This window comes from Candidatus Baltobacteraceae bacterium, from assembly GCA_035502855.1.
In the GTDB taxonomy this organism is placed as follows: Bacteria; Vulcanimicrobiota; Vulcanimicrobiia; order Vulcanimicrobiales; family Vulcanimicrobiaceae; genus Aquilonibacter.
The window spans coordinates 1-56,977 of sequence record DATJTX010000007.1 but is presented as its reverse complement, the minus strand read 5'-3'; the positions used below and the strand labels follow the sequence as shown (position 1 = coordinate 56,977).

The 56,977-nt window shown below is 63.3% G+C and carries 53 protein-coding genes and 1 tRNA gene; 23 read left to right on the top strand and 31 right to left on the bottom strand.

Annotation, left to right across the window (positions count from 1 at the left end):
- Together VMF11_01830 and VMF11_01825 are read right to left on the bottom strand one after the other, a co-directional pair.
- On the bottom strand, positions 1-406 hold a 406-nt coding region (locus VMF11_01830), incomplete at its 3' end, for a helix-turn-helix domain-containing protein (protein ID HTU69033.1).
- A gap of 296 nt (positions 407-702) precedes the next feature.
- On the bottom strand, positions 703-2,010 hold the full coding sequence (locus VMF11_01825) for a glutamate-1-semialdehyde 2,1-aminomutase (GenBank protein HTU69032.1): 1,308 nt from the start codon (positions 2,008-2,010) through the stop codon (positions 703-705).
- A 121-nt stretch (positions 2,011-2,131) separates the two neighbouring features.
- Here VMF11_01825 and VMF11_01820 point away from each other — a divergent pair, with 121 nt between their 5' ends.
- The 4 genes from VMF11_01820 to sixA all read left to right on the top strand — a co-directional run bounded on the left by VMF11_01820 (position 2,132) and on the right by sixA (position 4,964).
- Positions 2,132-2,434, top strand: a complete 303-nt coding sequence (locus tag VMF11_01820) for a zinc-ribbon domain containing protein (GenBank protein ID HTU69031.1) — start codon at positions 2,132-2,134, stop codon at positions 2,432-2,434.
- A 78-nt stretch (positions 2,435-2,512) separates the two neighbouring features.
- Positions 2,513-3,607 (top strand): P-loop NTPase, encoded by a 1,095-nt coding sequence (locus tag VMF11_01815; protein ID HTU69030.1) that lies wholly within the window; start codon positions 2,513-2,515, stop codon positions 3,605-3,607.
- Positions 3,604-4,380, top strand: a complete 777-nt coding sequence (locus VMF11_01810; protein ID HTU69029.1) for a hypothetical protein — start codon at positions 3,604-3,606, stop codon at positions 4,378-4,380. Before VMF11_01815 ends, VMF11_01810 begins: the two co-directional genes overlap by 4 nt.
- Positions 4,377-4,964, top strand: a complete 588-nt coding sequence (sixA, locus tag VMF11_01805) for a phosphohistidine phosphatase SixA (GenBank protein HTU69028.1) — start codon at positions 4,377-4,379, stop codon at positions 4,962-4,964. Before VMF11_01810 ends, sixA begins: the two co-directional genes overlap by 4 nt.
- A 24-nt stretch (positions 4,965-4,988) precedes the next feature.
- On the opposite strand, the gene VMF11_01800 is transcribed toward sixA, so the two are convergent.
- Together VMF11_01800 and VMF11_01795 are read right to left on the bottom strand one after the other, a co-directional pair.
- Positions 4,989-5,351 (bottom strand): hypothetical protein, encoded by a 363-nt coding sequence (locus VMF11_01800; GenBank protein ID HTU69027.1) that lies wholly within the window; start codon positions 5,349-5,351, stop codon positions 4,989-4,991.
- Between the two features lie 9 nt (positions 5,352-5,360).
- A complete protein-coding gene (locus VMF11_01795) occupies positions 5,361-6,398 on the bottom strand; it encodes a sulfite exporter TauE/SafE family protein (GenBank protein ID HTU69026.1) in 1,038 nt (345 codons plus the stop codon).
- 38 nt (positions 6,399-6,436) lie between these two features.
- Between VMF11_01795 and VMF11_01790 the strand changes: the two genes are divergently transcribed.
- Positions 6,437-7,849: a winged helix-turn-helix domain-containing protein gene (locus tag VMF11_01790; protein HTU69025.1), complete on the top strand. Its 1,413-nt coding sequence runs from the start codon at positions 6,437-6,439 to the stop codon at positions 7,847-7,849.
- Here VMF11_01790 and VMF11_01785 read toward each other — a convergent pair.
- Positions 7,801-8,835, bottom strand: a complete 1,035-nt coding sequence (locus VMF11_01785; GenBank protein ID HTU69024.1) for a redoxin family protein — start codon at positions 8,833-8,835, stop codon at positions 7,801-7,803. The two genes, VMF11_01790 and VMF11_01785, sit on opposite strands and share 49 nt — an antisense overlap.
- Before the next feature lie 199 nt (positions 8,836-9,034).
- On the opposite strand from VMF11_01785, the gene VMF11_01780 reads away from it, so the two are divergent.
- Both VMF11_01780 and VMF11_01775 read left to right on the top strand, forming a co-directional pair.
- A complete protein-coding gene (locus VMF11_01780; protein ID HTU69023.1) occupies positions 9,035-12,736 on the top strand; it encodes a TonB-dependent receptor in 3,702 nt (1,233 codons plus the stop codon).
- 170 nt (positions 12,737-12,906) lie between these two features.
- Positions 12,907-14,100, top strand: coding sequence for a M48 family metallopeptidase (locus VMF11_01775; GenBank protein HTU69022.1), 1,194 nt, complete (start codon positions 12,907-12,909; stop codon positions 14,098-14,100).
- Here the strand turns inward: VMF11_01775 and VMF11_01770 are convergent.
- Both VMF11_01770 and VMF11_01765 read right to left on the bottom strand, forming a co-directional pair.
- Positions 14,081-14,509, bottom strand: coding sequence for a GNAT family N-acetyltransferase (locus tag VMF11_01770; protein ID HTU69021.1), 429 nt, complete (start codon positions 14,507-14,509; stop codon positions 14,081-14,083). The genes VMF11_01775 and VMF11_01770 overlap by 20 nt on opposite strands.
- A 59-nt stretch (positions 14,510-14,568) precedes the next feature.
- The gene (locus tag VMF11_01765) at positions 14,569-15,915 is read right to left on the bottom strand and encodes an APC family permease (protein ID HTU69020.1); all 1,347 of its coding nucleotides are present in this window, start codon (positions 15,913-15,915) and stop codon (positions 14,569-14,571) included.
- 171 nt (positions 15,916-16,086) lie between these two features.
- Between VMF11_01765 and VMF11_01760 the strand changes: the two genes are divergently transcribed.
- Genes VMF11_01760 through VMF11_01745 form a run of 4 tightly spaced genes read left to right on the top strand, consistent with a single transcriptional unit; the run spans position 16,087 to position 18,754 of the window.
- The gene (locus VMF11_01760; GenBank protein ID HTU69019.1) at positions 16,087-16,674 is read left to right on the top strand and encodes an isochorismatase family protein; all 588 of its coding nucleotides are present in this window, start codon (positions 16,087-16,089) and stop codon (positions 16,672-16,674) included.
- Positions 16,671-17,615 (top strand): helix-turn-helix domain-containing protein, encoded by a 945-nt coding sequence (locus VMF11_01755; GenBank protein HTU69018.1) that lies wholly within the window; start codon positions 16,671-16,673, stop codon positions 17,613-17,615. Before VMF11_01760 ends, VMF11_01755 begins: the two co-directional genes overlap by 4 nt.
- 6 nt (positions 17,616-17,621) lie before the next feature.
- Positions 17,622-18,104 (top strand): hypothetical protein, encoded by a 483-nt coding sequence (locus tag VMF11_01750; GenBank protein HTU69017.1) that lies wholly within the window; start codon positions 17,622-17,624, stop codon positions 18,102-18,104.
- On the top strand, positions 18,101-18,754 hold the full coding sequence (locus VMF11_01745; protein ID HTU69016.1) for an NIPSNAP family protein: 654 nt from the start codon (positions 18,101-18,103) through the stop codon (positions 18,752-18,754). Before VMF11_01750 ends, VMF11_01745 begins: the two co-directional genes overlap by 4 nt.
- Here VMF11_01745 and VMF11_01740 read toward each other — a convergent pair.
- Genes VMF11_01740 through VMF11_01725 form a run of 4 tightly spaced genes read right to left on the bottom strand, consistent with a single transcriptional unit; the run spans position 18,751 to position 23,658 of the window.
- Entirely contained in the window at positions 18,751-19,443 is a 693-nt protein-coding gene (locus VMF11_01740; protein HTU69015.1) for an ABC transporter ATP-binding protein, read from the bottom strand. The genes VMF11_01745 and VMF11_01740 overlap by 4 nt on opposite strands.
- 11 nt (positions 19,444-19,454) lie before the next feature.
- A complete protein-coding gene (locus VMF11_01735) occupies positions 19,455-20,732 on the bottom strand; it encodes an HlyD family efflux transporter periplasmic adaptor subunit (GenBank protein ID HTU69014.1) in 1,278 nt (425 codons plus the stop codon).
- The gene (locus VMF11_01730) at positions 20,729-23,299 is read right to left on the bottom strand and encodes an ABC transporter permease (protein HTU69013.1); all 2,571 of its coding nucleotides are present in this window, start codon (positions 23,297-23,299) and stop codon (positions 20,729-20,731) included. The genes VMF11_01735 and VMF11_01730 overlap by 4 nt, the downstream gene beginning before the upstream one ends.
- Positions 23,299-23,658 carry a PadR family transcriptional regulator gene (locus tag VMF11_01725; protein HTU69012.1) on the bottom strand — a complete coding sequence of 120 codons (360 nt, stop codon included), beginning with the start codon at positions 23,656-23,658 and terminating at the stop codon, positions 23,299-23,301. Before VMF11_01725 ends, VMF11_01730 begins: the two co-directional genes overlap by 1 nt.
- Positions 23,659-23,828: 170 nt before the next feature.
- Here VMF11_01725 and VMF11_01720 point away from each other — a divergent pair, with 170 nt between their 5' ends.
- Entirely contained in the window at positions 23,829-25,076 is a 1,248-nt protein-coding gene (locus VMF11_01720) for an MFS transporter (protein HTU69011.1), read from the top strand.
- Between the two features lie 5 nt (positions 25,077-25,081).
- Here VMF11_01720 and VMF11_01715 read toward each other — a convergent pair whose 3' ends face one another.
- The 4 genes from VMF11_01715 to VMF11_01700 form a co-directional block, all read right to left on the bottom strand.
- Positions 25,082-27,682 (bottom strand): ABC transporter permease, encoded by a 2,601-nt coding sequence (locus VMF11_01715; GenBank protein ID HTU69010.1) that lies wholly within the window; start codon positions 27,680-27,682, stop codon positions 25,082-25,084.
- Positions 27,679-28,026: a helix-turn-helix transcriptional regulator gene (locus tag VMF11_01710; GenBank protein HTU69009.1), complete on the bottom strand. Its 348-nt coding sequence runs from the start codon at positions 28,024-28,026 to the stop codon at positions 27,679-27,681. The genes VMF11_01715 and VMF11_01710 overlap by 4 nt, the downstream gene beginning before the upstream one ends.
- Positions 28,027-28,451: 425 nt before the next feature.
- A complete protein-coding gene (gene mptA / locus VMF11_01705) occupies positions 28,452-29,876 on the bottom strand; it encodes a GTP cyclohydrolase MptA (GenBank protein ID HTU69008.1) in 1,425 nt (474 codons plus the stop codon).
- A gap of 48 nt (positions 29,877-29,924) precedes the next feature.
- Positions 29,925-30,392 carry a redoxin domain-containing protein gene (locus VMF11_01700; protein ID HTU69007.1) on the bottom strand — a complete coding sequence of 156 codons (468 nt, stop codon included), beginning with the start codon at positions 30,390-30,392 and terminating at the stop codon, positions 29,925-29,927.
- A gap of 47 nt (positions 30,393-30,439) precedes the next feature.
- Here VMF11_01700 and VMF11_01695 point away from each other — a divergent pair, with 47 nt between their 5' ends.
- Both VMF11_01695 and lysA read left to right on the top strand, forming a co-directional pair.
- Positions 30,440-31,504, top strand: a complete 1,065-nt coding sequence (locus tag VMF11_01695; GenBank protein HTU69006.1) for a type I phosphomannose isomerase catalytic subunit — start codon at positions 30,440-30,442, stop codon at positions 31,502-31,504.
- Complete coding sequence (gene lysA / locus VMF11_01690; GenBank protein ID HTU69005.1) at positions 31,501-32,685, top strand: diaminopimelate decarboxylase; 1,185 nt, start codon at positions 31,501-31,503, stop codon at positions 32,683-32,685. The genes VMF11_01695 and lysA overlap by 4 nt, the downstream gene beginning before the upstream one ends.
- A gap of 949 nt (positions 32,686-33,634) precedes the next feature.
- Here the strand turns inward: lysA and VMF11_01685 are convergent.
- From VMF11_01685 to VMF11_01665, 5 genes are all read right to left on the bottom strand, one after another.
- Positions 33,635-34,738 (bottom strand): hypothetical protein, encoded by a 1,104-nt coding sequence (locus tag VMF11_01685; protein ID HTU69004.1) that lies wholly within the window; start codon positions 34,736-34,738, stop codon positions 33,635-33,637.
- The gene (locus VMF11_01680; protein HTU69003.1) at positions 34,735-35,745 is read right to left on the bottom strand and encodes a hypothetical protein; all 1,011 of its coding nucleotides are present in this window, start codon (positions 35,743-35,745) and stop codon (positions 34,735-34,737) included. Before VMF11_01680 ends, VMF11_01685 begins: the two co-directional genes overlap by 4 nt.
- Before the next feature lie 429 nt (positions 35,746-36,174).
- Positions 36,175-37,011 carry an FkbM family methyltransferase gene (locus VMF11_01675; protein ID HTU69002.1) on the bottom strand — a complete coding sequence of 279 codons (837 nt, stop codon included), beginning with the start codon at positions 37,009-37,011 and terminating at the stop codon, positions 36,175-36,177.
- Positions 37,008-37,430: a type II toxin-antitoxin system VapC family toxin gene (locus VMF11_01670; GenBank protein ID HTU69001.1), complete on the bottom strand. Its 423-nt coding sequence runs from the start codon at positions 37,428-37,430 to the stop codon at positions 37,008-37,010. Before VMF11_01670 ends, VMF11_01675 begins: the two co-directional genes overlap by 4 nt.
- Complete coding sequence (locus VMF11_01665) at positions 37,427-37,750, bottom strand: type II toxin-antitoxin system HicB family antitoxin (GenBank protein ID HTU69000.1); 324 nt, start codon at positions 37,748-37,750, stop codon at positions 37,427-37,429. Before VMF11_01665 ends, VMF11_01670 begins: the two co-directional genes overlap by 4 nt.
- Positions 37,751-37,759: 9 nt before the next feature.
- On the opposite strand from VMF11_01665, the gene dacB reads away from it, so the two are divergent.
- Positions 37,760-39,073 carry a D-alanyl-D-alanine carboxypeptidase/D-alanyl-D-alanine-endopeptidase gene (gene dacB, locus VMF11_01660; protein HTU68999.1) on the top strand — a complete coding sequence of 438 codons (1,314 nt, stop codon included), beginning with the start codon at positions 37,760-37,762 and terminating at the stop codon, positions 39,071-39,073.
- Positions 39,070-40,233 carry an alpha-hydroxy acid oxidase gene (locus VMF11_01655; GenBank protein HTU68998.1) on the top strand — a complete coding sequence of 388 codons (1,164 nt, stop codon included), beginning with the start codon at positions 39,070-39,072 and terminating at the stop codon, positions 40,231-40,233. The genes dacB and VMF11_01655 overlap by 4 nt, the downstream gene beginning before the upstream one ends.
- On the opposite strand, the gene VMF11_01650 is transcribed toward VMF11_01655, so the two are convergent.
- A complete protein-coding gene (locus tag VMF11_01650) occupies positions 40,226-41,191 on the bottom strand; it encodes a quinone oxidoreductase (protein HTU68997.1) in 966 nt (321 codons plus the stop codon). The two genes, VMF11_01655 and VMF11_01650, sit on opposite strands and share 8 nt — an antisense overlap.
- Before the next feature lie 48 nt (positions 41,192-41,239).
- On the opposite strand from VMF11_01650, the gene msrA reads away from it, so the two are divergent.
- Positions 41,240-41,713, top strand: coding sequence for a peptide-methionine (S)-S-oxide reductase MsrA (gene msrA / locus VMF11_01645; GenBank protein HTU68996.1), 474 nt, complete (start codon positions 41,240-41,242; stop codon positions 41,711-41,713).
- Positions 41,710-42,189 (top strand): peptide-methionine (R)-S-oxide reductase MsrB, encoded by a 480-nt coding sequence (gene msrB / locus VMF11_01640; protein ID HTU68995.1) that lies wholly within the window; start codon positions 41,710-41,712, stop codon positions 42,187-42,189. The genes msrA and msrB overlap by 4 nt, the downstream gene beginning before the upstream one ends.
- 6 nt (positions 42,190-42,195) lie before the next feature.
- On the opposite strand, the gene VMF11_01635 is transcribed toward msrB, so the two are convergent.
- Positions 42,196-42,271: transfer RNA gene (locus VMF11_01635), tRNA-Thr, on the bottom strand.
- Between the two features lie 96 nt (positions 42,272-42,367).
- Between VMF11_01635 and solA the strand changes: the two genes are divergently transcribed.
- Positions 42,368-43,498, top strand: coding sequence for an N-methyl-L-tryptophan oxidase (solA, locus tag VMF11_01630; GenBank protein HTU68994.1), 1,131 nt, complete (start codon positions 42,368-42,370; stop codon positions 43,496-43,498).
- On the opposite strand, the gene VMF11_01625 is transcribed toward solA, so the two are convergent.
- Both VMF11_01625 and VMF11_01620 read right to left on the bottom strand, forming a co-directional pair.
- Positions 43,485-44,393, bottom strand: a complete 909-nt coding sequence (locus tag VMF11_01625) for a YncE family protein (GenBank protein HTU68993.1) — start codon at positions 44,391-44,393, stop codon at positions 43,485-43,487. The two genes, solA and VMF11_01625, sit on opposite strands and share 14 nt — an antisense overlap.
- 3 nt (positions 44,394-44,396) lie before the next feature.
- Entirely contained in the window at positions 44,397-44,660 is a 264-nt protein-coding gene (locus VMF11_01620; protein ID HTU68992.1) for a hypothetical protein, read from the bottom strand.
- Between the two features lie 18 nt (positions 44,661-44,678).
- Here VMF11_01620 and VMF11_01615 point away from each other — a divergent pair, with 18 nt between their 5' ends.
- From VMF11_01615 to VMF11_01605, 3 genes are read left to right on the top strand one after another with little or no spacing between them, the layout of a single operon-like run.
- A complete protein-coding gene (locus VMF11_01615; GenBank protein ID HTU68991.1) occupies positions 44,679-45,200 on the top strand; it encodes a gamma carbonic anhydrase family protein in 522 nt (173 codons plus the stop codon).
- Complete coding sequence (locus VMF11_01610; GenBank protein HTU68990.1) at positions 45,184-45,654, top strand: hypothetical protein; 471 nt, start codon at positions 45,184-45,186, stop codon at positions 45,652-45,654. The genes VMF11_01615 and VMF11_01610 overlap by 17 nt, the downstream gene beginning before the upstream one ends.
- Positions 45,651-46,055: a YbjN domain-containing protein gene (locus VMF11_01605; protein ID HTU68989.1), complete on the top strand. Its 405-nt coding sequence runs from the start codon at positions 45,651-45,653 to the stop codon at positions 46,053-46,055. The genes VMF11_01610 and VMF11_01605 overlap by 4 nt, the downstream gene beginning before the upstream one ends.
- Before the next feature lie 25 nt (positions 46,056-46,080).
- Here the strand turns inward: VMF11_01605 and dnaB are convergent, their stop codons facing one another.
- The 7 genes from dnaB to VMF11_01570 all read right to left on the bottom strand — a co-directional run bounded on the left by dnaB (position 46,081) and on the right by VMF11_01570 (position 55,462).
- Positions 46,081-48,360 carry a replicative DNA helicase gene (gene dnaB / locus VMF11_01600; protein HTU68988.1) on the bottom strand — a complete coding sequence of 760 codons (2,280 nt, stop codon included), beginning with the start codon at positions 48,358-48,360 and terminating at the stop codon, positions 46,081-46,083.
- 10 nt (positions 48,361-48,370) lie between these two features.
- The gene (gene lonC, locus VMF11_01595; protein HTU68987.1) at positions 48,371-50,344 is read right to left on the bottom strand and encodes a Lon family ATP-dependent protease; all 1,974 of its coding nucleotides are present in this window, start codon (positions 50,342-50,344) and stop codon (positions 48,371-48,373) included.
- A gap of 11 nt (positions 50,345-50,355) precedes the next feature.
- Positions 50,356-50,802 carry a 50S ribosomal protein L9 gene (rplI, locus tag VMF11_01590; protein ID HTU68986.1) on the bottom strand — a complete coding sequence of 149 codons (447 nt, stop codon included), beginning with the start codon at positions 50,800-50,802 and terminating at the stop codon, positions 50,356-50,358.
- A 16-nt stretch (positions 50,803-50,818) separates the two neighbouring features.
- On the bottom strand, positions 50,819-51,067 hold the full coding sequence (gene rpsR, locus VMF11_01585) for a 30S ribosomal protein S18 (GenBank protein HTU68985.1): 249 nt from the start codon (positions 51,065-51,067) through the stop codon (positions 50,819-50,821).
- Positions 51,068-51,276: 209 nt separating this feature from the next.
- The gene (locus tag VMF11_01580; GenBank protein ID HTU68984.1) at positions 51,277-52,476 is read right to left on the bottom strand and encodes an outer membrane beta-barrel protein; all 1,200 of its coding nucleotides are present in this window, start codon (positions 52,474-52,476) and stop codon (positions 51,277-51,279) included.
- Positions 52,473-53,867, bottom strand: coding sequence for an ammonium transporter (locus VMF11_01575; protein HTU68983.1), 1,395 nt, complete (start codon positions 53,865-53,867; stop codon positions 52,473-52,475). The genes VMF11_01580 and VMF11_01575 overlap by 4 nt, the downstream gene beginning before the upstream one ends.
- Before the next feature lie 176 nt (positions 53,868-54,043).
- Positions 54,044-55,462 carry a glutamine synthetase family protein gene (locus VMF11_01570; protein HTU68982.1) on the bottom strand — a complete coding sequence of 473 codons (1,419 nt, stop codon included), beginning with the start codon at positions 55,460-55,462 and terminating at the stop codon, positions 54,044-54,046.
- Positions 55,463-55,553: 91 nt separating this feature from the next.
- Between VMF11_01570 and VMF11_01565 the strand changes: the two genes are divergently transcribed.
- On the top strand, positions 55,554-56,789 hold the full coding sequence (locus VMF11_01565; GenBank protein ID HTU68981.1) for a cupin domain-containing protein: 1,236 nt from the start codon (positions 55,554-55,556) through the stop codon (positions 56,787-56,789).
- The last annotated feature ends 188 nt before the right edge of the window (positions 56,790-56,977 follow it).

Here is a 56,977-nt window from a genome sequence, read left to right as displayed (position 1 = left end):
TCACCGAGCGTTGCACCGCATCGAACGTGAGCGCGCGATTGCCGTGTGGAAATGCCAGCTGCTTCCAGCGGGCCGCCGGCTTGAAGCGCGGAAAGCCCGGGGTCTTGCTTCGCTCGATGCGTCGGAAGAACGCCTGCATCGCCAGGTCGAGGCGATGCAGTACGGCGTCTTCGCATTCCCGGTAGACTGCCGCAAGGCGGCCGTCAAGACGGTCGATCGGCTTGCGCAGTGCCGTGATTTCCGCGTATTGCATCCTGGCAGAAATCTTCACCTTACGCAGACGGTATGCGTCGCGACGCTCTTGGAGCAGCGCGTTGTACAGTTCCCGCGTGACGTCCAGCGCAAAGCGAAGGCGCTCCGCCTGACGGAACGTGGGATACAGCCGCACGCGTTCGATGCGTTTCACGCTTCCTCGAGTCTAGCGACTATCAATGCCATACGCCTGGCAGTCACCTCGGTTGCAGGTTCGGCCCGTTCGTGGCTTCACGGCTACGCCTTACCATCACAACTCACTGCGCTCGTGCAGGCGGTTACACGCCGTCCTGGCGCTCCAAGGGAAGAATGGCTTTCGCGGTCCCTCGACTACGCTGCGCTCCGCTCGGGATGACAAGTGCAGCAGTCCCTCGACTCCGCTTCGCGGAGCTTGTCCTGAGCGAGCTCCGCGAGTCGAGGGGCTCGGAATGACAAAGCCCCTCGACAAGCTCAATGCAAGGCCGAGCGGATTGCCTCGATCGTTTCGTCGATATCCGCAACGCTGTGGGCGGTCGAGACGAACATCACTTCGTTCTGGCTCGGCGGGAGCAAAATTCCGCGATCGAACATCGCATGCCAGTAGCCGGCGTACCTCTTCGCATCCGCGGCGAGCGCGTCGTCGTAGTTCCGATTCGGCGGTCCCGGGCGGAATTTGAAATCGACGATCGACTCGTGCTGCACCACGGCATACGGGAGACCGAGACCGGAAAAGATCGCGCGAATGCCGCCGGCGAGTGCTTCCGCGAGGCCGCGCATGTGGTCGTAATACTCGGGATGCGCTTCGAGCAGATCCAGCACCCGGTGCGCCATCGCGACGCAGAATGGATTGCCGCCATGCGTGCCGCCGGTGAACGTCGCACCGATCGGCGCGAGCACGGCCATCACGTCTTCGCGGCCGCCGAAGGCCGCGATCGGCGCGCCGCCGCCCATGATCTTGCCGACGATCGTCATGTCCGGCTCGATGCCGGCGCGCGCCTGCGCGCCGCCCAATCCTAATCGCAGCCAGGTGATCACTTCGTCAAAAATCAGCAGCGCGCCGTAACGCGCCGTGCGCTCGCGCAGCCCTTCCAAAAACCCGGCAACCGGCGTGACGTAACCCATGTTCCCGACGACCGGTTCCACGATGATCGCCGCCAGTTCGTGCTCACGTCCGGCCAGAAAGCGATCGACGTCGGCGAGATCGTTGTAGCGCGCGACGACGACGTCGCGCATCACGCCTTCGGGGATACCGCTCGCCCGTGCATCCGGCGTGTGCGCCGACGCGCCGGCATCGAGCAGCGCGAAGTCCGAGTGACCGTGATAGTTGCCGGCAAACTTCAGCACGAGCGAGCGTTGGGTGAAGGCGCGCGCGACGCGGATCGCGCTCATCACCGCCTCGGTTCCGGTGGTCACGAAGCGCATCCGCTGCATCGAAGGAAGATGGCCGCGGATTCGTTCGGCGAGCCGTATCTCTTCCGGATGCGTCGCGCCCCAGACGAAGCCGTCCTGCGCGATCGCATCGAGCCCCGTCACCAGCGCAGGGTGCGTGTGGCCGAAGAGCAGCGGGCCATAGGCCATGACGTAATCGACGTACCGCCGCCCCTCTTCATCAAACGCGTGCGCGCCCCGCGCGCCTGCCTGCACGAACATCGGGCCGCCGACGGCCCAACCCGAACGCACCGGCGAATCGCAGCCGCCGGCCAGGACCGCGTGCGCGCGTTGAACGGTTCGGCTCAGTCCGGTCTGCATGTTCACTGCGGCGCCGCCGGGTGCAACCATTTGGGCCCTCCTACGGTTAGGGGTAGCGTTACAGGTTTTCGAATTCCGCGGTCCCACCTTTTCTACAGTGTACTAACGAGTCTCGAACCCCAGGACAAATCCAGAGTTAGGAGACTCGTTCATGTATAGAGATGAAACGCTCAGCTGTATCGACTGCGGACGCCCGTTCGCGTTCACGACCGGCGAGCAAGAATTCTTCGCGATGAAGGGCTTTACCAATAAGCCCAGCCGCTGTGCGGATTGCCGGGCGGTGCGAAAAGCGCGCCAGCCGCAAACCGCCGGCGCCGGCTACGGCCGCCGTGAGATGTTCCATGCAACGTGCAGTCAGTGTGGAGGGCCGGCCGAAGTGCCGTTCCAGCCGCGTACCGACAAGCCCGTGTACTGCCGGAGCTGCTTCACGTCGCGCCACGCCGGCTACCGCTGAAGATAGCGCGGGCTAGCCGCGCGCCTTTAGAGGCGCCCCTGCGGGGGCGCCTTTTTTGTTTCGCCGAATAGGGAGATTGTGCCGCACCTAGAGATTCAGATCACCCCGCAGAGCAACATCAAGGAGCTGGTCGCCGCCCTGCCCATCGCGGCCGATGTGCTGAGTCAGTTCGGTCTGGGCTGCGCCGGCTGCGGCGTAAGCAAATACGAGACGGTGGAGCAAGGCGCGAAGGCGCACGGACTGCGCGTCGAGCCGATCGTCGCCGCGCTCACGCAAGCGCGGCTCTCGGGTTTCGTTCCGCTGATTTCAAACGAAGATCGCACGCCGGCGCGCCGCGCGCCCGGCGCCTTCACCGGCCGCGCCAAGATCGCGCACGTCATACCCGTTATGTCGGGCAAGGGCGGCGTCGGAAAGTCACTCGTCACCGCGCTGCTCGCGCTCGGACTACGCCGCAAACATCTCGCGGTCGGCATTCTCGATGCCGACATCACCGGACCGTCGATTCCGAAACTTTTCGGTTTGCACACGCCGCTTGCGATCGAAGCTGATCCCAACGCGCCGAAAACGGCGCAAGGCAATCCGCAGCCGTTGATGGTGCCCGCCGTTTCGCGCAGCGCGATCGAAGTGGTCAGTTCGAATCTGCTCACCGACAAAGAAGACACTGCGATGATCTGGCGCGGACCAATTCTCTCCGGCGTGATCCGCCAGTTCTACGAACAGGTGCTCTGGAGCGACCTCGACGTACTGCTGATCGATCTGCCGCCGGGAACCTCGGACGCTCCGCTGACGGTTCTGCAATCGCTCTCGGTCGACGGCGTCGTGCTGGTGACGATGCCGCAGGCGCTGGCGACGATGATCGTGCGCAAAGCCGCGAACCTGGTGCACCAGCTCAAGAAACCGATTCTCGGCGTCGTCGAGAACATGTCGTACTTTACGGCTCCGGATACCGGCGAGCGCTACGAGGTCTTCGGGCCTTCGTACGCCGATCGCGTCGCGGAGCTGGCGCATGCGCCGGTCTTCGCGCGCATTCCGATCGATCCGCGCAAGGCCGCACTGGCGGACGAGGGACGCGTCGAAGAGATCGACGACCCCGTCTGCGACCAACTCGCCGCGGCGCTGCTCGAATCGTTGCTCGCGCATCCCAAACCCAAAGAGACCATCTCGTTGGTATGAGAGCGTTGGCCGGCGCTTCCCTCGCACTGCTCTTGGCCGCGGCACCTCAGCCATCATCGTCGCCGCAGCAGACCCAATGGCTCGGTATAACGCTGGGCGAGACGCAAGCAAACGTCTATGCACGATTCGGTGAAGCCGGGTTTGTCGCGCAGTTAGCCGACGGCGACAATTTCATCGCTTACGCGCTCGATGAGGGGAGAGCCGCGTTTTACGTCGGTTTTCACCGCGGGTACGTCGTAAGTATGCAGCTCGCGCGCCCGGTCTTCGCGCGCCCGTCGATTCCGGCATCGGCGTTAGCCGATCCGCTCGGCATCACGCTCGGAATGCACTTGAGCGAAGTGGTCGGGAAGCGAGGACCGGGACGGCAAACGATCGACGCACGGCAGCGTCCGACGCTCACTTACAGCGACCCGAGCGGTGCGACCTGGACCTACGCGTTTCGCAACGATCTCGTCGATTCCATCGCCTTTGCGGCACCGAAGGATGCCTTCGACGGGCTCCCGCGCGCTTCTGCGCCGGCGACGCACGGCGGCACCTCGTTCGCCGATGCCTTGCTCGACGGCGCAACCGACGAGTTCAGCGGCGCAATGGACGAGGAGATGTATCTTCTCACGCTGCGCTGCAACAAGAATGGCGATGCATTTCGAGAAGCCTCGCAAGCGCTCGCGAATTACGAGGGTCATCCGTACGACGTCCTTCACCTCGTATGCCCCCGCGGCGACGAAACGCGCGACATCTACTTTGCTATCGGCTCGTTCTTCGGGAAAATGTGATCCTTTATTTTCTGCGCCACGGTCCGGCCGGCGATCGCGAGACGTGGCAGGGTTCCGACTTCGACCGGCCGCTCACGCCGGACGGGCGAAAGCGCATCGCACGCGAAGCACAATCGCTGCGCGAACTAAAGCTCGTACTCGACGTCATCGTCACCAGCCCGCTCGTGCGCGCGCGTCAAACCGCCGAGATCGTCGCCAAGGAACTGCGCTTGCACGACGCACTCGTCGAGGACGAGCGGGTCGATACCGAGTTTTCGCTGGAGCGGCTGGCGAGATTGCTCGATGACCATCATGACGTCGACGCGATCATGCTCGTGGGTCACGAGCCGTCGATGAGCGAGGTGATCAGCCTGCTGATCGGCGGCGCCGATCTCGACTTAAAGAAAGGGAGCGTCGCCGCGGTCGACGTCCGCGGCGGTTCGCCGCTGACCGGCCGTCTGATCTGGTTGGCCTCACCCAAACTCCTCGCGCATGGTGTTAGACTCCGTGATGACAAGGACCGCACGATGAGCCATACTCGGCGAAGTGTTGTGAGTGACACTTCGGACGCAGTGATAGCCCCTGCGTCCGATTCTATATCCTGATAGTTAACCGCCGATTGAATCGTGTCAGTGCGGGTGGTGCCAGCCCCCGGCCGGCATCACCATGATCACGTTCTGCGCGTGCATCGGGCCGCGATCGACCGAGGCGCGGAAGCGGCCGGTGATCGTTTGCGTTTGCCCCTCGCTCACCGTGGCGCTTCCGAACTGCACGACGTTGACGCACTGCGCATCGCAGAGTTGATACTGCGTGATCGTACCGCGCGGGCCTTGCTTGGTCTGCACGTTCTTGACGGTCCCGGTGACGGTGACGCTCTGGCGGTCGTACGTCGACGCCCCGGCGACGACGGCTGAAGGTGCGAGCGCCGTGTCCGCACATGCAACGCCGGCCGAGATCGCGAGCACGGCCGCGAGGGCGAAAAAGTGTTTCATGGGTACCTCTTATGGATTAGAGACGATGATAACGTTGCGCGCTTGAATGATGCCGTTGGAAAAGATCGTATGGAACGTCCCGGCAACGGTGAGCGACTGCCCCGGTGCGAACGAAGGCCGGGTGAACTCGACCACGTTGATGCAGCGGCTGTCGCAGAGCGCAAACTGCGAAACCACGCCGCCCGGGATCGCTCGAACCGTGACGTCCTCCACGATGCCGATCACGGTGACGTTCTTGCGCTCGTACTTCGCCGGAGCGGCGAGAATGCCCGAGGGCGCAAACAGGGTCGCGGCCCGGGCCGAGGAGCGCACCGCCAAACCGAACGCGGCGGCGAGCATCAGCGCGATGAAGAGTGCTCGCAAAACCCGTTCGGGCAACCGCTTGGCCAAATTGACACCGTGAGGCACCGCGATTGCTCCGCCGAGGGCAAGGGCGATTCCTGGAATCCACGCAACGTCGCGCGCAAAACCATAGGTCACGATGCTCACCACGGTCCCCGGAGCAACCAGCGCGAGGCCCATCCCTTGAGCGACGACTTGGCTCAACCCGAAGAACATCGACATCATCGGCACGGCGAAGATCGCGCCGCCGACGCCGAACAATCCTGAGAACGTTCCACCGACCGCTCCGATCAGCGCCGCCAGCGGCCAGGGGTAATGGTGTTTGGCTACGGCTCGCTGGGGACCAAAGGTGCGCCACGCCATCTGCGCCGCAATGGCTGCGATGAAAATCGCGAAGGCCATTCGCAAGAGCCCGCTCGGCATCGTGGTCGCGAAGTGGGCCGCGACGTAGGTACACGGTACGGCCGAAACCGCGAGCGTGACCGCCAAACGCACGTCGAATCCAACTTTGTGGAAGTAGTTCCACAGTCCGAGCAGGACGTTCGGCACGATCATCACCATCGCCGTTCCCTGCGCCGCCTGTTCCGAATATCCGAAGAAGACCCCGAGCACCGGAATACCGATGAGTCCACCTCCGATACCGAAGAGACCACCGACATAACCAAAGACGAGGCCGCAGAGAAAATAGACGGCAATGCTCAGCATGGGTCACACGTTCGCGGCATCGTTCGTAGAGTCTGGTGTTGAGTGAGATTCTTTTCGGCCCGTTCGTGCTGAGCATGCCCGAGCAGCAGCTGTGGCATGCCGGTTCGCCCGTGATGCTCAAGCCCAAGGAAGCCGAACTCCTCGCGTTCCTCGCCCTGCAGCGCCCGAGGACCATCTCCAAAGACGAGATCATCGAGCGGCTCTGGCGAGGCGCCGCGGCGAGCGACGCCGCGCTGACCCAAACCGTCTATCGCTTGCGGCAGACGCTCTCGCAGCACGGAGGCGACCGCGAGTTCATTCGCACCGTGCCCGGCATCGGTTTGCAGTTCACCGGTGGTTCGCCGATCGAAGCAACAAATCAGTCGCCCGATTTCCAGCGCGCCGAATTTCCGCTCTTCCAGCAAGCGGTCTCGAAGTTTCGCCGCCGGACCGAGGGCGCAATCATCCAGGCCATCGGGCTCTTCGAGCGTATCTGCGAGCGCGACCCCGACTATCTTGCGGCCCGCATCATGCTTGCCAAGGCCTATATTGCCGCCGGCATCCGGCTCTTCTACGAACCGTACCGAGCCTATTGGCTCGCAAAGTGCACGCTCGCCACCGTCATCGAAGACGATCCTTCTTCGGCCGACGCGTTCGCCGCGCTGGCAACGCTGCTGCTCTTTTTCGGTGCGAATCGCGAACAGACGCGCAGCGCGGTCGAGCATGCGCTGGTGCTCGGTCCGCAGTTGCCCGCCGCGCACAGCGCTGCCCTTTGGGAGCGCCTCGCCCGCCAAGATTTCGACGCGGCGCTGACCCAAGCCGACTTGGCCGTGAGCGCACGGCCCGCTTCACCGAACGCGACCTCGCAGCTCGGGATAGCGCTCTATATCGCGGGCCGGTACGACGAGGCGCGCCGCTATTTCGAAAACGCGCTCACCCTCGATCCCGAACACACGCCGGCGATCTTCTATGATGCGTGTTCGTGCACGATGCTGGAAACCTATGACCTCGCTCTGCGCCGGCTCGAGCGCATCAGCGGCCCGGACATGGCAACGCGCGTCGCGGCGACGCGTGGAATCATCGCCGCCCGGCGTGGGGATCGCGCGCAAGCGCGCGATGCGATCGCGTTGCTCGAGCGCTCACCGATGCCGGCGGAGATCTCGCTCAGCGCCGTGCATCTCGCGTTAGGGCACAACGAGACCGCGGCAGAATTGCTGCAGCGCGCCCTCATGACGCGCGAGCCGGCGCTGTTCATTGCCGCGATCGATCCGCTCTATGCCCCGCTGCGGCGGACGCATGCAGACCTGATACGCACGATCGAACGTGGACGGCCGCCGCTTTGCGATCGCTGTGCGGAGCCGTTACGTTCGAGCGAATTGAACGAATTTTTTCGCATGTCGCTGTGTGCGCGCTGCCGCGCGCTTCACTTGGCTGCGCCGGGCACCTCGCACGACTCGAACGCGATATCGTAAATACCGACGTCGTAGCCCTGTGGTGACAGACGCAGGTCGTGGTGTCCGAAGTTCTTGTTCATGATCAGATCGTACGCACGGGGAGCATCGACCAGCACGTACGACTTTCCGCTCGCGTCGTATTGCAGGTCCGCTCCGGCGTCCTCGCGCGGCACGGGGGCACCGTCTTCGCTCACGTCGACGCGTGAAGGACCGCGCCCCGGCGACATCACGACCGACACCTGTATCGCGTGGTACTCCAGCTCGAAGTAACCACCCCCGCCGCCAAAAAAGACGCCCTCGGGATTCGCGTGCCAGTAGCCGTCGAGATAGACCGCGCCGTCACGGTGATTGCCGCCGCGATCGGCGTAGTCGAGATCGGTCGCGGGATTCCCGAACGACGGCGCGTCGGCAATCGGCGCACGCCCGGTCAAAATCTCCGGGGTCATCGGATAACACACCGCGCCGGGTTTATCGTAGTTGTCTTGCGGCAGGAGCGCCATCAGCGGCGGCAGCGCGAGGCTCGGGTTTCCCGCGCGCAGCAGCGCCTGAATCTTCGATTCGGTCAATTGGTAGTTGCCCTCGCCGGTATTCACGTCGACGAGCCGGCCCTGCTGGTCGAAGAGCATTTCGGTCGGCCACACCTCAACGCCGTAGCGGGACCAGATCGTGTGATTGGGATCCACGATCACCGGCCAGGTAATGCCAAGCTGCTTGGCCCCCTCTTCGACATTTTTGGGTTGCCCCGAGAAATCGAATTCGGGAGACTGCACGCCGACGATCGTGAAGCCGTCGTCGTGATAGCGCTTGTACCACTCCCGCAGATACGGCAGCGTGCGCAGACAATTCAAGCACGTGTATTCCCAGAAATCGACGAGCACGACCTTGCCGCGCAGAGCGCTCGGTTGCAGCGGCGGGCTGTCGAACCAGGCGCTGCCGCCGTCGAACGAGGGCATCGTGGAGCCTTCGGCGAGCGCGCAGAGCGCGAAGATAGCACAGAGCGCCACGCATGAACGTACAATTTGCATCGACACTATCGTCCCATCTTTACCGTCGTTGCGCTTGACACGATCTAACGTGCGTGTTGTTTCGCGTTATGCATGCTGAGCTACTCCTGTGCCATGCTTGAGGCGCGATGTTGCGCGGCCGCGTGCCGCGTGTTTTCGCATACTTCTTTAGGACACCAGAAATGAGGAAAACCAACGCATGAAACGCTCAACGCTACGGCGTTCTGTGGTGGGACTCGCTATGGCCGTCGCATTTTTCTGCCAGGGAACATGGGTACTGGCGGGAACAACCGGCGGCTTGAGCGGGACGGTAAACGACACGAGTGGCAAACCGATAGCGGGTGCGGCCGTCAAGGCTACCTCGGCGTCGCAAATTGCCACTACCACCACCGACGCCTCGGGACACTTCGTGTTCCTCTCGCTGGCACCGGATACATATACGGTGTCGCTCGAAAAAGCAGATTACGATCCTATCTCGATCGCGGGCATCACGGTCTTTGCCGACCAAACGCAGACGCTCGCCTTTACGATGAAACCACGGCTCAAGATCATCGCGACGACCGTTTCGACGGCACCGGGCGCACTCATCAGAGCGGGCACGACCTCCGACGTGTACTCGGTAAATGCGGCGACCAGTGCCAAAGTTACCGGCCTGGGCGGCGGGGGCGGTCTCGACAACGCCTATTCGGCGATCGCGACGATGCCCGGCGCCTACGTGCCGGTCGGCCAAATGGGCTGGTTCCAGACCGTCTATATTCGCGGCGGTGACTTCGATCAAGTCGGCTACGAAGTCGACGGCGTTCCGGTCAACCGCTCGTTCGATACCTATCCATCGAATACGGCAACCTCGCTCGGTCAACAGGAAGTGCAGGTCTATACCGGCGCTGCGCCGGCCGATGCGCAAGGTCAAGGTCTGGCGGGATACATCAACCAGGTGATCAAGACCGGCACGTATCCCGGCTACGCCTCGTCCGATCTGGGCGTCGGCTTCCCAACGTTTTATCACAAAGCAAACGTGGAGGTAGGAGGCGCCTCGCCGGACCGGCTCTTCTCATATTACGTTGGTCTCGGCGGATACAACCAGGACACGCGCGTCTACGATCAATTCGACGGCGCGTCGATCAGCAACGCGTACGGCTCCGTCTTTACGCCGTGCCCGGCTGCGCCGACGGCGAGTCTGCCGTCGTGTTACGTGAACGGGACCTGGATGCCGGGTCAGAGTGTCTTCACGACCGGCAACCCAGCCGACGGTGTGGTAACGCCCGGCTTCGTGAACTCGCCTTTCTCAGCGGACGTCTTTCCGACCACGCTGTACGACCGCGATACGGTGCTGAATTTCCATTTCGGCATTCCGCACAAACACGACGGCGGCCGTGACGACATCCAAGCGCTCTACGAGACTTCGTCAATCGATGAATATCTCTCGAACGCGATTACCGACTTCGGCAATCTCTTCAGCAACCCGGCGCTCGGAATCGGCACCTCGATTCCGTATCTGTCGGGCAACGTTTACACCGGCGGGCTGAATACCGCGATCAATCCGGCGAACATCAGCAGCCAAATCTCGCCGTATACGTGGCCCGACGCGCAAGGGTCGACCTTGCCAGTCAACAACCGCGATGACGAGCAGATCAACGATGCCATCATCAAAGTGCAATATCAGAAGAACTTCGGTTCCAATGCCTATCTGCGCATGTACGGCTACACCGACTACTCCAACTGGCTCAACTACGGTCCGGACGGTGTCGCGTACTATCTGGAGACGGGAGTCGATCAGTACTCGATTCCGGCCGACTATCAGGTCAGCTCGCACACGCGCGGCTTCAGCGCGGAGTTTGCCGATCAGCTCAACCCTGAGAACTTGCTGCAAGTACAAGGCTCGTACACGACGGCGAGCTCCGAACGCACCAACTCGTACACGGGGTTCGAGAGCAACGGCATGCAGATGGCAACGCTGGTGAGCTCGGCGGATCCCGACTCGGGGATCTGCTACATGCCGAATGGAACACCCACCGGCTGCAGCACGATACAGGGCTACGCCCCGGGTAACGTCACCGTCGGTGCGGCGGCCACCGGTGGAGCGGCAGCCTTCGCCCCGATCACCGGAACCTGCGGCGGCGCGCCGTGCGAATGGCTCGCCACCGAGAACGGCTACGACGGCGAATACAACGACGTCACGCCGCAATTCTACTCGGGCGCGATCACCGATAATTGGGATCCGACCGATAAGCTGCATTTCAACGTCGGCGTCCGGTTCGACGACTTCGGATTCGTCCCGAATAGTACGGCCGGCGGTGCGCGTAACTTCTGGTTCAATGCCTGGAACAACGAGATGTGTTACAACACGGCGTCGCCGGGTAGCGCAGCGGTTCCGCTTCCGGTGGTGACGACCGCCGTCAACGCGAGCAATGGAGGGTGCACCAACACGGCGGTCGAGGGAGCGCCGTTCGGCACCGGTTATGTCCCGGCAACACTTACGAACGACCCCGTTACCAACACATTCGAAGTGTGGCAGCCGCGCGTTGGGCTTACGTACACGCTCAACCCGCTCAACGTGATCCGAGCCAGCTACGGCCGGTACGATCAAGCGCCGACGACGGCGTTCGAAGAGTACGACACGCTACAGCAGGATCTGCCGGATTATCTCGGGCCGACGTTTTTCGGCTACGGCCGCACGAGCCCGACCTATCCGATCGCTCCCGAAGTCTCCAACAACTACGACCTGTCGTGGGAGCACCAGTTCAAAGGAACGGACTGGTCGATGAAGATCACGCCTTTCTATCGCAAGACACAAGACCAGATCCAGGAGTTCTTCCTCAACGTCACCACCGGCTTCGTCTCGGGTTTGAACATCGGCGCGCAAACGAATCGGGGCTTCGAGTTCGACTTGCAGAAAGGTGACTTCTCACGAAACGGCCTCTCGGGATTGCTCGCATTCACCTACACCAATGCGTACGTGAATTATAGCAACCTGACCTCGGGTTCGTCGGTTCTGACCGCGATCAACGACAACATCCAGGCCTACAACGCGATGACGTCGGCGTGCGCAACGGGCACGGCGTCGAAATCGCTTTGCGGCTCGGGAACACCGACCACACCGAGCGGCGCCGCGGTGCAGCCGTGCTACGGCCCCGGCATCACCGCGGCCAGTCCGGCGTCGGCTTGCACCGCTGCGGATGTCGCCAACCCATACTGGAACGCATCGCCGCAGGCGCTCTTCAGCACCGGTGCGGACTATTGGCCGTATAGCCTGTTCCCGTTCACGCCGGCTGCAGGGGACTATTCGTCCTTCGTCACGCCGTACGTGGCCACGATCGTGCTGAACTACAAGCACGACAAGTGGGCGATCACGCCCGCGCTGCAATTCAGCGCCGGCAATCGTTACGGCTACCCGCTGGCCGAGACCGGGTACGACCCCTCGAGTTGCAGCACCGCGAGCACATTCCCCATCGGCTCGGTCTACTACGGCTCGGCCGGCGGCTACGGGAATGCAGCCAACCCGGCGAGCTGTACGGACACGCTGTATATCCCCGACATCTCAACCGGTAAATTCGACAACATGGGTGCGTTCATCACTCCGTCCCGATACACGCTGAGCACGCAGTTGTCGTACGATCTCACCCCGCGGATCACCGCAGTGCTGACGCTTGCAAATATCTTTGATATCTGCGCCGGCGGCACGAAGGCTCCGTGGACAACTAGTGCTTACGGACTTCCCTCGCGGGCGATTTGCGGCTACGGCTCGTCGACCGCGGAGGAGTACGGTGCACCGGTCGGCAACGTGGCTCCGCTCACCGCAACCGGCGGCGAGTTGGCGCAGGCACAGACCGCGTACGGCTACACGCCGATCGTCGGTTCGCTGCCGTTCAACGCCTACCTCGACTTTAGGATCAAACTCTAGACGGTTCGGCCGGCCTTCGGCCGGGTGCACATCCTGTGCTCCGAACCTTCAGCCGCATCGTGCGGCTAGACGGTTCGGCCGGGCGGCCGCATCGTGCGGCCAGTCGAGGCACGAAGGGTCTCCGCAAATCGGCGGGGACCCTTCACTCATTTGGGCAAGCTATGACGCGCATGAACGCGCGAAAATTTTGCTTGGGCCTGCTTGCCGGAATGGGCGCTGGTTACGTCGCGATCCGCACGGTGCAGGCGCTCGCGCGTCGTGACACCGCACCGCGTAAACCCTCGCATGATTCTGCTGCCTACGGCAAAGCGCGCCGAGCGCTTGCCGTGGCCGGCGCCATACGCTCGACACTCTCGAGCGTAGCGTTTGCCTACGGACCGCTCGCGCCTCGCATCGCGCGCGCGTTCGAACCGCTCCCGCGCTGGCTGCGGCCCGGAGCATTCGTTGCGGTCGTCGGCATCGGCTCGAGCCTTCTCGAATTGCCGGTTTCGATCGTCGAAGACTACGAGATCGAACGACGGTACGGGTTGACCGACCAATCCGAGCGTGCTTTTCTGAGCGACTTGGCCAAGAGCAGTGCACTCATGATCGTTGTGATGAGCGGCCTTGCGATGTTGGGCGGCATCGCGCTGCGCCGCTTCCGCCGCACCTGGCCGCTGGTTGCCGCGATCGGGATGTTCCCGCTCTTCGTGCTGGCCAACCTGATCGTGCCGGTCTATATTCTACCGCTGTTCAACCGTTTCGAGCCGCTGCAGGGACCGCTCGAGCGACGGTTGCGCGCGCTCGCCGCGCGCTTCGGCGTCGGCGACGCCGACATCTTACGGATGGACATGAGCCGGCAAACGAAGAAAGCCAACGCCTTCGTGGCCGGGATCGGCTCCACCCATCGCATCGTTCTGGGCGATACGCTGGTCGACGCATTCGAGCCGCGCGAAATCGAATTCGTGGTCGCGCACGAACTTGGCCACTACGTTTCGCGCGACACCTGGCGTATGATCGCGCTGGCCGAAGCGCTCACCGCCGGTCTGCTCGGCCTCACGGCGATCGGTCTTCGCCGCGACGATACCGATGAGAGCATCCGCCTGTTGCGCATCGCGGCATGGCTCGGTATCGGGATGCTCGCCGCTCGCCCAGCGGTCAACGCGTTCTCGCGCTCACGCGAATGGGCTGCGGATCGATTCGCCGTCGACGTCACCGGCGCACCCCGCGACGGCATCGCCGCGTTTCGGCGGTTACGCGATCAAAATTTAGCCGAAGAGGAGCTGCCCCCGTGGTACGAGTTTCTCTTTGCCTCGCATCCCAGTTTGGGAAAACGCATCGGCGCCCTCGAGTCTGCCGAACCGTCTACAGCCGCAGCTCCATGAAGGTCGGGCACGCGTACGAAGCGCCCCCGCACGGCTCGCATTCCGCGAAGCCGAGGGAGCGATAGAGCGTATACGCTGCCGCGAGGCGTTCGCGGTGCGTATCGAGGACGATTCGCGCGTAGCCGCGTTCGCGCGAGCGTTCGAGGAGTGCGGCAAGCAGCGCACGCGCGGCGCCATACCCGCGAAACTCCGGCTTTACGAAAAGGCGCTTGACTTCGCCGGTCGATGCGTCGGACTCGGCAAGCGCGACACATCCGCACGGTTCGCCGTCGATTTCGGCGACGAACGCCGTCATGCCGGGTTCGAGGCCGTCGTGGCGCAGATCGAGCGGCAGGCTCGCCTCATACTCCGCGACGAGATCGTGAAACCGGGCGAGCTGCTCCACGCTCTCGGCGAGAAAAACGCGCATAGCGCGGCGATTTTTGCCGCCGCGCTATGCGCTTCCTCGAAGGGCTCGGGATGACAACGCTACGGCGCCGCTCGCCGGGTAGCGACGTAGACCACCGCACCCGCGGCAATGCTGACCAGACCAAAAACGATCGCCGAACTGCCCGCGCTGCAGAAAACGTAGACCCATGCCGCGAGCGCGACGATCGCCGGCAACGGGTAAAGCCACATCCGGTACGGCGCGCGCACTCCTTGCGCGCGCATCACGAAGAGCGCGACGATTTGCGCGACCGATTGCACCAGCACGATGGCGGCGATCAGCGCGCTGATGACCTGATCGAGCGTGAAGAACGACGCGATCAGGGCGATCGCTCCCATGACGACGAGCGAAACATCCGGAAAACGGTGGCGCTCGTGCAGATGCGCGAAGGGGCGAAGAAACAATCCGTCGAGCGCAGCGGCGTAGGGAATTCGCGAGCTGCCGAGCAGCAGACCGTAGACCGAGGCGAAGGCGGTGATGAGGATCAGAATCGTGACGAAAATGCCTGCGGCCGGACCAAAGGCGCGCTCCACGACCGCCGACGCGAGGTGCTGGCCAAGCGGCGGCAGCGATCCGTCGGCGAGCGGAACGTACCGTTGCCACGGGATTGCGCCGAGTACGCCGATCTGCATCGCAATGTAGAGCGCTCCGACCAGGAGGATCGCTCCGACGATCGAGCGCGGGAGCGTCCGCTGCGGTTCGACGACCTCGCCGGCGATGGTATTTGCCTGGTTGTACCCGATGTAGTCATACATCGCGACCACCAGCGCCGGCCCGAGCCCGGCTCGCAGACCGCCCCACATCGAGGGCGCCGAACGAAATGCGAACGCGAGATGCGCCGACCAGTGCGCGAACGCGGCGGCGATGACGGCGAGCAGGGTCAAGACGGCGACGCCCCAGAGCAGCACGCTCACCCGCTCGATCGTTTTGATGCCGCGATAAAGCGCGAAAATCGTGATCACGCCGACCGCGGCCGCCACCAGTTTGAGCGCGAGCGGCGATGAACCCAGCGATGGGACCAGATATCCTGCGTAGTTTGCAAAGCCGATGTAGCCGCTCGCAAGCGTGAGGGGAATGATGAAAATCGTTTCCCAGACGAACAGGAACGCCAGCAACCGTCCGATCCGCAACGGCCCGAAAATCTCGAGCAGGTATCCGTACGTTCCGCCGGAGCGCGGATATGCCGAACCGAGCTCCGCCCACACGAGTCCATCGCACAGCGCCAGCAGCGCGCCGAGCAGCCACGCCACGAGCGAGAGCGGGCCGTGCAGCGAGCCCAGTACCAGCGGGATCGTGATGAGCGGCCCGATCCCGATCATCGAGATGACGTTGACCGCCAAAGCGCCGCGCAATCCGACGCCCCGGACGAGCGGCTCGCCCAAATTCATTCTCGTTCTATCGGAGACCAGGGGTGCGTTGGCCTGCCGTGACCGTCTCGTATTTCGAATGGGTGCAAGATCTGAGGATATTTTGGCCGGATTTGTCCGCTCGCGGTCCGGCGCAAGCCTCGCCGGCGCTGGAATGACGGTCTATGATGGGGGAAAGGAGAACCCCAACCCATGGCCGCTTCAGACCGCCCTCGCAATGCGCTGCTGGTAATCGACATCCAAGATTCATTCAAGGCGCTTCCGCGCTGGGAGCATCGCAATAACCCGGCTTTCGAGTCGAACGTCACGCGGCTGATCGCAGCTTTCCGCTCCGCCGATGCTCCGATTTTTTACTTCCTTCACGGCGACTGCGACGAACACTTCTCGGTTTCGAGCCCGCACTACCGGCTGATGGATTTCCTTACACCACGGCCTGACGAGGCGATCCTTCACAAGACCTCGCGTAACTGCTTCACGACTACGAATCTGTCGCAACGCCTCGTGCGCATGGGAGTCGGCCGCGTGACGATCTCCGGCATTCAAACCGAGCAATGTTGCGAGACCACCGCGCGCGTCGCCGCCGACCTCGGCTTCGAGGTCGACTTCGTGACCGAGGCGACGCTCACGTTTCCGATTCCGAGACTGCTCCAATCGGGCGGTGAGGAGTTGGGAACCGACGCGGTCGTCGAGCGCACCGAGTATGCGCTGCGCCGCCGTTTCGCGCGGATTTGCACCGTCGACGAGGCGCTAGCCGAAACCGGCGTGCGCGCGATCGCGTGAAACGCGTCATCTTCGTCGTTCCGGCCGGCGTCGAACTCTTCGATCTCGCCGGACCGGTGCAGGTCTTTCACGAGGCTGCTGCCGCCGGCGCGCCATACCGCCTGGTATTCGCCGCGCAATCGGCACGCGTCGATTCGGCGCAACTGCTTGCGCTATGCGACTTAGAGCGCCTGCCGGACGATGTAGGGGCGGATGATCTCGTCATCGTCCCCGGCAGTGCGTCGTTGCGCCGTGACGTGCTCGCACGCGCGCGCTCGATCCGGCCTTTGGTCCGCTGGTTGCGCTCCGCATATGACGCGGGAGCGGTGATGAGCTCGGTGTGCGTCGGCGCCTTCGCGCTCGCGGCAGCCGGACTCTTGGATGGCCGAAAGGCCACGACGCATTGGAAGCGCGTCGATGAACTACAGCGTGCATTCCCGCGCGCTCAAGTGGAAGCCAACCGGCTCTACGTCTTCGACGGCCGGGTCGCGACCAGCGCGGGGATCGCCTCGGGTGTCGATCTCGCGCTCGCGCTCGTCGAACGCGACTGCAGTTCGCGCGTCGCGGCGGCCGCCGCCCGCGAAATGGTCGTCACGGCGCGCCGTCCCGGCCATCACGAACAGCTCAGCCCGTACTTCGCTTTGCGCGACCATACGAGTCGCGAAGTGCATCTCGTCCAAGACTGGCTGGTCGAACACGCGGGCGCTCCGTTCACGCTTTCCTCGCTCGCCGCGATCGCGGGTGTCAGCGAACGCACGCTGACGCGGCAGTTTCGTGCCGCGACCGGGAGCAGCGTCAAAGCGTACGCCACGACGTTGCGGCTCGAGCAGGCGCGCACGCTGCTTCGCGATCGGACGCTCTCGATCGGCTCGGTTGCCGAACGGTGCGGCTTCGCCGACGCGCGCCAACTGCGCCGCCTCTGGCGCACGCACTTCGCCAATTCACCTTCACGGGAGCGATAGATAATTATGGAAGCGACGCGCCGCGACTCAAGCCGTGATTTCGATTTTGTATTCGGCGACTGGATCGTGCGGCACCGGCGGCTGCGCCATCCACTACGCGGTAACGACGACTGGTACGAGTTCGAAGGGACCTCGCGGCAGTGGCCGCTCTGGGGCGGCAAAGGGAACGTGGAAGAGGCCATTGCGCAAAGTCCGCTCGGACCCATCGAAGGCAGCGCGATCCGCTTCCACGATCGGGCTACCGGTGAGTGGAGCATCTATTGGGGCACGTCGGACGGTGGGCTCGTGACGACGCCCAACGTCGGCACCTTCGACGAACGCGGGATCGGTGAGTTCTTTGCGCGCGACGTATTCGATGGCCGGCCGATCATCAGCCGGTACCGTTGGACGCCGCTCGATGCCGACCACTGCCGCTGGGAGCAACACTTCTCCATCGACGACGGAGCGAGCTGGGAGCTGAATTGGATCATGGAGTTCACGCGAGCGTGAGTGTCGTCGAGTTGCGGCGTTACCTCATGCGTCCCGGACGCCGCGACGAGCTGATCGAGCTTTTCGAACGTGCGTTCATCGAATCGCAGGAGGCTTGCGGCATGCGGGTGATCGGGCACTACCGCGTTGCCGGTGACCCCGATACGTACCTGTGGTTTCGCGAGTTTCCGGACATGCGTTCGCGCCGCGAGGCGCTCGAGGCATTCTACGATCGTTCGCACGCGTGGCTTTCGAATCGGGATGCTGCCAACGCGACGCTGCTCGATTCCGATAATGTATTGTTACTGCGTCCCGCGCGCGAGAAGAGCGGTTTCGACGTGTCGGGGCTCACGCGCGCGCAGGGAGGCGAGCACATGAGGTTCGCCGCCCTCAGCATAGCGATGCTGCCGGGCGCCGCGGATACGGCGTACGTTCGCAGCTTCGAGGATGAGGTATTGCCGAAACTTCGTGAGGCCGCCGAGCGTGTTGCCTACTTCGTGACCGAAGCGGCGGCCAATGATTTCCGGTTGCCGGTACGGAGCGGCGAACACGCCTTCGTCGCTATCGGACGCGCTCGGAATGCGAAGCAGATCGAGGCCTGGCGGCAGGCATTCGGCGATGGGCCGGCGGAGCATCTGCGCCTCGAGCCGGCATCGCGTTCGCTCTACTAGAGCCGCATCTCCACGAGGTCGGGTGAATTCGCCAAACAGCCGTCCAGGAGACCGATGGTGCGCTTTGCATATTTTGCGAAGCGACGGTCGTGCGTGACCATCACGATGGTCGATCCGCCCGCATGCAGTTCGCCGAGCAATTCCATGACGGCCTCGCCGTGGGCGGAATCGAGGTTGCCGGTGGGCTCGTCGGCGAGCAGCACCGACGGATTTCCGGCGAGCGCGCGCGCCACCGCGACGCGCTGCTGCTGACCGCCGGAGAGCTGCGCCGGATAATGCCGCGCGCGATGCGCGACGTTTACGAGTTGCAACACTTCGTCGACGCGGCGGCGTCGTTCGCCTTTGGAAACGCCGCGATACGTCAGGGGCAGTTCGACGTTCTCCTGGACTGTCAGGTCACCGATGAGATTGAAGTTCTGAAAGATGAATCCGATCTCCCGATTTCGAATTGCGGCGCGTTCGCCTGCCGAGAGCGAATCGACAGCACGGCCGTTGAGAACGTACGAACCGCTGGTCGGAGCATCGAGCAGACCGATGATCGAGAGCAGGGTCGTCTTCCCGCAGCCCGACGGGCCCTCGACGGAGACGTACTCGCCGCGTTCGATCTCGAGATCGATGTCGCGCAGCGCGCGCGTTTCCAGCTCGTCGGTCTGGTAGCTCTTACAAATGCCGTGCAATTCGAGCAGCATGGATTCCCCTTCTAATGGAGCGCGAGCATCGGCGCACCGCCGTATGCCGAGGTGTCGGAGACGATGACCGTGTCGCCGGCGCTCAGGCCGGAGAGCACCTCGATGCGATCGGTCGAACCGACGCCGAGGCGAACGTGAACCAGATGCGCTTGCGTGCCGCGCGAATCGAGTTCGTAGAGAGCGATCGTCGTGTCGTCGGCGGCGCCGGCCGGACGGGCGACCGAGAGCACGTTGCGCAGCGTCTGCAGGTCGATCGTTCCGTCGACGTTGAGATCCGGGCGCGCACCGGGCGGCAGTTGGCCGGTGAAGCTCACGTCGACGGCGACGCTGCCTTCTTGCGCGGAGGGCGCGATCCGCGCCACGCTTCCGGTCACGATTCCGTTGCCGGTATCGATCTGCACCGGCATCCCGATGTTCACCGAATGCACCTGACCTTCGGGAACCTGCAGCACGGCTTTGAGCGCGCGCTGGTCGGCAACGCGCGCGAGTTCGGTTCCGACGTCGACGCGTGCGCCGGGATCGACCGCGACCGACTGCACGATGCCGTCCGAATGTGCGCGCACGATCAATGCGTCGACTTCGGCTTCCTTTGCTTGCAATTGCGCGAGCGCCTGATCGAGCTCGGCCCGTGCCGCCGCGACCTTGGCCGCTTGTTCGGCCGCGTTGACGCCGATCTGCGCGTGCGCGACGCCGAGCTGCGATGCCGATTGCGAGGCCTTGATCTTCGCGATCAGGTAGGTTTGCCCGGCGATGAAACCCTCGCGATGGAGCTCGGCATCTCCCACGACGTTCGCTCGGTCCATCGCGGCTTGTGCTTGCGCCGAGGTGTACGCCGAACGCTGTGCGAGGGCCGCGGCCTTCGCCTGCTGCTGCGCGCTGACGAGATCGGCGCGCGCCACGTCGACCGCCGAACGCGCGCTGACGACGCCGGCATCGAGATCGGGATTGCTCAGCCGCGCGATCGCCGTTTGCGCGCTCACGTACGCTCCGGGTTTGACGAAGACGCTCTCGATCACACCGGGCTGCACGGCGGATACGACGTGCACCTCTTGCGGCGCCAGCGCGCCCGAGGCCGAGATCGATCGCTGCAGCGTACCGCGCTGCACGACGTCGGTAACCAGGCTTGCCCGGTCGACGGCAACGCCGCCGCCGGTGCGCGTCAGCGAGAACAGAGCAGCGACGGCGGCCGCGGCGAGCAGCGCGATCGCGAGGGCGACGATCGCGCCGCGCGAGAGCCCGCGCGGCTTCGCGCGGACGACGTCCATCTCGTTGGCGGCAAAGCGTCTCATTCGTATCGCAGCGCCTCGACGGGTTGAATGCGCGTGGCGCGCAGCGCCGGGTGCAGCGAGGCCAGCAGGGCCGAGAGGAAGATCATGACGATGACCGTCGTGAACGTGATCGGATCGAACGGGGAGACGGTGCCGAGTTGCGATGCGATCGCGCGCGCCGCGACCGCCGCGATAACCAGGCCGATTGCCGCGCCGAGCGCGGTCGTCGCCAGCGTGCGGCGCAGCACATCGGCAACGATGTTGCGGGTCGTCGCGCCGTGGGCGATGCGTACGCCGAATTCGCGCGAACGCTGCGTGACCGAGAACGAGACCACGCCGAAGATGCCGGAGAGGGCCAGCACGAGCGCGATGACGGCCAGCGTTACCAGGAGAATCGTGGCGAAGCGTTCTTGCGCGGTGTGGTCTGCTACGAGCTGAGCGACTGTATACATGCCGGGAGGTTGTACGGTTGGCAGAGCGCCGGCAAACGCGCCCTTCATCTCGCGTGCGATCACCGCGGCGTCGACGTCCGGCGCGTAGACGAGCGCGCAGGTATATGCCGTCGGCCCTTGAGCCATCGGAACGAAGAACTCGGGAAAGGGTGGTTGCGCGATCTTGTCGCGCTCGTCACCGACAACGCCGACGACGCTCGCCCAGTTCGTCGGTGTATCGTTCCAACCTTGGCTTAGGATGCGCACGCCAATGGGATTCATACCTTGCAAATAGCGCTGCGCGAAGGCCTCATTAACGATGGCGACCGGCGCAGAGCCCATCGTGTCATCGGAATCGAAGACACGTCCGCGCAACAGCGGAATCCCTAGCACGCGGAAGTAGTCCGGCGTGACGTTGTTTGCCGTTGCGTGCGGTTCGCTTCCAATCGGATATGTACGCCCAAAAACCGGCGCGTTACTGCGGTTGCTCACCGGTCCCAAAGGGTACTGCGCCGTCAAGGCGGCGGCGCGTACGCCGGGGAGCGCTTGCAGTCGCGCGAGTAGGTCGCGCTGCATTGCCGCGCGCGCGGCGAGCGTGCCGAGGTTCTTCTCCGGCAGCATCGTCAGCCCACTGGTGATCACCCCGTTTGGGCGAATCCCGAGCGGGGTGCTGACCAGATTGATGAAACTACGCACGGTCAGGCCCGAGACAACGACGAGCGCGAGCGCGAGCGCAATCTCGAGCACGACGAGCGTCGAGCGCAGCCGATGACGCGCCGACGCGTCACCCCCACGACCGGCCGCCTTGAGCACGCTCTGCAAGTCGGGATTCGCAAGCGAGAGCAGCGGTGTGACGCCTGCGAGCAGCGTCGCCGCGATCACTGCGCCGATTGCATAGAGCAGGCTGGCACCGTCGATCTGCACGGTCGAGGCGCGCGGCAGCGCGTTTGCGAGAAGACCGGCGAGCGCGTGCAGTGCACCGTAGGCGAGCGCCACGCCGGCCGCCGCACCGATCGTCGCAAGAACACCGGCCTCGATCAGGAGCTGAGTCCCGATCCGGCGCGCCGACGCGCCGAGCGCGCTGCGCACCGCGAGCTCCCGGTCGCGCGTCGACCAGCGCGCGCCGAGCAGATTGCCGACATTCGCGCATGCGATCAGCAAGATGCCCACGACCGCAGCGAAGATGATCCACAGTACCGACGCCGCGCTGCCGAGCAACTCGCTGCGTACCGGCACGATCGAGAAGACGCGGTCGTGATCGATTTTCGGATAGAGTTTCTGGAGCCGCGTCGAGAGCAACGCGAGTTGTGCGTTCGTGCTCGCGATACTTGCCGCGGGTACCAGACGCGCAAATCCAGCCAAGTAGCGTTCCTCACGATCCGCGAACGTGGCGCGCTCGGGCAGCGCAGCGTAGAAGTCTTGCGACCTCAGCGAGCCGTTGGGATCGAGCGCGGGCTGACCGGCTCTTAGCACACCAACGATGCGCTCGGGGACGCCGTTGAGACGCACGGTCTCACCGATGACGCTCGGGTCGGCATTGAAATGCGAGCGCCAAACCTCGTCGGAAATCACGATGTCGTGCACCCCGGGATCGCCGTCGCTGGGCTCGAGCACGCGACCGAGCTCTGCCGTGATGCCGAGGATGTTGAAGTAATCCGGAATCACGTCGAGACCGCTGACCGCGAAGGGTGTATTCCGGGCAAGCATCGTTCCGCCGTCGCCGGCCAGCGCGGTCGTCGCCGCGAACGTTGGTACCGATCGCATGTCGAGCGGGTCGGCCAATGAGAGGTTGTCCGGCACCTTGGCGCCGCCGCGAACCCCATCGAAAATCACGACGATTCCATTCGGATCTTTGAACGGCAGCGGTTTGAGCACGACCGCGTTGAGCACGCTGAAGACCGCGACGTTCGCGCCGATGCCGAGCGCGAACGTGATGACGACGATCGCGACGAAGAGCGGGGCCGCGCGCAGACGGCGCAGCGCGTAGGCGGCGTCGCGCAAGAAGTCCTCGAGGCGCAGACGGATTCCGGTGAGGGCGAGATCGACGAGATCGCGCGCGTGCAGGCCTTCATCCGCAGCCGCGTCGATCTGCGCGCCATAGTGATCGCGAAACTCGCGCGGCGCAAGGAGTAGAACGAGGCGGAGCAGCGTGCGCATCACGCAAACGCGTTCGCGGAGAGCAGGCGCCGATCCATTGCGGTGCGCACCGCGTCGGCCAGACGCGCTGCTTCGGCGCGTGCGATACGCCGGCCCCAGGGGGTGAGGCGATAATAGCGGCGGCGCGGATCTTCGGAGTCGACACGATCGACTTCCACGATCCAGCCGTCGGTCACCATCTGCTTGATCAGACGGTAGAGCGTGCCCGGGCCCAGGTGCACCGAGCCGTTCGTTGCGTCCTCAACTTCCTTGGCGATGCTATAGCCGTGGCGTTCCTCGGCCGCGAGAGCAAGCAGAATGTAGAACGCGCTCGAGCTGAGTGGAACGAGCGCACGCGGATCGCCGGCAGGTAGTTCCATTCCAGGTACTCCTATATCCATAATAGATATATCAAAGGTGGACCTAGACGTCAAGATCCTTCGACTCGCTACGCTCGCTCGGAACAAGCTCCGCGAAGCGCAGCCGGGACGAGCTGCGGCATGACAAACGTAACGGCGGAGCGTAAGTCCACACGCAACGGAGGTGCGTTGTGAACAGACACCGCTATGTCGTCTTTGGTCTGATGTTCCTGAGCGTGTTCGTAAACTACATGGACCGCGTGAACTTCAACGTCGCGATTCCCGCGATTCGCCAGAGTTTCGGCTTCACGCTCGACCAGATCGGGGCGATCTCGTTCGCTTGGGCCATCATCTACGCGCTCTTCAATTTTCCGGGTGGTTGGGTCGCGGATAGACTTGGATTGCGTCGTTCTTTGCCGCTCTTGCTCACCTGGTGGTCGGCATTCACGATCTTGACGCCGTTCGCTCGATCGCTGACCGGATGGTTCGTGATCCGGGGATTGATGGGCGCCGGTGAGGCACCGATTTGGCCGATCAACGCGAAATGCGCGCGAACCTGGGCGTTGCCGAACGAACGTTCCACGATGTTCACCCTCGCCGGCTCCGGACAATATCTCGGTCCGGCGGTCGGAACGCTGCTCGCCGGCTTGATCCTCGTGACGCTGGGTTGGCAGTGGACCTTCTTCATCTTCGGCTTGGCCGGGCTCGCCATCGTCCCGGTTTGGTTCGTATTCGTTCGCGACCGGCCCGCAAATAGTTCGCAGGAGCACGAGCGTCCCGATTGGCCGGGCATTCGCGACGTCTTCTTCAGCCGCTCAGGCATCGGCATGCTGCTCGTGTATATCACGTTCGGTTACATCCTCTTCACCTTCATCAACTGGGTCCCGGCGTACATGTACTACACCTTCCACTTGAGCATCTTGAAGAGCGCGGGCTGGGCGAGCCTCGGCGCGTTCATGGGATTGGCCGGGTTCTTGATCTCGGGTCCGTTCAACGATCGGCTCGTCGCGCGCTACGATCGGTTGACGGCACGCCGGATCGGAGCGACCGTGCCGATGCTGGGCATGATTGTCTGCGTCCTCTGCTCGCTCGCAAGCGCTCACGCCGGTTTCGCCGCCGCGACCGCGCTCCTGATCGGCGTCGCGCAGCTCCTGATGAACATGACCGTCGGGGCGTGGGCCGTCAACGTGGTCGACATCTCGCCTAATCCCGGCTCGACGGGTATCGTCTACAGCATCTACAACGGCGTGCTGAACATCATGGGCGCTTTCAACTCGCTGATCCTCACCGCGCTGGCGACGAGCTTCGGCTTTCCCATCGCCTTCGGGAGCGCCGTCGTTTTCATGCTGATCTTCCTATGCGGGATGCTGCTCGTCGTCGATCGCAAGAGCTACACGCGGCTGATCGCTCGTGCGCAGCTCGCAGCGGCACCGGCGTAGCTCCTTCATTCGTAGCGAAGCGCTTCGGCCGGCTCGACGCGGATGGCGCGCCATGCCGGCTGGAGCGAGGCTAGCAGCGCAGCGAGAAAAACCATCGCGACCACGCTCGTGAACGTCGCGGGGTCAAACGGTGAGACGGCACCGAGCTGCGATACGATCGCGCGCGCGGCGAAGGCCGTGATGATCAAGCCGAACGCAATGCCGATCGCCGTGGTCGCCAGCGCGCGCCGGAGCACGTCGCCGACGATCGATCGCGCCGTCGCACCGAGCGCCATGCGGACGCCGAACTCGCGCGACCGCTGGGTGACCGAGAACGAGACCACGCCGAAGATCCCCGAGAGTGCAAGCAGCAACGCGATCGCCGCGAGCGATCCAAGTAAGATCGTCGTCAAGCGCGCCTCCTGCGTGTCGTTCGCGATGCGCTGAACAATCGTGAACGTCGCTGGTGCGGGCGTCAGCGGCATCGCGGCCGCAAACGCACCGTCGACTTCCCGGCCCGCGATCGGGGGATCGAGGTGCGGGGCTCGCACGACCGCGGAGAAAAAGGGCTGTGGAAGCTGCGCGAGCGGCGCGTAATACTCGGGTAGGAGCGAGGCAGCATCGGAATCCGCACCGACGCCGATGCGCTCGTCGGGGACGACGCCGACGACCTGCGCCCAGTGGAATTGCGTCGGGCCGGTTTGAATTTGGATGCGCGCCTCGAGCGGATTCATGCCCCGCAGATAGACTTGGTCGAACCGGCGGCTCACGATGGCAACGGAAGCGGAATTTGCGGTATCCGCTCCGGTGAACGCGCGCCCGAGGATCGGATGGACGCCGAAGACCTCGAAATACTGAGCCGTGACCGCGTTCGCCAGTGCCAGCGGCGGCTTTCCGTGCGGATAGGGGCGCCCGAAGACGATGGCCGGCGACTCCAATTCCATGTCGCCGACGGGATAGGTGAGCGCGAGCGCGGCGGACTGCACGCCGGGAAGCGCTTGCAGCCGGTGCAGCACGTCGTTTTGCAAGCTGGTATTGCCGGCCGCCGGAGCCGAAAGTGCGCCGAGCGAGGGCAGCGATACCGGCGCGGTGGCAACGACGCCGGCACTATCGACGCCCAGCGGAGTGTCGATCACCGCGATAAAACTACGCAGCACGAGGCCGGAGATCGTTACCAGCGCGATCGCGAGCGCTACTTCGAGGACGACCAGCACCGCGCGGAGCCGATGGCGGCGCGAACCGTCGCCGCCACGTCCGGCCGACTTCAATACTGATTGCAAATCCATTGCTCGAAGCGAGAGCAGGGGCGAAAGACCGGCGAGAAACGTCGCTACGACAACGACGATCAGCGCATAGAGTAGGCTCATTCCATCGATGCGGATCGTCCCCGCACGCGGAAGCGCGTGTTCCACGAGACCGGCGAGGCCGTGCAGCGCACCGTATGCGAGCGCGATTCCGAAACAGGCGCCGAGCGTCGCAAGCAAGGCTGTCTCGATCAGCAGTTGCGCCGCGATGCGGCCCGAGGACGCCCCCAGCGCGCGACGCACCGCGAGTTCGCGATCGCGCGATGACCAGCGCGCGGCGAGCATGTTGCCGACATTCGCACACGCAATGAGCAAAATGCCAATGACGGCACCGAAGACGACCCAGAGCGAGGAGGCGGCGCGGCCGAGCGCGAGCGTGCGCAGCGGCTGCACGAAGAACGACCAACCCTTGTCATCGTCGGGATACAGGCGCGCAAGATCCGCGGAAACGATCTTGAGCTCGGCATTCGCGCGCTGCAGTGTCACACCCGGCGCGAGGCGAGCGACACCGCCGGCCATGCGCTCGCCGCGCTGCGCCGCCGGTGGATGCGCAGGCAGCACGGTGAGGACGTCTTCACTGCGAATTCTTCCTCCCTCGGCTATGAGTTGTCCGGGTGCCAGCACGCCGACGATGCGATACGCCGCCCCATCGAGCGTGATGCTGCGTCCAACGATGCGCGGATCCGCGCCGAACCGTTCGCGCCACACCTGATCGGAAATGATCGCACTCTGTACGCCCGCCGAGCCGTCGGCTGCCGTGAAAGCGCGTCCAAGACGCGGCCGCACGCCCAGAAGCGAGAGATAGTTCGACGAGACTTGCAATCCGTCCAGCGCGTACGGCCTCCCGTGGAGCAACAGCGTCGGTTGTCGGAAGAATGAGGCCGCGACCTGCACGAGCGCATGTGAGTGCGTCATGATGTCTTGTGCGTCGAGCGGCGAGAGCGCCGTAAAGACGTCTTTCTGCGGGTCGATCGACGTCACCACGGCCAAAGAAGACGGATCGGCGAACGGCAGCGGCTTGAGCACGACCGCATCGAGCACGCTGAAAACCGCGACGTTGGCACCGATGCCGAGCGCGAACGTGAGCACCACGATGCCGACGAAGAGCGGTGCGCCGCGCAAGCGCCGTACGGCATAAGCGACGTCGCGTGCAATCGTGTCAACGCGCATCGTGATGGCTCCTCCGACCAGGTCGAAGAGTTGGGAGAGGGCGCGCGAGGGATCGGCTTCGATATCGGCGAGGATCTCGTCGCGATAGTGCGCGCGAAAGTCGGCCGGATAGGTAAGCAGCGCGGCGCGCGCCAGCACGCCGATGACACTCACGCTCGCGAACTCGCCGGCAGCAAATCGAAGGAGCGCGCCGCACGCACCAGCGCATCGAGCCGCCGCGCCTCCGCCTGTGCGATACGCCTGCCGAGCGCCGAGAGCCGGTAGCGGCGGCGGCGCGGATCATGGGCGTCCTCACCGAGTTCGATGATCCAACCGTCGAGGAGTAGCTGGCGAATCAGCGGGTAGAGCGTCCCAGGCGTCAGCCGTACGGTGCCGCCGGTGATCGTCTCGATCGCCCTGGCGATCGCGTAGCCGTGCCGTTCTTCTTCGGCCAGCGAGAGTAGAATGTAGAAGGCACGCGGATTGAGCGGGAGGAGCGAATCGACCTCGGTCGGCAACGGCGTAACCTCGCGTCGGCGAACTATGTTGGCACCAACTATATCGAATTCCGATACATAGCGTCAAGCCGGCTACTTGTCATCCCTAGCCCTTCGACTCGCTGCGCTCGCTCAGGACAGGCTCCGCGAAGCGTAGTCGAGGGACGAGGTGACACAGCTAACCGTCGAGCTCGATACGTTTTCACGGGGTTCGTGACGAGACCGGCAATGGCGTTACCCGGCCCGGCGTGGGGCAGCCGTTGGACTTCGCAAAGCAGACGACGTGCCGCGTTACCGGCCGGCAGCCGCAGTCGACCGCGAAGCACGTGTCCGGCGATTTCGTCGCGTGCGGTGACGGGCTGACGGCTACGAGAACGGCGATGAGAAAAAATGTTCGGAACATACGGTACCTCGGCCACCCTTCGAAGGGCTCGGGATGGCAAGGGCTACGGCGAGAGAACAGGCGAAGGGCGTGTACCTAGCCAAGACGCGAGATCGGTCTTGGTTGTGACGTAGGAGCCCGTCTGCAGCTCTTCGCGGAATTCGCCGAAGAGTCCGAATGCCTCGGCGAATGCATCGTGCTTGTGGATCGACTCGTAATTGACCTGGCTCGCGAACACGAACGTGTCGTCCGGGAGGTCGGCGTACATGTCGAGCGCGCGCGAGAGAATGCCGCGCACGACGTCTTCGACGAATTTCGGATTCTGGTGCGCCTTGTTGACGATGAAGAACTCGTCCGGCCGCTTGAGCAGGTCGTAGGTCTCACTCGACATCGAGCTTTCGACGATCTCGACCAAATCCTCGGCCCGCACGCTGTCGGCGTGTTCGGTATCGACGCCGAGCAGAATCGCGCCGCGGCCGCGCTGGTTGTGCGTCGCAACCGGCAGCGCGTCGAGAGCGCGCTGCGCGTCAGCCTGGGAAAATCCGGCTTCCGTCAACTGGTGCAGCGAATGCTCGCGCACCATCGACTGCGCGCACGGACAGGCGGTCATACCCTCGGCTTCGACGCCTACCACGCGGCGCGTGCCGCTTTCGTCGGCGTGCGCGATGCCGACCAGCGTGTAGATCTCTTCGCCGCGTTTGCCCGAAACCGGCGTCCAGCGTTCGAGCCCGAAATCCGCGCGCAGCCGCACGTCGGCGCGAATCGCGCGCTGGCTGCGCACGATCTCGCGCGCGATCGCTTCCACCAACCGTTCGATACGCGCAGGCTGTGGCGACGCGGCCAGCACGTCGAGCGTCGCTTCTTCCAGAATCTCGGAGAAGCGCGACATGTGCACGCCGGCCTTGTCGGGCGAAAGGTCGGCGACCATCGTGAACTCGCCGTTGAACACGCGCGGCGTGCCGTCGATCTCGAGCTGCACGATGCGGCGCACGTGCGAGACGCCGACGCGATTGAGGGAGAGGCGTACGTCGGGCGCTTCTTCTTGGCGATTGGCGAGAAAATGGAGGCTGCGCGTCTTGCGCCGCAGCAGATTATTGCCGTTTCGATTTGCAAACTGCGCGAATTGCGGCGCGATCTCGGCCAGCGGCGTCGCGTTGTAGGGACGCTGCGCGAGCTGCGGATGCGTCCATTCGCCGAAGGCGAGCAGATCGATGTCGATCGGGCGTGCCTGCAAGCGCGTATCCGAGATGCGGCCCACCGCGAGTTCCACTTCGCGCAGGACGCGTTCGAACGCGACGCGATCGAGCTCGGTGTCGATCTGCGCCGCGACGTTGAGGAAGGCCGGTCCGCCCGCGCCGTCGGCCGGCTCGCCCTCATAGAAAGCCGAGACGCGCCCGATGCGGGCGTAGGCGCGCAGCCGCTGCAGCGCCGCGAGAATGTTCGCTTGCCGATCGCCGAGGTTGGAGCCGATTCCGATGTAGACGTGCACTGTCACTGAATGTTCGGCGACGCGAGCGCGCCTCTTCTAAACCCTTGCCTAACGCTCGCCGAGGAGCTGCTCCGTGGTCGAGCGCACCAGGTCGTCTTGCGAGTCGCCGACGATGACCTTCTGTAAGCGGCCATGGCGGTCGAAGAAGAGCTGCGTCGGCCAGGCGTTCACGCCGTACGCGTCCCACAGCGCGAACGCATTATCGACGGCGACCGGCCAAACGATGCCCTGTTGCCGCAGACTCTCCGCGACGTACGCTCGCTGCTTCTCGGCCGGCGTTTCCGGCGAGTGAATCCCGATGATATCGAGTCCCTTCGCATGGTCCGCCGCATAGAGTGAGCGCAGCGTGGGTACGACGTTGCGGCAATTGTAGCAATCGACTGTAAACACGTCGAGGATCACGACCTTGCCGGCGAGTTCGGCTGCGCGGATGCGGGTACCGATCCAGTCCTTGGCGGCGAGAACCGGTTGGAGGGACGTCGCGGCAAGGAGCACGAGCGCAAAGAGTTTGAACATATTGCAAGAACGCTGCAGCGTCGGCGTCGGATGAAATTGGAGCCTAAGTGAGCGACGATTCGGTTTACCCCTATTCGATCGAGCCCAAGGAGACCCCCGCGATCTGGGGCGGCGACGCCTTGGTCAAGCATTTCAAAAAGAAGGCCGACCCCAACGCGAAGATCGGCGAGTCGTGGGAATGCTGGGACGAGAATCGCGTGCGCAACGGTCCGCTGGCGGGCAAGACCATCGCCGACCTGCGCGCGCAGCTCGGCGCGACGTTGCTCGGCGATCTGGATCCGCATCAGCTCTTTCCGATCTTGACGAAAATCATCGACGCGCGCGACTGGCTCTCGGTGCAGGTGCATCCCGATGACGCGTACGCGCAGCGCGTGGAGCACCAGCACAATGGGAAGACCGAATGCTGGTACATTCTCTCGGCGAATGAGGGATCCGAGCTCGTCTATGGCTGGAGTCAAGATACGACGCGCCAGGAATATGAACGCCGCGTCAAAGAAGGCACGCTGGGCGATATTCTGCGCCGCGTTCCGGTCAAAGCGGGCGAGACGTACTACCTGCCGTCCGGAACGCTGCATGCAATCGGTGCCGGCGTCATTCTCTTCGAAACGCAACAGGCGAGCGATTTGACCTATCGGATTTTCGATTGGAACCGCGTCGGCGCCGACGGCAAGCCGCGCGAACTCAACGTCAAGAAAGCGGCGGACGTTTTGGATTATCACCGCGGCGATCGCGGTGCGGCGGAAACGATTGCGTATCACTACGAAGGCCTCGACCACACGGCGCTGGTTGCGAGCGCGCACTTCACCGTCGAGCGCGTGGTCGCGACCGACGAGCCCGCATCGCTCGATTGCGCCGCGCGCCCCGCGATCGTGATGACGCTGGAGCGTTCGATGACGCTGCGAGCAGGCGACGTGGCGGTGACGCTCGATCCGTATCAGACCGCCGTCGTTCCGGCCGCGGCGCAGTGGTATACGGTCTCCGCGGTCGATGGCCGCGAAGCGCCGTTCATGCTAGTCGCGCCGCCCGAACGTACCGAAGCGATGGTGGTGCGGTTGCTGGCGGCCGGCATCGAACAAGCCCGCATCGATCGTTTCATGGCGCAGTTCGCATGATGGAGATCGGCGGTGAGCGCGCGGACGGGCTCGCCGAACGCTTCGGCACACCGCTGGTGGTCATAGATCTGCGCGCCTTAGACGGCGCGCTCGATGCGATGCTCGCCGCGGCGGCGCCGCACGGCATCGCGATCTCGTATGCGGGAAAGGCGCTGCTGTTGCCCGGATTGGTGCGCCATTTGCATCCGCGCCCGATCGGCATCGACGTTTGTTCGATCGGCGAACTGGCGGTGGCGGAGCGCGGCGGTTTCGAAGCCGCGCGCCTCACCCTGCACGGCGCGGGCAAAATTGACGCGGAACTCGATGCCGCGCTCGACGGGCGGGTTGGACGCATCGTGGTGGACGGCATGGACGAATTGCGCCGTCTCGTCGCGCGGACGCGCGGACGCGGCGCCGACCTGCTGCTTCGCTTCAATACCGGCATCGAGGCGCACACCCACGACTTCGTTCGCACCGCCGGCGACCGCAGCAAGTTCGGTTTTGCGCCCACCGAAGAGGACGCGGCGCTCGAGCTGCTGCGCGCGAATCCGGCGCTGCGCCTACGCGGCGTGCACGCGCACATCGGTTCGCAGGTTTACGATGCGATGCCGTACGTCGAGAACGCGCAGCGGCTGCTGGCGGTGCTGGAGCGCGCACGTTCCGCCGGATTCGCTCGGGCCGATACAATGGTCATCGGTGGCGGCTTCGGCGTGCAGATGCACCCCGGCGCTACGGATGAAGTGGTCGACATCGCGGGCGTGCTCGACGCAGTGGCGCGCGTCATTCCGAGTGGCGTACGGGTGGAGATCGAGCCGGGCCGCGCGCTGATCGGCACGGCGGGAACATCACTCTATCGTGTGATGGCGGTGAAGCGCTTCGGCCAGCGGCGCTTCGCGATCATCGATGGGAGCATGGCCGATAACCCGCGTCCCGCGATCTATGGTGCGTATCATCATGTCGAGGCGCTTCGTATCGATTCACCGCTCGCGCAGACGATGGTGTGCGGCCGCTCGTGCGAAGCCGACGAACTGGGCGAAGCGATGCTGCCCGAGGATCTGCGCGCCGGCGATCTCGTCGCAATGCTCGCAACCGGCGCCTACACCTACAGCATGTCGAGCAATTATAATTATTTTCCACGCCCGCCGGTCATCGCCGTCGGCGAAGGTGAACCGCAAGTGTGGGCAAGCCGCGAAACCCTCTAGCGTGGGCTCACGCCTCACGGCGAAAACTTCTAAAAATAGACCTCAGTGACGGCCGCCGATAGCGTCGACCTCTGGCCTTTGAATATGATCGTGGGGGGCGTCTGGTCCGGAGTTCCTTGCGAAGAGAACTTCGCATAATGAAACACGCCTGGGCTCGTCCTGCCGCTGAATCCGTAACATCTGGTTTCGAGTGCGGCACCTGGTTCCAGCGTTGTGCGCACGTTCATCGTGTCGACGGCTAGAGTGGCTCCGCCCGCCGAGCCATGCGTGAATTGCACCTGAAAGCCCGAGATGGGCCGAGAACCATTGTTGACCACATCCTCGCATTCGTAGAGGGGCACGGGATTCGCTCTCGCAGGATCAGACATCGACGGATTGACGGGCACTACGCCCGCCAATGCTTAGGCCGATTTGAGTAGGACGTTCGCAGCGGGCTGACTGCTCTTCTCTATCGGAATGAGCGGGACGGCATGCCAGTATGTGCCGTTGGCGAACCCGACACCGCTTACGGCCGCCACAAAGGGCCCCTGATAGATAATCTGCGTGCAATTCGGTTGTCCTTGTCCCCATGCGACCATCGGAACCTTGAAAGGCCCCGGTACATTGAGCTGGTCTTCGCCATGCCGACCGCCCTTGGTGTACAGAAGCGCGAACGTCGCATCACTCTGCTCATGCGAACCGCCACCTTCGAAGTAAATGCACGAAGACCCGTGCCGCCCTCCCCATCCAAATTCAATGGCACGGATGATCCTTATCGTTGAATCTGCCGTCGGCAGAAGAGATTCTTCTACGACAATACCGTACCTAGGCGTATTTCCGGCGGGTGGGAGTGAGCCGGGTTGTACGGTTTGGGACCCCCGCCCATATCGCCCGGCATTTGGCTCCGACGAAATACAAGGGGATGATGTTAAGGCGAGCAGCGAAACGAGCACTAGCGGCAGCCGAAACCTCATGCGTGGATACCAAGCAATAGAATTATCCCCGTCGCGCGGTCCTCAATGACATAGATGAACGGCGAAACGGCGGAAAACTGCTGAGAGGCCGGTACCATTATGATGGGGCCACTCTGCACCTCCAAATTTGGGCTCATTCGCTCATTGACTGCGTGCAACGCTCCGCCCACGATAACCCGGATACCTTCGCCATCAATAGCCACATAAACATCTTGAGAAATAGCATGTCGCGCAGTTGCATTGGAAGACACTGCGGCGCCGAACACGTCGCCCGGATCGGCATGGACCTCCACGGAATATTCGCGCGAGAGATCCAGACCGTCGACCAAAAGTTGGGCTACGTGGAAGCCATCGGTGATTTCCTCCCACAGCTTCAAATTAAGCTCAGCTCGGAGCCTCGTAAGTACATCCGTCGAACCCCATAATATATATAAAGAAAACCCATCGTTTGCGTCGAGCCGAAATGCATGGACGCCATCATGATCATAATAAGGCACTGACAACAGTTCGTACGGTAATAACTGTGAGCTGAAGGACGCATGGATGGAGAGGACCGCAAGTGCATTGAACACGTAGTCGTTCCAAAAGCCGTAATCTGTCGACAACGCCCCGTTAATCGAGTGTCCGTGAAGCCAGGCGGTCATGAGAGGCTTGAGCGGCGCAATGCTCGTGGGAGTCGGATTCCAGGTACGCCATGTCGTTGGGGCACACAGATATTTTCCTACCCACGATGCCGTTTCCGTGTCGTATTTTGATCCGATGCGATCAGCCCAAACGCCTGACGAGAAGGCAATTGGCGTCCCTCCACTTGTTAGCTGCGCCCAAAGAGATGCTTCAGCGAGGGGAATTTCCGCCGCATTAAACCCTATGAACCGATTCAGGTACCACGACACGAGCGGGCTTAGGCCGCTGTCCCTGGTCTTTTTATTCTTTGCAAAGGAATCGAGGCCAGCCGCGTTGATCTCGTCGGCGAGCGCGCGCACCTTATCGCTAGCGACGCCGTGGCCTTCCGTCAGAGGGCAACTTGCGCGGGCGTACGACGGGGCAAAGGTTGCAAGGGCGATAATCAGAACAGGCGCAACCCCTCCACGCACGTTCATTCGTGGATACCCATAAGCAGGATGCACCCGGTAGCGCGGTTTACCACGGCATAAACCACCGGACGGAGCGACGAGAATCGCTGCGAAGCGGCGATCGGCGCCGAAAGGTCCGATGTTGCGGAGTGAAACATCGGCATCTGGAGGTAGGTGTGCCCCTCGACGGTGACCCGCTTGGGTTTTATCGAATTCCCATAAAGGTCTTCGTCGATTTGGAATTGCGCTCCGCGCGAGGTAACGGAAAGTTCCAGACTCGTCGGAAGAGCGTCCCACGGCGACGTACCCGGCGCAACAGCGGTATCGAAACCGTCAGGCGAATTGGGGCGAAGCTCGACCTCTATTCTGCGTTCGAAAGCAAGCGTATCCACGAAAACGTCCGCCTCGCGAAATCCGGCCGTTACCGTCCCCCAGCGATCGTGGTTCAGGATGCTTAGGAGATCCGCCGTGCCGTTCGAACTTGGCCAAAACAAGAAGAGCGAACTCCCATTATCGGAATCCAGTCGTATTCCCGATACCGAGCCGTCGTTAAAGAACGGCAAACGCACGAAACCCGAGAGGGGCGCTGCTGCGAACGCGATGTCGCCACGCATCGAAAGCAGCACGCTTAGGTCGTAATCGCCGTCGGGCGTCCAGCCTGTCGACGCACACAACAGCCGCCGCGCTTCATCCGCGTCCTTCCGCGTAAAGCTCGTAGTTGCTCGATTTGCGCCTACACTGGCGGCAAAATCTAGGCCCTTCGTAATCTCCTCGAGGAGTGTCGAGACTACCGAATCACGCCGCTGATGCCAGTCGGTTGAGAGGAACTGATCTAGATACCAAGTCGAGAATGGCGCAGCCACGATGTCCCGATCGCCCGATTGACTTTCGGCCAGTGCAATCTGGTGGAACCCCCGATCATTGATCTCGCGGACGAGCGCAGTTACTTCCCCGGGTGTAGCCTTGGCCACCGAGCTTGGCGGACAAGCTTCGGATCGGGCGGGCCAGATAATCGCGCTCGCCAACAGAACCAAAAATATGAGAGCTCTAGGCGTAATACTCATTGCCCGACTGGTAGCTGGTGGATGCATAATTGTCCGATGGTGGCGGTGAGCCCGGATTCGCTGCGCTGCTCCAGGCGAGGGGGACTGCCTGACCTCCGGCGACCGCATTGGCGTACGCGGTTTGGAATTCATTTAAAGCGGAGTCCAACTGTGTGTATTGATACACCTGGCCATTAACTCCGGGAACTCCAACGATCTGCTGGTTGTTGCAGGCTTTTCCAGATCCGCCGATCCCAATCGATAAGAGGCCCTATTTCCGTAGTCCTATCGGATCATACGGATTCCGCGGTAGGCAATTATTTGTTGCTTGTGAGTTCCTCGCACCGATTTCGCCCATGCCAAGCATCGCCGGCGAGCACGGTATCCACGTGCGGCACCCGAGTTCGTGGTATTGCCTCCCTAAATGACCCCGCGTAGGCAATCTTCGAACATCGCCATACGGCCGGGTGCGATTGCAACGAAGTTCGTATATTCGAAATACTCTTCGTAGCGAAGGTAGTCGAGCGTGTAGAGGCCCTCGCGCTTGAGCACGAAGATGCGATAGCCCGCGTCCTCGAGCACGTAATACGCGCCGCGCAGTGTATCGCCCGCAAGCTGCCATGCCCGGTTGTACTCGAATTGCAGCACAGCGATCGTGCGCGCGGCGATCGCCTCATGCGCGCCGCGCATCACGTGCAAATCGTAGCCCTCCGCGTCGATCTTCACTAAGTCCACGCGATCCCAGCCAGCATCGCGCAGCGCTGCATCGAGCGTGCTGATCGTAATGGTACGCCTGCTCCCGGCGGTACGAACGAAATCGGCGACCAGCGAGCTGCCTTTGCCGGCCTTCTCCTCCTCGAAAAACGGCCGCGATTCCGGCGCCGCGCCCAGCGCCACATCGTGCAGCGCGATCTGCGGGTCGTCGCCGAACCGGCGCTGCAGTTCCGCAAACGCACTTCGCGACGGTTCGAACGCGATCGCGGCGAACGGCCGGCCTGCCCGTGCCTCGCGCGCCATGCCGAGCCAGTCGCCGACGTTGGCGCCGACGTCCACGAATCGCTCGCCGAACGTCGCCACGCGCAGCACGAGCCAGCGTTCCCCGCTTTCGAGCGCATCGGGACTGTCGGCAAGATGATATTTGATCACACACCGGCACTGGTTGCGCAGCGCGACGGCAAAGCGCACGGCAAGCGGTGACTTTGCCGCGATGCGTTGAAGGCGATCGACGAGTTCACCTGCGAGGCCGCGGACGCTCACGTCGATTCGCGCTCGCGAATGCTCGATAACGGGACCGCCGTCCACGCAGCCTTCGCGCAGACCAACTCGTCGTCGCTGATAAGGGTAATGCCCTCGGCTTCCGCCAGGGCGACGTAGGCTGCGTCGTACGACGTCAGACCGCGAGCCGTCCACGTTGCCACGCGCGTTGGATCCGGCTCACGAAACTGGATTCCGAGTTCTCCAAGCGCTTCTGCGAGCGTTACGAGCGCGCGCTCGTCCAACTTCCAGCTCCGCCCCGCTACATTTACGATCTCCAGGCCCAAAAGAGGCGGCGCCAACACCAGCAGTTCACCCCTCTCGAATTGCGCGCGCAACGCTGCGGCTGGTTTTGCGTTGCGCTCGCCCTCAGTACGGAACCATTTGAGTACGACGGATGCGTCGAGAACGGCTTCCGTCATCGCCCGTCGCGCTCGGCGCGAACGATCTTGGTCGATTCCCCGCGCGCACTACTCGCAAAGAGCCGATCGAGCCGGCGAAGTGCCGCACGCACGGAAGGAGCGGCGCCTGACGAACGCGTTGCGTCCCGCTCTGCAAGTTCCGCGATATACGCGCTTCGCGAAAGACCGCGTGCAGCCGCCATTCGATCGATGCGGCGCAGCAGCCGCTCGTCGAGAGAGATGAGAACCTTTGCCATCGACTTGAGTATATCCGATATATCTCGGTCGAGCAACTGCGCAGTTCGGGCAGCACATGGGGGAAGCTCTCGTAGCGCGCGAATGGAGCGCTCATGCTCTCGCTCCTCGCGCTTTTGCTCCCCTCCCCGCTTTTCGAGGCGCCGACGTTACGCGGTGCACTGGTCAGCGCATATGTGATCTCAGCCAAAAACGGTGCGGTGATTTTTTCCCGCGATCCCGACGCGGCCGTCATGCCGGCATCCACGCTGAAGCTGGTCGTTGGTTCAGCCGCACTCGACGAACTCGGTGTCGACTTTCGCTTTACGACACAACTCGCGACCGACGGAACCTCACTTTTTCTCGTTGGGGGAGGCGATCCGTTGCTGCGCTCGAGCGATCTCGACCAAGGGGCGCAAGCCGTAGCGACGGCCGGAACCACGCACTTCGACGCGCTCGTCGGCGATGACGGCGCGCTCGACGCGCCGCGCTATCCCGGCGGCTGGGAGATCGACGATCTTCCCTATTATTACGCAGCGCCGCCGAGCCCGCTCTCGATCGACGAGAACTCGCTGCACGTCGCGCTTCACCCGGGTGCGCCCGGTGCGCCGCCGACGATCTCGACCGAGCCGGCGACGAATGCGATTACGATCGTGAACGAGGCGACCACCGGGCCGCCGCACAGCGACGACACGACCGCGCTGCACGTTTCGTGGACCGCGCCCGATACGCTCGTGCTGACCGGCAGTTTGCCGGCCGACGAAACCGACGCCGACATCGATGCGTCGATGCTCGATCCGGCAGCGGTAACCCTGGGGCTTGCCGCCGATGCGTTGGCACGCGCCGGCATTACGTTCGCGAACGCGCCGCACCTCGGCATGGCTGCGCCCGCGGCGCACGACCTCTGGGTGCATCGTTCGCCGCCGTTGCCCGATCTCTTGAAAGCAATGTGGCCCCCGAGCAACAATCTGCTCGCCGAATCGCTGCTCGACGCGCTCGGCGCCACGCGCGCCGCGGCGCTCGACCGCGAGCGCGCCTGGCTGCGCTCGATCGGCGTCGATCCGGCGACGACCACGCTGGTCGACGGGTCGGGGCTCTCCGCCTACGACCGCATCAGCGCGCGCGATCTGGTTACGGTTCTCGCGCACGATTGGAACGGACCCAACCGCGCCGCCGTGCTCGCGGCGCTGCCGGTCGGAGGAAAGAGCGGAACGCTCGCGCATCGCTTCACCGCACCGCCGCTCGCCGGAGCGGTGATCGCCAAGACCGGCACGGTCAATCATACGCGTACGCTCGCGGGGTATTTACTGACACCGCACGGAACGCTGATCTTCGCCTTGATGATCAACGATTGGATGGACCAGGACCCGGGCGCGGCGGACCGTCTCCACGCGTTTCAGTCGACGTTCTTGGAGTCGTTCTTCGAATGAATGAAAGGCTGCGCAAAGCCTGTTCGATCGACGACCTGCGCACGATGGCGCAGCGCCGGGTTCCGCGCGCGTTCTTCCAGTACGGCGATCACGGCTCGTACACGCAATCGACGCTGCGCTCGAATCGTACCGACCTCGATGCGCTGCACCTGCGCCAGCGCATCGGAATCGACGTGCGGGAGCGCAATCTCTCGACCACGATCGCCGGCGAGGAAGCGGCGTTGCCGTTCGCCTTCGCGCCGATCGGTCTGTGCGGCATGCAGCACGGCGACGGCGAGATCCTCGCCTGCCGCGCCGCGCAGGCGGCCGGAATTCCGTTCTGCTTGAGTACGATGTCGATCGATTCGATCGAAGACGTGGCCGAATCGGTCGAGAAGCCGTTCTGGTTCCAGCTCTACGTGATGCGCGATCGCGGCTTCGTGCGCGATCTCATCGCGCGCGCGGTGGCGGCAAAGTGCAGCGCGCTGATGGTCACGATGGACCTAACCGTGCTCGGCCAGCGCCACTGCGACGTGAAGAACGGCCTGACGGTTCCGCCTGAAATCACGTTGGGTAATCTCTTCGACGTCGCGACCAAACCGGCGTGGGGCCTTTCCATCCTGCGCGGCAAACGCAAAACGTTCGGCAATCTGGCCGGCCACATCCAAGGGATGGAGAGCGTCACCTCGCTCGCGACCTGGGTTTCACAACAGTTCGATCCGACGCTCAACTGGCGCGATCTCGAATGGATTCGCGCACTGTGGCCGGGGCGGATCGTGATCAAAGGCATTCTCGATCCGCGGGACGCTCGCATCGCCGCGAGCACCGGCGTCAGCGCCATCGTCGTTTCCAATCACGGCGGGCGTCAGCTCGACGGCGCACCCTCGACGATCTCGGTGCTCGAATCGGTCGTCGACGCGGTCGGCGATCAGGTCGACGTGATCTTCGATTCCGGCGTGCGCACCGGGATGGACGTGCTGCGCGCGCTTGCGCTCGGGGCACGTTCGGTGCTGCTCGGCCGCGCCTACATCTACGGCCTCGGAGCCGGCGGCCAAGACGGAGTCACGCGCGCGATCGAGATCGTGCGCAACGAACTTGCGATCTCGATGGCGTTGACCGGCACGACCAGCGTGCGCGACGTGCGCCGCGACGTGATCGTCGAACCCGCCGGCGCTAGATGACGAGCACGAGCTTCCCGCTGGTCGCGCGCGATTCGAGCAACCGGTGCGCCTCGGCGGCCTGCGCCAGCGGCAACGTGCGGTCGATCCGCAGCGTCAACGTCCCGTTCGCGATCGCACCCAGGACGTCGCGCGCACGCCGCAGCAGTTCCTCGCGTGTTGCGATGAAGTTGGGCAGCGTCCCGCCCGCGACGGTAAGCGAGCGCGCTTGCAGGCTGTTCGGTCCGATCGGATCGGCCGGCCCGCTGGCCGAGCCATAGAGCACGACGGTTCCACGCGTTCGCACGGATTCGAGGCTGCCGGGAAAGGTCGACTTCCCCACTCCGTCGAGCACCAAATCGACTCCGCTTCCCTCGGTGAGCTTTTTCACCGCATCAACAAAATTTTCGCGGGTGTAGAGGATCACGTCGTCGGCGCCGGCCTCCCGCGCGACCGCCGCCTTCTCGTCGGTCGACGTCGTCCCGATCACACGCGCGCCGATCGTTTTGAGCATTTGCACGAGCAAGAGCCCGACCCCGCCCGCTGCCGCGTGCAGCAGCACGGTTGTTTGCGGGGTCACGTGATAGTACTCGTGCACCAAATACTGCGCGGTGAGCCCCTGCAGCGGAAACGCCGCGCCCTCTATCATCGACAGTCCTTCGGGCAGCGGAATCAGTCGATCCGCCGGCGCGACGACGTACTGCGCATACGCGCCGAGCACGTTGGTGAACGCGACGCGTTCGCCGACACGAACATCGCGCACGTCGTCTCCGACCGCCTCGACCGTCCCGGCGCCTTCGGCGCCGGCCGTGATCGGCGGCGTGCCGCCGTAGCGCCCGGTACGTTCGTACACGTCGCGATAATTGACGCCTGCCGCTGCCATGCGCACGAGCGCCTCGCCGCGGCCCGGCGCAGGCGTCGGCAGATCTTGGAGTTGGAGAACCTCGGGCCCGCCGAAGACGGGAATGCGTATCGCTTTCATATCGTCTACAACGCATCCGCCCCGCCGTTGGCGGCGTTCTTCAGGTGTATGAGCACCCAAATCGCAACCTTTGCCGCCGGCTGCTTCTGGGGCGTCGAAGCGGCCTTCCGGGGCGTGCCCGGCGTGATCGATGCGGTCTCCGGCTACACCGGCGGTTCCACCCAAAACCCAACGTATCGGGAGGTCTGCACCGATCGCACCGGCCACGCCGAAGCGGTCGAGGTCCGGTTCGATCCGTCCGAAGTCAGCTACGAGCACCTGCTCGACATCTTTTGGAAGATTCACGATCCGACGCAGATCAATCGCCAAGGACCGGACTACGGAACCCAATACCGCTCGGCAATTTTTACGCATTCGCTCGAGCAGGCCGCGGCCGCCGCTGCCTCGCGCGAGCGCGAAGAGATCGCGCGCGGAAAAAAGATCGCAACGCAAATAGTTGCTGCTCCGATGTTCTTTCGCGCGGAGAATTATCATCAGCGGTATTTCGAGCGCAACGGTGCTCTTTGTCAGGTGGCACCATGATGCGCCGCGCTCATTTTCTCGGGGGTCTCGCCGGCGCGATCGCATTCGTGCCGTTGCTCGCGCGCGCCGCGTCGGGAACCAAGTATCCGGTGACGCATACCGATGCCGAGTGGAAAGACATCCTCGGTTCCGATCGGTACGTGATTCTGCGCGAGGACGGAACGGAGCCGGCGTTTTCCAGTCCGCTGATCGGCGAGCACCGTCCCGGTGTCTATAATTGCGCCGGCTGCAGTCAAGAACTCTTCACGTCGGAGATGAAGTACGACAGCGGCGACGGCTGGCCGTCGTTCACGAGCGTGCTGCCCGGGCGAACGCTGACGCAAGCCGACTACGATCTTCCCGGAGAGGAACGCACCGAAGTGCACTGCCGCCGCTGCGGCGGGCACCTCGGCCACATCTTCAATGATGGGCCGCCGCCGAAATACTTGCGCTACTGCATCGACGGTCTAGCGTTGAACTTCGTTCCGCGTGCGTAAGGCGAATGGAGCCGACGAGCGGACTTGAACCGCTGACCTGACGATTACGAATCGTCTGCTCTACCAACTGAGCTACGTCGGCAAATAAGGCCGGGGAGCCTGGTTCTGCGGTTCGGCTGCCTCCCCTGCCTGCACGATCGGGGCGGTAGCCGTGTCCCCACGCAGAAATGACGCCTGCATGAAGTACGATGTCGCGGTCATCGGTTTGGGCGGGATGGGCAGCGCCGTTGCCGCGCACTTGGCGCGGCGCGGCCTGCGCGTGGCGGGGTTCGAGCAGTTCACGCTCGTGCACGATCTCGGTTCGTCGGCCGGCCGTACGCGCATCATCCGTAAAGCCTACTTTGAAGACCCGGCGTACGTGCCGCTGCTGGAGCGTGCGTACGCGCTCTGGCGCGAGCTCGAAGACGAAACGCTGACCGCGTTGCTCGACCTCTTCGGCGTGCTCATGATCGGGCAGCCCGACGCGGCGTCGATCCGCGGCGTTGCCCGCGCCGCGGCCGCGTTCGATATTCCAATCGAGCATCTCGACGCCGCGCAAGTGCGTGCTCGCTTCCCGCTGCTGCGTCCGCTCGACGGCGAGGTCGCGATTCTCGAACCGTACGCCGGCGTCGTCTTTCCCGAGCGGGCGATCGCAGCCCATCTGCGGATGGCACGCAAATACGGCGCCGAACTCCACGAGCGTACGTGGGTGCGGTCGTTCGAACCGTCGGACGGCGGCGTCCGCCTCGTCTTCGAGGGCGGCGAGTCTGTCGAGGCCGCGCACGTCGCGGTGTGCGCCGGCCCGTGGACGAGCGATCTGCTCGGGCAACTCGGCGCGACGCTCACCGTTCAACGCAACGTGCAATACTGGTTCGCACCGCGTTCCGAACCGTGCGGACCGGATCGCGTTCCGGCGTTCTTCCTCGAACGCGCCGATCTGCTCGCACCGGTCTACGGAATACCCGATCTCGGCGACGGGCTCAAGATCGCCTTCCACGGTCATGGCGAGAGCTCGCACGCCGATCGGCTCGATCGCGACGTACACGAAAGCGAAATCGGGGCCATGCGCACGACGCTTGCGAAGTGGATTCCCGACGCCGGCGGCGAGCTGTGCTCCGTGAAGGCCTGTATGTACACGATGACGCCCGACGCGCACTTCGCGATCGGCCGCGTTCCCGGCTTCGCAAACATCGTCGTCGCTTGCGGCTTCTCGGGGCACGGCTTCAAGTTCGCACCGGCTATCGGCGAGATCGTCGCACAGACGATCGCCGACGGTGCGCCCAAGCTCGACGCCCGGTTTCTCGCGCTCGAGCGCTTTACCGGTAGGTGAACCCCTGGATGAAAGCGTCGTTGGTGCTTCGATCGTTCCACACCACCCAGATCGTACCCGTTCGCGGATCGATCGCCGTCGTATGCACGCCTTGAGCGATCTTCTGATCGTCGAGAAGTTTCGGATCGCTCGTCCCGTCATACGAATATAGCGTGATTCCGCCGCCCGCACACGCCAACCACTGATGTGTCGGCTCCCACGCACATTGGTCGACGTGCTCGGGAAGATTCACCCGATGAAGCAACTTGCCGGAACGGTCATACACCGCCAGAACGTTGTTCTCTCCCCCTACGATCAATTGGTGATGCTCGGCGTCGTACTGAAGCGGATGGTTGTTCTGAATCTGCGGCGTCGGAATAATCCGAGTAACCTTGAGCGTCTTGGGGTCGATCACCGCGATCTCGTTGTCGGTCGCGATGTTTTGGTAAATGTCGTGCGTTTCGGGATCGACCTGGATGTACTCGGGCTTGTGGCCGGGTAACTTGACCACCGCGATCTGACGGAACGTCTTCGTGTCGACGACGAAGATCCGCGTGCCGTCGTCTTCGTCAGCGTAGATTCGGCCGAGCTGCGGATCGTATGCGATCGCGTCGACCGGACCGTCGACGATCGCCGTGCGCAGGATCTGCTGCGATTCGGGATCGACCTCGCTCACGCTGCGCGAGTCGCCGTTTCCGGTGAACACATGCCCGGTCGCAGGATCGATCGCAAGACCATGCATCGGTCCGACCGGGATGACCGCAATGACATTTCCGGTGTCGCCGTCGGCAACCAGCAGGCCGCCTCCGCCCGGATGCGCAGCGTAAACGCGATCGCGTTCGCTATCGACGGCAAGATAATCGAATCCCCCGGCCGGATCGACCGGAACGGGCTGGGTCACCGCAACGATGGGCAAAATCTATCCTCCGCTTTCCGAACCGGCGTCGTGAAACGTTCCGCGTTTCGCGGATCGATCGAGCTCCAAGTCTTCCAGATAATAATAAACGATCTTACGATCGTCGAACCCGACCTTTGCCAATTGGCGGCCGTCGATCTCGACCACTTCATGGATATGGCCCGTGCGGCCCGCGTAGGCGTAGTTCACCTCGGAGTATCCGGGCTCGTCCGGCTTCGGGCGGGGAGTCGCTTTGACGCCGCGTAGCGGGGTGTTGTGGCGATGCATAGCGTACTACTTCGACCAATGATCATCACCTACCGTGGTAAAACCCCCAGAATCCATCCCAGCGCGTTCGTGGCGCCCACTGCCGTCCTCATCGGTGACGTAGAGGTTGGTGAGCAATCGAGCATCTGGTTTGGCGCCGTGCTCCGGGGCGACAATGGCCCGATTCGCGTCGGCGCGCGCACGTCCGTGCAAGACAATGCCGTTCTTCATGTCACGACGCTGACACAGATCGACGACGACGTCACCATCGGCCACTGCGCCGTTATGGAGGACTGTCACGTGAAGCGGCACGCTTTGATCGGCAGCAACGCCGTGCTGCTCAACGGCTGCGTGATCGGCGAAGGATCGCTGATTGCCGCCGGCAGCGTCGTCGGCGAGCGGGTCGAGATTCCGGATCACGTGTTGGCCGCCGGCGTTCCGGCAAAGGTCAAGAAACCCATCGAAGGTGAAGCAAGCAAGTGGATCGAGATCGCCGCGGAGGAATACGTGCATCTCTCGCGATCCTATATCGCCGAAGGAATCCATGCTCAGCGTCCGTGAGACGGTAAAGCGCTTCATCGAAAGCGAGGGACACAAAGTCGACGCTACCCCGATCGATCCGGACACCGGATCGAGCGAGCTGCTCTTCCGCACACGCGGACAGGTCTTTTCGGTTACGACGAACGAGGGCGACGAACGAACGCTGAGCATTTCCACCGCCTACGAAATTCCCGAATGGGCGCGCGAACCCGACCAAAACGCCGAAGCGCTCGAACGCGCCCGCAAGGATCACCCGACCGTAACCTTCACGCTCGCGCACGATGGAAGTCTCTTCGTGGCCACCCTCGATCAGGAAGCCGAATCGACGCAGGAGCTGATGCACGCGTTTTGGATCTTGGTCTCCCGCTTGCGCGATGCCGGAACACAGGCGGTCGAGGACATTGTCGACCGCACCGAAAGCAAGGCCGCCGCCGAGAAATTCATCAATTCGTTTATGATGGGCGACGGTCAGTGAGCGATCCGCTGCGAGCGATCGAGCTGGCGTTGCGCGACGAAGGGCTCTTCTTCACCCGCGATGACGACGACGATGCGCGGCGCATCGCGTTCAAGAGCGAGGGCGACCGGTATTTCGTCGTTTCGTATCGCGACGATCCCTCGTTCATCATGATCGGTTCCGGTTGGGCGTTACCGCCGCGCGTCGATCCGGCGCAGGCGATCGACGTGGCCAACGCGCTCAACGTGCGAAAAAAATTCGTCAAGACCGCGCTTTGGCAAGAGGAGAGCGACGTGCTCTTCACCGTCGAACTGTGCGTGAATTCCGCCTCGGAAGTTCGGCCGCATTTCGGCCGCCTGCTCAACGTGCTGCGCGACTCCGCCACCGAATTCTTCGACCTCTTGCGCCCCGGCGAAATTTAGGCGAGCTGACGAAGAGCCAGGCAAATCAGGGAGGCGGGAAATGTGATTCGTCCGCGTAGGGGACGAACAACGTGTACTCTTTTTGGAAGCGCAGCTTGACCATCCCGGTCGGGCCGTTGCGATGCTTGGCGATGATGAATTCGGTCACGTCGGGCTCGGGCACTTCGGGATTGTAATAACCGTCGCGAAACAGAAACGCGACGAGATCCGATTCCTGTTCAAGACTGCCCGAATTATGGGTTACGATGTCATCGACGCAGAAGTTGTGCAACGTGCCGACGGTGATATCGTATGTGGTCGCCGGGCCGAGCGACTCGACCGCCGAAATCTCGTCCCACATCACGTCGGTCTGTGAGAGGACCTCGAGCGCCGGGTCATCGAGCCACTGCGCCAACGTCGCAGATGTCCTACGGCTCATGCGCTTTCCTTGATCTCGCCATCCCAGAGCGGCGTGTGAAAGCCCGCGCTCGCGGCGCAACATCGTTACCCAGTCGTTCACCGCCAGTGGGATACGGTCGACGTGCGCGGCGGCACTGCGCTTCTCGCGAACGACCCGCGAGTTGGCACGCTCATGCTTTGCCCCCAGGAATCCGATCCGATCCATGAACTCGACGATGTGCTCACGGTCCGTTAGCGCACGCTGAGCGCTCGTGCCGGGTCGCTCCGGCTTGACGAATGGTTGAATACCGAACTCGTCCTCTGCAAGCTTTACGGCATATTGCGCCTCTTCCATCGAAGAGACCGTCAACGCCGCACTTCCGCCGAGATGTCCGTCACCGATCAGCCATCCGAGGAGCAGTGCCCGGCCTTCGGAAATGGACGGACCGCGCCACGCGGGAGCGTCGTAGCGACGCGGCACGGCAATCGTGTCGCCCACACGCAGGTCGCGCAGCTCCGACCAGCCGTCCAGCGAGAGGAGACGGTGCCCCGCCGTGCAGCGTAGAGTGCGCCCACTCCTCGTGGTAACGTGGAAGACCTCACGCTCGCCAACGCTCCATGCGTCAATGATGGGTTTCCGAGTCAGCTTCAACTGGTCGTCGACTGCCCACACGTTGAATCGCAGCCGCTGCTCGACGATTGCTCGAACCGGAATTCGTTCGCCCGTATCCGCGTTCGTGACCAGCGCACCGCCATCGAGACAATCTCTCAAATCTGCGAGCATCGGGCGTTTGTCGTTGCGCGTTTCGACACCGCGGTTCAATTGCGCGAGCGCGACGATCGGCACGCCGAGATCCTTGGCCGTCACCTTCATCGTGCGGCAGATTTCGGAGAGCTCTTCGTTACGATTCATATTCTTCGAGAGCACGCCGGGACGCAAGAGCTGCAGGTAGTCGACGAACACCGCGCCCAAGCCGCTGGTCGATTTCAAGCGCCGGCAGCGGCTGCGCACTTCGGTCACCGAGAGGCCGCCGGTATCGTCGAGATAGATCGGCAATTCGTTGAGGCTGCCCATCGCGCGCGAGATCTCTTCCCACTGATTGTTCTTGATATTCCCGCGCCGCAGATCGTGCATCGAGAGCTGCGCTTCGGCGCAGATCAAGCGTTGGATCAGCTCGTTGTTCGACATCTCGAGCGAGAAGAACGCAACCGGTTCCTTCGCTTCGCGCGCCGCGGCGACGGCCATGTTGAGTGCGAACGACGTTTTGCCCATGCCGGGGCGCGCCGCGATGATGACGAAGTTGCCGGCTTGAAAACCGGTCGTCATGTTGTCGATATCACGGAATCCCGAAGTGACACCGGTCCGGTCGCCGCGCGCGTGGAAGAGGCGGTCGATGTGCTCGAACGCATCCTTCATCAGGCTGTTCACCGCGACGAAGTCTCCGTGCATTTGCCGCTCGCCGAGCGAATAAACCAGTTGCTCGGATTGATCGAGCGCCGCGTCGACGTCCTCTTCGGCCTCGTAGCCGAGCTGCGTGATCTGCGTACCCGCATGGATGAGGCCGCGCAGCGTCGACTTCTCGCGCACGATCTTGGCATAATACGTCGCCGACGCAGCGGTCTGCACCGTGTCCATCAGCGAGCTCAAGTACGAGAGGCCGCCGACCTTCTCGAGCTGATCGCGGGTGCGCAGCGCTTCGGCAACGGTGATCTTATCGAGCGGTTCGCCGCGATAGAACAAGTCGTGGAGCGCGGCAAAGATCGTTTCGTGCACGTGCGCGTAGAAATCCGCCGGGCGCACGATCTCGCCCACGACGCCCATGATCTCGCGATCCACCAGCACCGAACCGATGAGCGCCATCTCCGCCTCGAGATTGTGCGGCGGAATGCGGTCGATGGACCCGCTATGCAGATGCGAAACGCTCAACGCGGACTCCTCATGCCCGGGTCTTGCGACGCGCGGCTTGTGAGCGACCTTGCGAACGACGGGTGGATATCTTGTGGACGCGAAGTGCACGCAGTGCTTGATCCACCGTAGCGACCGGAAGGATCTCGATTCCCGAGAGTGCGACGTCGACTTCGCGCGCGTTCTCCTTCGGCAGGAGCATCGCACGCATGCCTGCTTGACGTGCGGCGTAGAGTTTTTCCACTACGCCTCCCACTGCGCGGATCTTGCCCTGAATCGAGAGCTCACCGGTAATTGCCGCATCTTGGGGCAGGGGCGTCTTGGTGGTGGAGGAGTAGAGCGCGAGGAAGATCGCCAAGCCCGCCGAGGGACCGTCGATATTCCCTCCGCCCACGATATTGATGTGCAGATCGAAATCGGCGACGTCGATACCGGTTTGCGCGCGCAGTACGCTGGTCGCGTTGAAGACCGAATCCTTGGCCATCGAGCCGGCCGTGTCGTTGAAGCGAATCGTTCCTCTCCCGGTCTGCGCTGCGGCGAACGCGACCGCTTCGATCTCGATGATGCTGCCTAGATAGTTGTGCACGCCCAGGCCGAACGTCTTGCCGATCTCGCGTGCCGCGCGCGCCTTGACGAGTGTGTGCGGCACCAGACGCGAAGTTTGCACGACCACGCGCACGTCGGCTTCGGTCAACATAACCGGCGCGTTGTTCTTGCGCGGATCGACGCGGTAGAGCGCTTGGCTGTACGCGTCGGCGACGATCTGCACCGCCTTGCGTCCCTCGATCGTGTACGAGGCGATCAGTTGCGGCACACCGCGCGCGGCTTTGGCGCCGAGGCGCTTGATTGCGGCTTGTACGATCGAAACGACTTGGTGCTGCGTGAGCGGCGAAAAAAAGATTTCGGACGCGCGCGAGCGGACCGCCGGGTCGATCTCCTCGGGATCGCGCGTCGTCGCGCCGATCAGCACGAAATCCGCCGGAGCGCCCTCTTCGAAGAGGCGCCTGACGTAGGCCGGCACGTTCGGCGCGGATTTATCGTAGTACGAGGACTCGAAGGTAACGCGTTTGTCTTCGAGGACCTTGAGCAGACGCGTTTGCAAGAGCGGGTCGAGCTCGCCGATTTCGTCGATGAAGAGCACGCCGCCATGCGCCCGCGTCACGAGCCCGAGCTTGGGCTCGGGGACCCCGCCTTCGGCGAACTCACGCCGGCTGCCCTGATAGATCGGATCGTGGACGCTGCCCAAGAGCGGGTTGGTCGTCTCGCGCGGATCCCAGCGCAGCGTCGTGCCGCTCGTCTCGATAAAGGGCGCGTCTTTCGCAAACGGTGTGTACGCGCGCGTTTTCGCGAGTTCCAGCACCAGCCGCGCGGCCGTGGTCTTGCCCACGCCCGGCGGTCCATACAAAATGACGTGTTGCGGGTAGGGCGAGCTGATCTTTGCGAGCAGCGCTTTGATCGCGCTCTCTTGTCCGATGATTTCGGCGAGGCGCTGCGGACGCAGTTGCTGCAACGCCGATGCCGCGAGGCTGCGCTGCGAAAGCGCTTCGAGTTCCTCGAGTTTCGCCTGCGTCGCCGGCGTTTCGGGCCCGGCGTCCTCGCGGAGCGCCTCGAGTTTGAGATCGTTGAGGTACTCCTGATGACGCGCGTTCATCTTCTCGGAGACCTTGCGATCGATCGCGTCGCCCACGCTCTTCTGCGCGAGCAGATCCGCCATCGCTTCTTCGATCTCGGCGATCGTCTTGCGCTGTTGGGCGCGCGTGGTCGCTCGTTCGAGCGTCGGATCCTCGAAGACCAGTCGGCCGAGCGCGCACAAACGATCGGAAAGGTTTTGCGAGCGCATCATCTTCAGTGCGCTCACCTTTCCGGCACGAAGCACGAGCTTGTCGTGACCGATCGCTCCGGCCAGCATCTCGTAGAGTGCCGAGACGTAGCGGTTCAGCTCGTCTTCAACGCCGTATTTGCGCCGCAGGCGCGAGGCATAGGTGCCGTCGGATCCGGCCGCCACGATTCGCCGGCCTACGAGGAAACGACGTTGATCGTCGCTTTGGCGACCACGTTGCGATGGAGTTTGATTTCCACGGGATAGGACCCGAGCGCCTTGATCGCGCTCTTGATCTCGATCTTGTGTTTGTCGACGTCGACTTCGAGTGCCTTGGCGAGCGCGTGTGCGACGTCGGCGTTGGTAACGGCACCGAAGAGCTTGCCGTTGCCGCCGGCCTTGGCTTTGACGTCGAGCTGCATGCTCTCGATTTTGCTGGCGAGTTCCTTGGCTTGCGCGAGCGTCTGCGCCTCGCGCTTTTCCTGCGCGCGCTTTTGGTCGGCGTGCGCGGCGAGCGCGCCTTTGTTCGCCTCCGACGCAAGATTGCGCGGAAGGAGGAAATTGCGCGCGTATCCCTCGGCGACGTCGACCACGTCGCCCTTCTTTCCGAGCGCCTTGACGTCGCCCAGAAGAATGACCTTCATGTTGAGAACCCCGTGGCTATTCGGAAACGTAAGGAAGAAACGCGATGACGCGCGCGCGCTTGACCGCGGTCGTCAGCAACCGTTGATGCTTGGCGCAATTGCCGGAGATGCGCCGCGGAACGATCTTACCGCGCTCGGAAACGTATTTCTTGAGGCGGTTCACGTCGCGATAACTGATGTCGATCGCCTTGTCGGCGCAGAAATTACACGATTTGCGCTTCGGGCGGCGATCTTTCACCGCGCGCTTCGTCTTGGTGGCGGCCACGTATGTTGTCCTTTCGACTAGGTGGTTGAAACGCCGCCCTTCGACAAGCTCAGGATGACGGCGTTCTAGCCAAGTGACTCGGGCTAAACCCGAACCACTGCCGGCCCTTCCAGGGTGGACCGGACGGCTGATCTTATCACGTCCTCCCGCCCCGTTCTAGTGCCTTTGCGACGAACATATGTTCGATTCCGCGCCTTCCGTTCCTTCCCTTAGTGGCTCGCGCCGAACTCGAAACCGATCCGGTTTTGCGACGTGAGCGATCCCGCCGTTCCAAAAATCGTTCCAGCGATGCCGTTGCGCACGCTCGCATGCGCCCACTCGACCCGGAGGATGCCGGACCCGCCGAATTTCAGGGTGGGAGTGAGCGTGAACGTCGTCGCTCCGCTCCCCGGACCGTACAACAGGAACGCGTTGGGGCTCAGATCACTGGTCGCCGCTTCGTTCTCCGCGTCTTCGATGCGAAATCCGACCAGGAAGGCGTTGGAGAACGTGTACGAACCGAGCAGCGAGAGCGCGTAGTCCGACTCCGCGCTCGTGAATCCCAGGGCCGCGGACGATGGCGAACGCACCCAGAGCGCGTACGGCGAGAATTGCCATTTCCCCGCGGCGCGCGAGTACATCAAATTGTACTCGGATTGGTTTGCGATCGCAGACGTGGCATTGCCGGGCGTGTTCGCGCCCGGATTCATCCCGACGAAGGTAAGCGAGGTCGCACTCGAGGGAGCCCAGGCGACCTCGTATTCGATCGTGCGCAGCGAACCGCTGTAGAAGCCGTCGTTGTATTCCGCGGCAACCGTCCATGGGCCATTGCTGTAGCCGGCGTGCACGCCGCGGCTCACCACCGGCTCGAGCGCCCATCCCAGTCCCCGCTCGATGTCGACGTTTTGATAGGTGAACGCGCCCTCCGCGCCGAGCAGCGTTCCGATCTGTCCTCCGTAGATCGTGAGATGCTGATCGGGCGAGGTGTAGGCGGCTTGCCACAGCGGAACGAGCGAATAGCAACTCGTGTTCGCGCACGTCGCGTTATCGGTGAGCGACTTGTAGTTATTGAACGTCGAATTGATCGCGGTGCCGACGGTCGGAAAGTTGTACCCGCCGGCCGTCGCGGAGATCTTGTAATACCCCGATGTCGCGCTCGCGTTGACGAGCAGGTCGCTCAGGTCGTCGCGTCCCTGTTTGTCGGCGCCGTTCGGCGTATCGAGCGCGCCGCTGACATTGGTGTTGTATGTTTGTATGCCCACGATCATGAGGTCGCCCCCGATCGCGCCGGAGGCGTATGGGGTTGCGGTTGGGGTCGGCGTCGGCGCCGGAGTAGGCGGCGGCGTCTGCTGTGCAGACGCCGCCGTCGCTGCCCCCAGAGCGCCCGCGGCGGCCACGGCCGCCACGAGCGCCAGTGCTGCTACCCTCATGCGCGCGAGCCCGCAGGCGCGGCCGGAACGCCGATGCCCGGGATCGGGTCGACACCGTGGATGGCGAGATCGCCCGCTTCCATGTGGTCCTCGGTAACGCGTAGCGGCACGATGAAACTGATCACCTTCAGGATCACGAACGTGCCGATGACGTTGGTGACGATGATGAACGCCGCCGCTTCGGCTTGATGCACGAACTGCGTCGGGCCGCCGCCGTAGAGCCAACCCGAAACCGAAACGGTCGCGGCATTTTTGCCCGCCGCGGCGTTGGCAACGTACTCGATCATATTCGGATCGGCGACGAGGCCGGCCATCAATCCGCCCACCAGGCCCGCCACGCCGTGCGTGTGCAGAACCGAGAACGTGTCGTCGACCTTCTTGAAGAACGAGAGACGGCTGAGATAGCGAAGCGTGAGCCAAGGAACGATCGTGACCACACCGACCATGATCGCGCCGTACCCGTTCACGTAACCGGCGCACGGCGTGATCGCGACGAGCCCCGCGATCATGCCGTTGATCATCGAGACCGCGTTCGGTTTGCCGGTCGCGAACATGTCGGCAATCAGCCACACGAGCAGTGCCGTCGCGGTCGCGATGTTCGTGTTGAGCACCGCCGCACCGGCATCGGCGTTGGCGAAGTACGGGTCGCCGCCGTTGAAGCCGTTCCAGCCGAGCCAGAGTATGCCGGCGCCGGCGAACGCCATGATCAGATTGTTGGGCTCGAAATCACGCTGATCGGCGAGCAGACGCGGACCGACGACGGCCGCAGCGGTAAAGCCGGAGATGCCAGCCGCCAAATGAATCACGTAACCGCCCGAGTAATCGACCGCTCCGAGTTGTGCGAGCCAGCCGCCGCCCCACAGCGCGAACGCGCCGATCGAGTAGACGATGATGCTCCAAAGCGGAACGAAGAGCATCCATGCTTTGAAGTTCATGCGGCCGAAGACCGAGCCCGCGATGAGGATCGGCGTGATCGCCGCGAAGACGAACTGGAAGTAGATCATCGCGGAGCCGGGGAAGTGCAGCGCCGGCATTCCGCTCGCCGCGAGCGGAACGACCGACTGCCCGATCTCGTAAAACGGACCGAGCGCGGGCCCCGGAATGCCGATGAACGCCGCAAGGATCCCCGGGCCGAGTTTGGCCGGATTGCCGAAGCTCATGTTGTAGCTCAGCAGCGTCCACGAGAGCAGCACGACCGAAAACGCGTAGAAAACCATGACCGCCGAATTGAGCGCCCACTTCTTCTTGACGAGTCCGGCGTAGAGGATGGCGAGACCCGGAACGCTTTGCAGTCCGACGAACGTCGCGGCGGTGAGCTGCCACGCGGTATCGCCGGAGTTCAGCCATTTCGGGGCTTCGAGATACGGATTTACGTCAGCTAATACAAACACGACCCAACCCCTTAACGCGAAGAGTGAGAGATTGGAGTATCGTATCCGCGCAAGGCCGCCAGCGCATTATCCAGGCGGTGAACTCGGAAACGCTATTTTAGGCCAGATCGAGAAAGCGACGATACGGGCTAAAGACGCTCAGGATGACAAACAATGCGCGCTATTTCGGGCCTTCTCTAAAATAAATTCCAGAGATATTGGTTGTAGACTTCGTGGTGGAACTGCACTTCCGGCGCCTTCACGTAGGTGCCGAGCGAACGCGGGCAGCGGTCGGCTGCGACTTGCTTCAACTCCGCGTAGCGTTCCTTCACGTCATCACCGAGCATCGCGCTCGTCCACTTCGAGTTCCGGAATGCCGCCAGCGCGTCGTAGATGTTGTCGGGAAGAAAGCGCTTGGCCTGACGCAGGTTGGGCGTACTCGAGATCGTGCCTTCGAGACCGGTCTTGAAGACCGCCAGCATCACCATGTATGGGTTTGCATCGGGCGCCACCGAGCGCACCTCGATGCGCACGCTGCGTTCGTTGCCGATCGGAAAGCGCACCATCGAGCCGCGATCGATCGCCGATGCCATGATTTGATTCGGCGCTTCGAAGTGAGGATCGAGACGCCGGTAGGCGTTCACCGAGGAATTGAGCATCAAACAGATGTCTTCGCCGGCGCTCAAAATCCGATCGGTGAAGGAAAGCGCGAGCGAACTCAGGTTCTCGTCGCCCTTCGGATCCCAAAACAGATTCTTGCCGTCTTTGCTCACCGACACGTTGGTATGCATGCCGCTGCCGTTGACGCCGACGACGGGTTTGGGAAGGAAGCTTGCGGTCATGCCCATGCCGGTCGCGACTTGCCGGCAGATCAATTTGTAGAGCGCGATCCGGTCGGCGGCCGAAACCGCCTCGCCGTAGTTGTAGTTGATCTCGAACTGCGAGGGCGCGACCTCGGGATGATCTTTTTCGTTCTCGAATCCCATCGCGCGCTGCACCTCGGCAACCGTATCGATGAAACGGCGCAGAGGATCGCCCGGCAGTGATTTGTAGTACCCGCCGGTGTTGACGTAGTCGAATTTCTCGGTCTCGTAGAAATTTTGCTCCGCGTCGATGCCGTCGAAGAGGAAACCTTCGATTTCATTGGCCGCGTTGAGCGTGTACCCGTTCTTGCTGTAGGCATCGTCGGAGAGGCGCTTCAACGTGCCGCGGATATCGCCCGAGAAGGGGCTGCCGTCGCGGTTGAGCACGTCGCCGAACACCAGCATCTTGCCCGGGCCGAACACGTCGGCGGGCGCCCAGTAGAACGCCCCCCAGTCCAGCGCCAGGCGCAGGTCGCTCTCGCGCTGCGCGGTGAAACCGCGGATCGACGAGCCGTCGAAGGTCAGATTGTCGTACGACTTGAGCAAGAACTTCTTGTCGTAGTCGAGCATGTGCAAACGGCCTTCGAGGTCGCTGAAGAGGACCGTCACGGCCTTGATACGGCTCTCCTTGCCGAGGTAGCTCAGCCGGTCGGCCTGGATCTTGTCGAGGGGTACCCGGTTTCTGTGTTGCTCCTTGGCTGCCAGGTTCAGCTCTTCGAGTTCGCTGTATGGAAGTTCGAGGAAGTCACGCATGGCGGCCCATTTATACAGTCCGACCGGCTTGCCTTTGTCCATTTGGTTAAAGCGCTAAGCCCCTTCGCGGGGCCGGTCGATATCACCAGAAGTGGAATCCGCGCTCATCAGCCGCCCCGCGTTGGAGCTCGTCCTCGCGCCGCGCACCGTCACCGAATTCTTCGACCGGCACTTCGAGAAGCTGCCCCTCCACGTCGAGCGCGGCGACGAGGCCTACTTTGCCGATGTTTACAACGTTGCGGATCTCGAGGACTCACTGGTCGTCGGCGCGCGCGAGCCGGAGAACTTCGCGCTGGTCAAGGCCGGCAGCCCCGAGATTCCCGAGGACGATTTCACCTACGAGCGCCCGAGCGTGCGCTGGCGGCTCACCGGCAAAGGCCCGCGCCGCTGGATCGACGCCCGCAAGGTCGTCTCGTACTTCGCCGACGGCTACACCATCATTATCAAGGATGCGGCGCTCTTCAGCGCGCGGCTGCAGCGCTTTTGCAATCACCTGCAGCGTGACCTCATGGCGTTTGCCCAGCCGAACGTGTATTTCACGCCGCCGGCCGCGCAAGGATTCGAGGTCCACCACGACACGCACGACACGCTGACGGCCCAAATCGCGGGCGAGAAGACCTGGCGCATCTACGAGCCGATCATTCAGCTTCCGCTCGAGTCGCAGCCCTTCCACAGCGGCACGAAGGTCGAGGGCCTCAAGCTCCTCGACGAAGTACGGCTGCGCGCCGGCGACACGCTCTACATTCCGCGCGGCTTTCCGCACGAAGCCAAGACGTCGCAGAGCCTCTCGCTCCACTGCACCTTTGCACTCGCGCCGGTACGCATCACCGACGTACTGGATCTCGCGCTGCGGATTGCGGGCGATCAAGACGTCGAGCTGCGGCACGCGCTGCCGCCGGCGGTGCTCGCGCAGGAAGATCTGGCGACGCGGCTGGGCCAGTTCTTCGAGTCGCGCCTCACCCAGACGTTCGAGACGCCGCGTATGCGGGTCGCGCTCGACATCGCGCTCAACGAGCTCTTCCGCCTTACGCGGCCGAACGCGAACGGCGCCTTCGCACAAGCGCTGCAGACCTTCGCGATCACCCCGGCGACGCGGGTGCGTATCGACGAGACGATCCCGTACGTCGTACGAACGCGCGGTGAAGGGATCGAACTGCTCATCGCCGGGAAGGTCGTCGCGTTCCCGCCGATCTGTAAAGCAGCCTTCGAGCGTTTGCAGCGCGGACCGGCGAGCGCGGCGGAGATGGACCCGGCACTCTCTCCCGAACATCGCGAGCTGCTGATCAAGCTGCTCGTGCTCGAAGGCCTGCTGATCATCGAAGGCTAGCGAGCCGCACAGCGAGTTCCCCGGTTTCGGTCTGGGGAAGCTCTGAAGAAGTCGCTGTACCGATCGCAAGGAGCATTTTCCGGTGCGAATCGAGGCGCATCCGAGGGAGCATAGCAACGCGCTCTGTGACCGAGGATGCAACGAAGACCCGCACCGGAAAATGCCCTTGCCCGAAGGGTTATGACCGC

What these genes read in the sequence shown, in the direction of transcription:
- VMF11_01825 (HTU69032.1), bottom strand. Translation starts at nt 2,010, where the DNA reads ATGGTTGCACCCGGCGGCGCCGCAGTGAACATGCAGACCGGACTGAGC.
- VMF11_01820 (HTU69031.1), top strand. Translation starts at nt 2,132, where the DNA reads ATGTATAGAGATGAAACGCTCAGCTGTATCGACTGCGGACGCCCGTTC.
- VMF11_01810 (HTU69029.1), top strand. Translation starts at nt 3,604, where the DNA reads ATGAGAGCGTTGGCCGGCGCTTCCCTCGCACTGCTCTTGGCCGCGGCA.
- VMF11_01800 (HTU69027.1), bottom strand. Translation starts at nt 5,351, where the DNA reads ATGAAACACTTTTTCGCCCTCGCGGCCGTGCTCGCGATCTCGGCCGGC.
- VMF11_01795 (HTU69026.1), bottom strand. Translation starts at nt 6,398, where the DNA reads ATGCTGAGCATTGCCGTCTATTTTCTCTGCGGCCTCGTCTTTGGTTAT.
- VMF11_01780 (HTU69023.1), top strand. Translation starts at nt 9,035, where the DNA reads ATGAAACGCTCAACGCTACGGCGTTCTGTGGTGGGACTCGCTATGGCC.
- VMF11_01775 (HTU69022.1), top strand. Translation starts at nt 12,907, where the DNA reads ATGAACGCGCGAAAATTTTGCTTGGGCCTGCTTGCCGGAATGGGCGCT.
- VMF11_01770 (HTU69021.1), bottom strand. Translation starts at nt 14,509, where the DNA reads ATGCGCGTTTTTCTCGCCGAGAGCGTGGAGCAGCTCGCCCGGTTTCAC.
- VMF11_01765 (HTU69020.1), bottom strand. Translation starts at nt 15,915, where the DNA reads ATGAATTTGGGCGAGCCGCTCGTCCGGGGCGTCGGATTGCGCGGCGCT.
- VMF11_01760 (HTU69019.1), top strand. Translation starts at nt 16,087, where the DNA reads ATGGCCGCTTCAGACCGCCCTCGCAATGCGCTGCTGGTAATCGACATC.
- VMF11_01750 (HTU69017.1), top strand. Translation starts at nt 17,622, where the DNA reads ATGGAAGCGACGCGCCGCGACTCAAGCCGTGATTTCGATTTTGTATTC.
- VMF11_01740 (HTU69015.1), bottom strand. Translation starts at nt 19,443, where the DNA reads ATGCTGCTCGAATTGCACGGCATTTGTAAGAGCTACCAGACCGACGAG.
- VMF11_01735 (HTU69014.1), bottom strand. Translation starts at nt 20,732, where the DNA reads ATGAGACGCTTTGCCGCCAACGAGATGGACGTCGTCCGCGCGAAGCCG.
- VMF11_01730 (HTU69013.1), bottom strand. Translation starts at nt 23,299, where the DNA reads ATGCGCACGCTGCTCCGCCTCGTTCTACTCCTTGCGCCGCGCGAGTTT.
- VMF11_01725 (HTU69012.1), bottom strand. Translation starts at nt 23,658, where the DNA reads ATGGAACTACCTGCCGGCGATCCGCGTGCGCTCGTTCCACTCAGCTCG.
- VMF11_01700 (HTU69007.1), bottom strand. Translation starts at nt 30,392, where the DNA reads ATGTTCAAACTCTTTGCGCTCGTGCTCCTTGCCGCGACGTCCCTCCAA.
- lysA (HTU69005.1), top strand. Translation starts at nt 31,501, where the DNA reads ATGATGGAGATCGGCGGTGAGCGCGCGGACGGGCTCGCCGAACGCTTC.
- VMF11_01685 (HTU69004.1), bottom strand. Translation starts at nt 34,738, where the DNA reads ATGAACGTGCGTGGAGGGGTTGCGCCTGTTCTGATTATCGCCCTTGCA.
- VMF11_01670 (HTU69001.1), bottom strand. Translation starts at nt 37,430, where the DNA reads ATGACGGAAGCCGTTCTCGACGCATCCGTCGTACTCAAATGGTTCCGT.
- dacB (HTU68999.1), top strand. Translation starts at nt 37,760, where the DNA reads ATGCTCTCGCTCCTCGCGCTTTTGCTCCCCTCCCCGCTTTTCGAGGCG.
- VMF11_01655 (HTU68998.1), top strand. Translation starts at nt 39,070, where the DNA reads ATGAATGAAAGGCTGCGCAAAGCCTGTTCGATCGACGACCTGCGCACG.
- VMF11_01650 (HTU68997.1), bottom strand. Translation starts at nt 41,191, where the DNA reads ATGAAAGCGATACGCATTCCCGTCTTCGGCGGGCCCGAGGTTCTCCAA.
- msrA (HTU68996.1), top strand. Translation starts at nt 41,240, where the DNA reads ATGAGCACCCAAATCGCAACCTTTGCCGCCGGCTGCTTCTGGGGCGTC.
- msrB (HTU68995.1), top strand. Translation starts at nt 41,710, where the DNA reads ATGATGCGCCGCGCTCATTTTCTCGGGGGTCTCGCCGGCGCGATCGCA.
- solA (HTU68994.1), top strand. Translation starts at nt 42,368, where the DNA reads ATGAAGTACGATGTCGCGGTCATCGGTTTGGGCGGGATGGGCAGCGCC.
- VMF11_01620 (HTU68992.1), bottom strand. Translation starts at nt 44,660, where the DNA reads ATGCATCGCCACAACACCCCGCTACGCGGCGTCAAAGCGACTCCCCGC.
- VMF11_01615 (HTU68991.1), top strand. Translation starts at nt 44,679, where the DNA reads ATGATCATCACCTACCGTGGTAAAACCCCCAGAATCCATCCCAGCGCG.
- VMF11_01610 (HTU68990.1), top strand. Translation starts at nt 45,184, where the DNA reads ATGCTCAGCGTCCGTGAGACGGTAAAGCGCTTCATCGAAAGCGAGGGA.
- rplI (HTU68986.1), bottom strand. Translation starts at nt 50,802, where the DNA reads ATGAAGGTCATTCTTCTGGGCGACGTCAAGGCGCTCGGAAAGAAGGGC.
- VMF11_01580 (HTU68984.1), bottom strand. Translation starts at nt 52,476, where the DNA reads ATGAGGGTAGCAGCACTGGCGCTCGTGGCGGCCGTGGCCGCCGCGGGC.
- VMF11_01570 (HTU68982.1), bottom strand. Translation starts at nt 55,462, where the DNA reads ATGCGTGACTTCCTCGAACTTCCATACAGCGAACTCGAAGAGCTGAAC.